This is a genomic window from Burkholderia sp. GW821-FHT14F03 (assembly GCF_058803765.1).
This window is the reverse complement of the sequence record NZ_JBXAPG010000028.1, coordinates 22,453-69,371: the sequence shown is the minus strand read 5'-3', so window position 1 is coordinate 69,371 and position 46,919 is coordinate 22,453. Positions and strand designations below refer to the sequence as shown.

Sequence of the window (46,919 nt, the reverse complement as noted above, 5' to 3'; positions counted from 1 at the left end):
GTCCCCGCCGACTTGTCCCCGCCGACTTGTCCCCGCCGACTTGTCCCCGCCGACTTGTCCCCGCCGACTTGTCCCCGCCGACTTGTCCCCGCTTAGCCGCGCGATGCCGCGCCTGCGCGCGACACGCGCGCAGGCGCGAAACCAAGCCGCGCGCCGATATGTCGTGCGGCCCGCCACCAGCGCGCGCGCCGAGACAGCGGCGCATCGTCGGGCAGCGTCATGACGCCTGATCCGGACCGCGACGCCGCGCAACTAAATTCGAAACCGCCGCGCCAGCGATAACGCAGCCACAATTCCCCGGCCGACCGCAGCAGGCCATCGTGGATCTTGCGCGCCCAGTCGAACAGATCGTCGCACTCCCCCGCGCCGCACTCGACAGCGAGCGCGCGCAGACAAGCGAGCAAGGCGCCGGCGCTCAGTACCGCGCCGTTGAATTCCGCGAACGCCGTGATCCGTCCGGCGGTCTTCAACGCATACAGCGCCGCGACGATCAAGCGCTCGTCCTCGTTCCAGGCCGGGTATCCGCGCTCGCGCAGCGACGCCAGCAGCAGCGCGCCGCGCGTCCCGCCCACGACCTGTTCGTAGCGGGCGGCAAGCGTATACAGCCGGTCATCGATGTAGAAACACACGGGTTCGATCTGCGCGACGCACGCGCGCGCCTCCTGCAGCACCCGCGCCAGTTCGCCGCTCGCGTGCGCCCGGTCGAGCGTTGTGCGCACCCGCGCCGCGCACTGCCGGTCGCGCAGCTGCCAGTCGGCAAAACGCGCGTCGACCTCGGCCAGCACCTCCGCGCCCGCCGCCACATGCCCCAGCTCGAGCCAGGTATCGTCCGGCGTATAGGCGATCTTCGGCGCGTCCGATGGACGGACATGCAAGCGCCCGAGCGCATTCACGTAGAGCGTGAGCGACGCGCCCTCGCGCACCGCCTGCACGCTCAGCTCACGGTGCCGGTTGAGCGCGGCAAGCGCCGCTCGGTCATACGCGCCGAGCGCGCGGCACGCCTCGGCGGCAGGCCGCAGGCCGCCCGACGCCACCGCGTGCCACGCGGTTTCATCGGCGGAGGGGCCCGGTCGGGCACCCGGTTCGGTGTCGCCAGCGCCCCACCATTGCGACGCGTGCTGCAAAGCTTGATCCATCGTTCGACTCTCATTCAGCGCGAAATGCGCGCCCCGCGCGCCAGGACGGCGACCATCGGCCGGCAAAGCCGGCTCGGCGAGACACAGGGAGATTTCACGCGGACCCGCGCGCGCCGACAACTACCAGCCTTGGTAGTCCGACCGCGCGTCAAGGCGCGCGGGGCCGGGGTGCGTCACTTGGACGCGCGGGCGAGAGCCGACATGCCGGGACAACCGGCAGCGGCGAACGGTGGATTTACTGGCCGTCCATCGGACACTTGAGGTTGCAGCCGTTCGGGTCGCCCATGTCGCCCTTCCTGCGCAGGGCCGACTTCTTGCTGCCCTGGTACTTCTGCGACGGCGACGACGCGGCGAACTGCATCTGCGGATGTTCGTTCAGACGGAATTGCTCGTTCAGGATGCCGCCCGGCACGCCGGGAGAATTCTGCGCGAACGCGAGCGAGGCGGTGGCGGCAAGCACGCCCGCGCTGAGGGCGGCGACGGTAAGGGACAGGAATGGCTTCATAAAGGAAAAACGCCGCGACGGCGTAGCGGATGAAACGTAGATGAACGGAAAGCGTAGCGCAAACGCGGCCGCCGTGCAGCGAAACAGCCCTCCCCCCCATTACCGGGCATGACGTTTCGCCGCCGTTCCCGCGAGCCCGTCGGACAGGCTCACGAGCGAGCCCGAGGCGGCCGGATCATAGCCGTCGAGTCGCGCGACGCCGGCGCGGTAGTCCGCCTCGCGCAGCAGCGCGAGTACGCCCGCGAGCGGCGCGTCGGTCAAGCGCGCGCGCTCGCAGGCAAAGTAATAGTCCTCGTCGGCCACGGGGATGAAATCGAGCCCGAAGTGGCGCGCGGCGGGCTCGACGCCGAACCCGACGTCGGCCATCCCGCTCGCGACGAAGGCGGCGATCGCGGAATGCGTCAGCTCGGTCGAGGCCGCTCCGCCGAGCCGCGCGGGATCGACGCCGGCCGCCTGCGCCGCCAGCTCGAACAGCATCCGCGTGCCCGAGCCCGGCTGGCGATTGACGAAACGGATGTCGCCGCGCGCGAGGTCCGCGAGCCCCGCGATTCCGCGTGGATTGCCGTGCGGCACGAACAGCCCTTGCCGCCGCCGCGTGAGGTGGATCAACGCGTGCCGCGCTTCATCGAGCCAGGGCCGGTAGATCCGCGCGCACGCCGCGCGATGCGGCCCGCGCGGCAGATGAAAGCCCGCCAGGTCGCACTCGCCGGCCGCCAGCGCCTTCACGGCCTCCACGCTTTCCCGGTACTTGAGATCGAGCGGCGCGCCGCCGCGCTCCCAGGCCTCGGCGAGCGCCGCGACGGCGTAGCCGTGCGATGCGTGAATCCGCAAGCCCGCCGCGCGCCGCGTCAGCCACCGATCGAGATTGCCCGCGATCTCCGCCGCGCAGGCGCGCAGGCTGCCGTCGAGCCGCTCGCCCGCGAGCTGCTGCGCATCGGCCACCGCGCGCCCCAGCGCCGACAGCGAAGTCCCCTTGCCCCGCACGGTTTCGATCAGCGCCCCGCCGACGCACGCCTCGAACGCGCGCACCTGACCCCACGCGTGCCGGTAGGACATCCCCCGGCTATGCGCGGCGCGCGCGATGCTGCCCGTCGCCGCGATCGATTCCAACAGCGGAGCGAGGTCGGTCAGGCTCGCGACCCGACCCGCGCTGTCGCGCACGTACAAGTGCGCGTCGCATTCGATCTCAATCATTTATGCACGCTCATTTCCTATTGCGACGCCGCCGCGATCAGCTTATCGTCAACGGCAATCAATCAAAACAGAGTTGATTTGCGCACCATATGCACAGCGTGCGCATATATGACTTTGGAGGAGCATACCGGATGTCCCCATCCCCCGTCGCCCCCGAGGCGCTCGTGCACAAACACGTCCGGCCCGGCGCATCACTGGTCGCGATCCTGCACGCGATCCAGGACGACGCCGGCTTCGTGCCGCCCGCCTGCATCGCCCCGCTCGCGCGCGCCTTGAACCTGTCGCGCGCCGAGGTTCACGGTGTCCTGACCTACTACCATCACTTCCGCAGCGCGCCGCCCGCGCGCGTGACGATCCAGATCTGCCGGGCCGAGGCGTGCCGCAGCATGGGCGGCGAAGCGCTCGTCGCGCACGCGCAAGCGCGCACCGGCTGCCGCATCGACGCCCGTCATGACGAGGCCGCGCCCGCCGGCGAGGTCGCGCTCGAATCCGTGTACTGCCTCGGGCTGTGCGCGCAGTCGCCGTCCCTGACCGTCAACGGCGCGCTGCATGCGCGCGTGTCGCCGTCACGCTTCGACACGCTCTATGCAACCGCCGCGGCGGCCGGGGCGACGGAGGCCACCTCATGACGACGCGCCTCTACGTCCCGCGCGATTCCGCCGCGCTCGCACTCGGCGCCGACGCGCTCGCTGCCGCGATCGTGGCCGAGGCCGGGCGGCGCGGCCACGCGATCGAGCTGGTGCGCAACGGCTCGCGCGGGCTGCTGTGGCTCGAACCGCTCGTCGAAGTGGTCACGCCCGCGGGCCGCGCCGGCTACGCCAACCTCGGCGCCGACGACGTGGCCGGCCTGTTCGATGCTGGCTGGCTCGACGGCGGCGCGCATCCGAGCGCCGTCGGCATCGTCGACGAACTGCCTTACCTGAAGCGTCAGCAACGCCTGACCTTCGCGCGCATCGGCCTGACCGATCCGCTGTCGATCGACGACTACCTCGCGCACGGCGGCCTCGCCGGCCTGCGGCAGGCGCTCGCGCTCGACGGCGACGCCGCCTGCGAGCTGCTGATCGAATCCGGCCTGCGCGGCCGGGGCGGCGCCGCGTTTCCGGCCGGCATCAAGTGGCGCACGGTGCGCCAGGCCGCCGGCGCGCAGAAATACATCGTCTGCAACGCCGACGAGGGCGATTCCGGCGCCTTCTCCGATCGCCTCATCATGGAAAGCGACCCGTACTGCCTGATCGAGGGAATGCTGATCGCCGGCATCGCCACAGGCGCGACGGTCGGCTACATCTACGTGCGCAGCGAATATCCGCATGCGATCGCCGCGCTCGACGCCGCGCTGGAACACGCGCGCGCCGCCGGCTGGCTCGGCCCGCGGGTGCTCGGCTCCGCGCACGCGTTCGAGCTGCACGTCGCGAAGGGCGCGGGCGCCTATGTCTGCGGCGAGGAAACCGCGCTCCTCGAATCACTCGAGGGCCGGCGCGGCGTGGTCCGCGCGAAGCCGCCGCTGCCCGCGCTCGCCGGCCTGTTCGGCCAGCCCACCGTGATCAACAACGTGATCACGCTCGCCACCGCGCCGATCATCTTCGCGCGCGGCGCCGCGTTCTATCGCGACTACGGGATGGGCCGCTCGCGCGGCACACTGCCGTTCCAGCTGGCCGGCAACGTGCGGCGCGGCGGGCTCGTCGAGCTGGCGTTCGGCGTCACGCTGCGCGAGCTGCTGTTCGAGTTCGGCGGTGGCACCGCGAGCGGCCGCCCGGCGCGCGCAGCCCAGGTGGGCGGCCCGCTCGGCACCTACCTGCCGGACAGCCAGTGGGACCTGCCGCTCGACTACGAGGCCTACGCGGCCGTCGGCGCGGTGGTCGGCCACGGCGGCATCGTGCTGCACGACGACACCTCGGATCTCGCCGAACTCGCCGAGTACGCGATGCAGTTCTGCGCGCTCGAATCGTGCGGCAAGTGCACGCCGTGCCGGATCGGCTCGACGCGCGGCGTCGAGACGATCGCGAAGATCCGCGCGGGCGACACGTCGGTGCGCCAGGTGCAGCTGCTGCGCGATCTGTGCGACACGATGACGGCGGGCTCGCTGTGCGCGATGGGCGGCATGACGCCCTACCCGGTGCTGTCCGCGCTCGATCATTTCCCCGAGGATTTCGGTCTCGCCGGGACCGGCCCCGCCGTTGGTGGCCCCGCCGCGTCGACAACCCAGGCCGCCGCCTGAATCAAGGAGCCCCGCATGACCCTCCACGCTTCCGACACGCTCCCGGGCGGCTGCGGCTCCGGCCAGTGCGCGTGCGCCGGCGCGCGCCGCGCGGCGCCGTTCGACGACACCGACTACGGCACGCCGCGCCGGCGCGCCGACACCGACGTCACGCTCGACATCGACGGCCATCCGGTCACGGTGCCAGCCGGCACATCGGTGATGCGCGCGGCGATCGAGGCCGGCATCCCGGTGCCGAAGCTGTGCGCGACCGATTCGCTCGAACCGTTCGGCTCATGCCGGCTGTGTCTCGTCGAGATCGAGGGGCGGCGCGGCTATCCCGCCTCGTGCACGACGCCCGCCGAAGCCGGCATGAAGGTGCGCACCCAGAGCGAGCGGCTGCAGGCGCTGCGCCGCAACGTGATGGAGCTGTACATCTCCGACCACCCGCTCGACTGCCTGACCTGCGCGGCCAACGGCGACTGCGAACTGCAGGACATGGCCGGCGTGGTCGGCCTGCGCGAGGTCCGCTACGGCTTCGACGGCGCGAATCACCTGGACGCGCCCAAGGACGAATCGAATCCGTACTTCAGCTACGACCCGTCCAAATGCATCGTCTGCAATCGCTGCGTGCGCGCCTGCGAGGAAACCCAGGGCACCTTCGCGCTGACGATCGCCGCGCGCGGCTTCGCGTCGCGCGTCGCCGCGAGCGACAGCGCGTCGTTCATGGCGTCGGAATGCGTGTCGTGCGGCGCCTGCGTCGCCGCCTGCCCGACCGCGACGCTGCAGGAAAAGAGCGTCACGCAGCTCGGCCTGCCCGAGCGTGCGGTGGTCACCACGTGCGCGTATTGCGGCGTCGGCTGCGCATTCAAGGCCGAATTGAAGGGCAACCAGGTCGTGCGCATGACGCCGCACAAGAACGGCCATGCGAATGAAGGACACGCGTGCGTCAAGGGCCGCTTCGCCTGGGGCTACGCGACCCACAAGGACCGCATCACGAAGCCGATGATCCGCGCGAAGATCACCGATCCGTGGCGCGAGGTCAGCTGGGACGAAGCCATCGAACACGCCGCCTCGGAATTCCGCCGGCTGCAGGCACAGCACGGCCGGGATTCGATCGGCGCGATCACCTCCTCGCGCTGCACCAACGAGGAAACCTATCTCGTGCAGAAGCTCGTGCGCGCGGCCTTCGGCAACAACAACGTCGACACCTGCGCGCGCGTATGCCATTCGCCGACCGGCTATGGGCTCAAGACCACGCTCGGCGAGTCGGCCGGCACGCAGACCTTCGCCTCGGTCGGTGCGGCCGACGTGATCGTCGTGATCGGCGCGAATCCGACCGACGGCCATCCGGTATTCGCATCGCGGCTCAAGCGGCGGATCCGGGAAGGTGCGCAACTGATCGTCGTCGATCCGCGCCGCATCGATCTCGTCGACGGCCCGCATGTGAAAGCGGTCCACCATCTGCAACTGCGGCCGGGCACCAACGTCGCGCTCGTCAACGCGCTCGCCCACGTGATCGTCACCGAAGGCCTGCTCGACGATGCGTTCATCGCGGCCCGCTGCGAGCCGCGCGCGTTCGAGCAGTGGCGCGCGTTCGTCGCGCAACCCGAGCACGCGCCGGAGACGAGCGCCGCGATCACCGGCGTGCCGGCCGACACGGTGCGCGCCGCCGCGCGCCTGTATGCGACGGGCGGCAACGCGGCGATCTACTACGGCCTCGGCGTGACCGAGCATGCGCAGGGTTCGACCATGGTGATGGGCATCGCGAACCTCGCGATGGCAACCGGCAATCTCGGCCGCGAAGGCGTCGGCGTGAATCCGCTGCGCGGCCAGAACAACGTCCAGGGCTCGTGCGACATGGGCTCGTTCCCGCACGAGCTGCCCGGCTATCGGCACGTCGGCGACGCCGCGGTGCGCGCGCAGTTCGAGGCCGCCTGGTCGGCGACGCTGCAGCCGGAGCCGGGCCTGCGCATCCCGAACATGTTCGACGCCGCGCTCGACGGCAGCTTCAAGGGGCTCTACTGCCAGGGCGAGGACATCGTGCAGTCCGACCCGAACACGCAGCACGTGGCGGCCGCGCTGTCGTCGATGGCGTGCATCGTGGTGCAGGACATCTTCCTGAACGAGACCGCGAAGTATGCGCACGTATTCCTGCCGGGCTCGACCTTCCTGGAAAAGGACGGCACCTTCACCAACGCGGAACGCCGGATCTCGCGCGTGCGCCGCGTGATGCCGCCGCTCGCCGGCTATGCGGACTGGGAGGTCACGCTGCGGCTCGCGCGCGCGCTCGGCTATCCGATGGACTATGCCCATCCGTCCGAGATCATGGACGAGATCGCGCGCCTTACGCCGACCTTCGCGGGCGTCTCGTACGCGCGGCTCGACACGCTCGGCAGCATTCAATGGCCCTGCAACGACGCGGCGCCGGAAGGCACGCCGACCATGCACGTCGACGCCTTCGTGCGCGGCCAGGGCCGCTTCGTGATCACGCAGTTCATCGCGTCGCCGGAAAAGGTGACGGCGCGCTACCCGCTGATCCTGACCACCGGACGGATCCTGTCGCAATACAACGTCGGCGCGCAGACGCGCCGCACCGACAACGTCCATTGGCACGACGAGGACCGGCTCGAGATCCATCCGCACGACGCGGAGGCGCGCGGCATCAGCCCCGACGACTGGGTCGGCATCGAGTCGCGCGCCGGCCAGACCGTGCTGCGCGCGCACGTGACGGAGCGCATGCAGCCGGGCGTCGTCTACACGACGTTCCACTTCCCGGAGTCGGGCGCGAACGTGATCACGACCGACAGTTCCGACTGGGCCACCAACTGCCCGGAATACAAGGTCACCGCGGTGCAGGTATTGCCGGTCGCGCAGCCGTCCGCCTGGCAGCGCCAATACAGCCGCTTCAACGCGCAGCAGCTCGACCTGCTGGAGCGACGCGAAGCCCAGCCCGCCGCGGGCGGAAAGTGAGGATGCGATGAACCGCGCGCAACTGGCCACGATGGCGAACCAGATCGGGGCGTTCTTCGCGTCGATGCCCGATCACGACGAGGCGCTCGCCGGCATCGCCGACCACCTGCGGCGGTTCTGGGAACCGCGCATGCGCCGGGCGCTGCTGACGCTGCTCGACGATCCGCACGACGACGTGTCGGGCGCCGATGCGCTCGCGCCGCTCGTGCGCGCCGCGCTCATCGCGCACCGCGCGCAACTGACGCCCGCCGCCGCGACCGATGCGTGACGCCGTCCCCCGGCTTGACGCCGCCGCGCGCCCGGGCCGTCAGGCGGACGGCGCGGGCGCGGCAAACCACGCCTCGCAGTGCCGCAACAGCCCCGCGCCATCCGACGCGGCGCGGCCACGCGCCGCGACATAACCATCCGGCCGCAACAGGTAGAACGCCGGCCGCGTGCGCCCGTAGGCATCGCTCAGCGACGGCGCGCCGTCGCCCTCGGCATCGGCCACGCGCCAGACCCGCGCCGCGCCGGGCATCGCGCGCACGAGGCCCGCGGCCAGCTCCGCGCCGTCCGGATCGACCGCGGGCGGCGCGTCGTCGTCCGCGCCGGAGGCCTCGATCAGCAACAGCGTGAAGTGCGCGGGATCGTGCAGGTCGTACAGCGTCGCGACCCCGGGCGCATCCCCGAGCGGCCCGTCGAGCACGCGCACGAGCGCGTCCGGCGCCCGCTCGCCGGCGCGCGGGCCGCCGTCGAGCATGCGTTCGAGCGTGAGCGGACTCTTGCGATACTGGATCGCCAGCTCGCTGACGGTGCGCCGCGCCGCGTCGCGCATCGGGCCGAACGAGGCAAGGAGCGGCACCACGCGATCGCGCAGCAGCCGCAGCGGCCCGTGGTCCGCCTCGATGACCTGCGTGACGAAGCTGGTCTGCCGCAACACGTCGCGCTCGATCGGATGCCGTTCGATGTGATAGCTGTCGAGCAACCGTTCCGGCGCGCCGCCCGCGAGCACGCGGGCCAGCTTCCAGCCCAGGTTGAGCGCCTCCTGGATGCCCGTGTTCATGCCCTGCCCGCCGGCCGGACTGTGCACGTGCGCGGCGTCGCCCGCGAAGAACACCCGGCCGTAGCGCAGGTGGTCGACCATCCGGCTGTGCAGGTGGAAATACGACGACCACGCGAGATCGTCGAGCGCCATCGCAAGCGGCACGCGCGCGCGCACCACCTCGCGGCACAGTTCGAGCGACGGGCCGCCCGACTCGTTGAGGACGCCGTTGTGCGGCGGACGATCGGCGATCAAGCGGTAGCGGCCGCCGCCCATCGGAAAGAGCCCCGCGATCCCCTCGCCCGTCGTGAACAGGTGGATCTCGTCGTCGGGCCAGTCGACGTCGGCCGCCAGGTCGGCCAGCAGGAAAGTCTGCTCGAACGCGCGCCCGGCGAACCCGACGCCCAGCAGATGGCGCAGCGTGCTGTGCGCACCGTCCGCGGCGATCACGCAGGACGGCCGCAGCATCTCGTCGCGGCCGTCGCCGTGCCGCAGCAGCACCTCGGGCGCGGCGTCGGACGTCGCGCAGCGCGTCAGCGCGACGCCGCGCTCGACCTCGACCCCGAGCGTGGCCAGATGCTCGGTGAGCAGCCGCTCGGTCACGGTCTGGTCGAGAAACAGCAGGTAGGGATAACGGGTCTGCAGCGGATCGAAGTCGAGCCGGGCGATGCGGTGCGCATTCGAGTAGAGGCTTGCGCGGCGGGCGCGATGCCCGAGCGCGAGAAACGGCTCGACGATCCGATGCTGTTCGAACAGTTCGAGCGTGCGCGCCTGGATGCCGATCGCGCGCGAATACGACGCCGGTTGCGCCGCCTTGTCGATGATGCGCACCGGCACCCGCGCGCGGGAAAGGCTCATCGCGGCCGCCAGACCGGTGGGACCGGCGCCGACCACGAGCACCGGGGCGATATCGAGCGGAACGACATCCATACGGGACCTCCGCGAGCGGCAACGCGCCCAGTCTACGCCGCTGCCCGGGCGCCATCCATAGGCCGGACAGCCGATTCGGCGACCCACGTCACGCTTGTGGGAAAATAGCGGTTTCTGGCTTCATCCGCGTCATGGAATCCGTTTTCGACCGCGCCTTCGCAGCGCATCGCGCGGGCCGGCTAGGCGAAGCCGAGCAAGGCTACCGCGCCGCGCTCGCCGCCAATCCCGCCGACGCCGACGCGCTGCACCTGTTCGGCGTCCTGCGCCACCAGCAGGGGCAGCATGCCGAGGCGGCCGACCTGGTCGGCCGCGCGGTCGGCCTGCGCCCGCACGACGCCGCGCTGCAGTTGAACCTCGGCAACGCGCTGAAGGCGCTGGGCCGGCTCGACGCCGCGATCGACCACTTCCGCACCGCGCTGACGCTCGCGCCCGATTTTCCGCTCGCGCACTACAACCTCGGCAACGCCTACGCGGCGCAAGCGCGCCACGAGGACGCGGCCGACGCGTTCGCGCGCGCGCTGCGGCTCACGCCCGACGACGCCTCGATCCACAACAATCTCGGCAACGCGCTCAACGCGCTCGGCCGGCACAACGAGGCGCTCGCGGCCTTTCATCGCGCGCTCGAACTACGGCCCGGCCATGCGGGCGCGCACAACAACCTCGGCATGGCGCTGGGTGCGCTCGGCCGCGTCGACGAGGCGGTCGGGCATTTCCGCGCGGCGCTCGCCGCCGAGCCGCGCTTCGTCGCCGCGCACTTCAACCTCGGCAATACGCTCGACGCGGCCGGCCGTCACACGGACGCGATGCCCGCGTTCGAGGCGGCGCTCGCGCTGGTGCCGCAATTCCCGCTCGCCCTGTTCGGGCTCGGCAACGCGCTCGCGGCGCTCGGCCGGCACGACGAGGCGCGCCCCCATTACGAGCGCGCGGTCGGCCTCGATCCGTCGTTCCAGCTCGCGTGGCTCAATCTCGGCACCGCGCATCACGCGCTCGGTGCGCACGAGATGGCGTTGCGCGCGTTCGATCAGGCGCTGCGGCTCGCCCCCGACGACGCGCGCGCGCAGATGCACCGCGCGGTCACGCTGCTCACGCTGCGCGACCTGCCGCGCGGCCTGCCCGCCTATGAAGCGCGCCATCGCCTGCCGGGCGCCCGCCCCGCCGAACTGCCGCGCTGGCAGGGCGAGCCGATCGCGACGCGCACGCTGCTCGTGCGCGCGGAACAGGGCTTCGGCGACACGCTGCAGTTCGCGCGCTTCATTCCGCTCGCCCGCGCGCGCTGCGCGCGCCTGATCCTGCAGGTTCAGCCCGAATTGCTGCCGCTGTTCGCGCCGTGCGCGGCCGCGTGGCAGATCAGCGTCGTGGCGCTCGACGCGCCGCGCGCGCCCGAGGCCGGCCTGCTCTGCGAGCTGCTGAGCCTGCCGTTCGCGCTGGGGCTCGAATACGACGAACTGCCGTCGCGCACGCCGTATCTCACGGCCCCGGACACCGCCCGCCGCCGCTTTCGCGGCTCGATCGGCGGCCAGGCCAAGCGCCGCTACGGCATCGCCTGGGCCGGGCGCCAGCAGGCGCAGGAGAACCGCTCGCTGCCGCTCGCCGTGCTCGATCCGCTGTTTGCGCTGCCCGACGTCGACTGGATCGTGCTGCACCCCGCCCTGTCCGACGCCGAACGCGCGGCGCTCGACGCCCACCCGCACGCGGCGCGCATCCATCGGGTCGACGGCCTCGACGATTTCGCCGCGACCGCCGCGCTGGTCGATCGGCTCGACGGCGTCGTGTCGATCGACACCGCCGTCGCGCATCTCGCGGGCGCGCTCGGCAAGCCGCTGTGGCTGATGCTGCCGTTCGCGGCCGACTGGCGCTGGTTCACGGGCGCGGACAGCCCGTGGTATCCGCGCGCGCAGTTGCATCGCCAGCCCGCGCCCGCGCAATGGGCGCCCGTGGTCGAAGCCGTCGCGCACGCCGTGCGGCGCGCGTAAGCCGGCTGATCGCACAAAAAAGGAGCGCCGAGGCGCTCTTTTTTCGACGCCCGCCGGTCGGCGGGCATGCCTCCGAGTTACGCGGCCTTGTACTGATTGCGCGCCTCGGGCGTGCGATACAGCACGAGCGTCGCAACCAGCCCGCAGACTGCGGCCACGGCGAGCCACAGGCCGGGCGCGGCCTTGTTGCCGGTCTCGTGGATCAGCAGCGTGGAGATCGCCGGCGTGAAGCCGCCGATCGTCGTGGCGAGGCTGTAGGCCAGCGAGAAACCGGCGGTGCGCACGTCGGGCGGCATCACCTCGGTCAGCGCGACCACCATGCCGCCGTTGTACGACGCATAAAGGAACGACAACCACAGCTCGACCGACAGCAGCCGCATGAACGACGGATCCGCGACGAGCCATTGCACGGCGGGATAGGCGGTCAGCAGCGTGAGGACGGTGAACGTGATCAGGACCGGACGGCGGCCGATCCGGTCGGACACCGCGCCCGACAGCGGCAGCCAGATCAGGTTCGAGATGCCGACGCAGACCGTGACGAGCAGCGCGTCGATCGACGACAGGTGCAGCACTTCCTTGCCGAAGGTCGGCGTATACGCGGTGATCATGTAGAACGACACGGTCGTCATGATCACCATGCCCATCCCCGCGAGCACGACGCCCCAGTTGTCGACCATCGACTTCATGATCTCGCCCATGCTCGGGCGGTGCTTCTTCGCGAGAAACTCGTCGGTCTCCTTCAGCGAACGGCGGATCAGGAACAGGAACGGCACGATCAGGCAGCCGATCAGGAACGGGACGCGCCAGCCCCACGACGTCATCTGCTCGACGGGCAGCGCCTTGTTCAGCAGCACGCCGACGAGCGCGGCGAACACCACCGCCACCTGCTGGCTGCCCGACTGCCACGACGTGTAGAAACCCTTGTTGCCCTTGGTCGCGATCTCGGACAGGTAGACCGAGACGCCGCCCAGCTCGACCCCGGCCGAGAAGCCCTGCAGCAGGCGGCCGAGCAGCACGAGGGCCGGCGCGAGCGCGCCGATCGTCGCATAGCCCGGCACGGTCGCCACCGTGAGCGTGCCGAGCGCCATCAGGCCGAGCGTCAGGATGAGGCCCTTGCGGCGGCCATGATGGTCGATATAGGCGCCCAGCACGATCGCGCCGACGGGCCGCATCAGGAAGCCCGCGCCGAACACCGACAACGCCAGCATCAGCGACGCGAACGCGTCGCCGCTCGGAAAATAGGTCTTGGCTATCGCGGACGCGTAATAGCCATAGACCATGAAGTCGTACATCTCCAGAAAATTGCCGCTGACGACCCGGAATACGGTCCGGAACTTCGATTCATCCTGCTGGGAGGCGTGGGACGCTGTTGACATGTCTCTCTCGATAAGGCACCGCTGCTGCGTGGGGCGCGCAGGGTCGTGACATCGTGGTATCGCCGGGCCGCTGGCGCGGACACGGGACGACGCAGGCCGATGATGCACCGCATCGCGCCCGCCATATTACTGCGAATCGACGGGCAACCGCGTCAAAGTGTCGCGCGAAAACGCACGCCTGGAAATCGGGGGAAATGATGAGATCGGCCATCCGCGCGGCTCGCAACGATCGGGAGTCCCGAGCGGGCGCGGCAGGCGGCCGGGTCGGGCCGTCGCGCCCCATTGAACGGCGGCGGGCCGCGCTTGCTGCGATGCGGCAGGGCCGAGGCGGCATCGGCCCGCGCCAACTTCGACGTTCAGATTCATTCAGATTCATTCAGATTCAGACCGGTCCCATCGACGCGCCGCGACGCTTCACCGATGATTCCTCGATTGCCCGCCCCGGCCGCTTCCGGCGATGCGCGCCTTGCTCACGCCGCGCGGCCCGACCGACTCATGACCGCCTCATCACTCGTTCCCGTCGAAGGCCAATTGGCGCGCCCGTCGCTCATGCCGTTCAGCGGCCTGCCGTTCGGGCGCGAATGGACGAGCCTCGCCGGCTGCCCCGCGCAGTTGCGCACCGTCTTCATCGACCCCGACGCCCCGCACCGCGCCTGCCAGTGGCGGCCGCTGCGCCGCACGGCGCCGGCCGGCTCCACCACCGCCGCGCCCGCCGCGTCGTCCGTGCTGATCCCGACGTCCGGCGGGCCGCCCCGCGTGCTGCACGCCCTGTGCTGCGCGCTGGGCGCATTCGGCCTGATAGGCTGGCTGCTCTGGTCTCACCTCCCCGAGCGCGCCGCGCCGCCTGCACCATCCGCGCCGGCCGCGACACCGGCGCCGCCCGAGGCTCGCGCCGGCCGCCCACGCCCGGCGGCGCCACCCCGGCATACGTCGACCGCCCCCTTGCCGCCAGCGGGCGCGCCGACGCACGCCCCCGTCTCGCCCGTGATGCCGCTCCCCGAGGCGTCCCACGCTCGCGTCAAACCAGCCCGGCCGGTAGCAATCCATACGCGACCGCCGCTCGAGCACGCGATGCGGCACGCCGCCGCCGCGCCGCATCGCACCGATCCCCCCGTCACGGCCGCTCGCTCACCCGATCGGCATACACGCCCGGCCGCGCTCGACGATCCGACGACGTTCGCCGAATGGCAAACGCTGTACGCCACCCTGCGCGCCGACCTCCCCGCCGCGCTGCCGGCGGCCGCCCATCGCCCACCGCCGGACGACTGGGCGAACGCGCTGCAGCATCGACGCCTGACCGCCGACCCCGCCCGGTTCACGCGCTGACACCGCCCATGAAAAAGCCCGGCGCACTGCTGCGCCGGGCTGCTGACTGACCAATCGTTCCGCGCGACGCTAGCGCATCGGCGCGGCCAAACCCGTCTCGGTCTGCTGCTGCAACTTCTGCACCTGTTGTTGAAGCTCGCGCAACTGCGCCTGCGCGGCCCGCTTCTGCACGTCGAGCGCCTGCGCCTCGTCGCGCGCCGCGCGCTGCTGCACGGCCACCTCCACCTGCCGCGTATGCGCGACGTCGACGTCGGCCTGCAAGCGCTTCGCGCGCTCCTCGGACAGCGCGATCACACGCTCGAGAAACGCCTTCTGCGCGGCCAGCTCGGTGCGCTGGATCTCGACATCGGCCAGCTCGACCGTCCGCGCGACGAAGTTCGCATAGATCATCTCGGCGCGCGGCTTCTCCTGCGACGGAATCACACGCCAGAACTGCCGGTCCTGGAACAGCGCCGCGTAATAGGTCATCTCGTCGGGATAGAACAGCAGGCTCGCGCCGTAGCTGCCGTTGTAGGTCGTGCGCAGCTCGACGAGCTTGCCGTCGTGCAGCAGCTTCATCATCTCCGCGACCGAGCCGAGCGGCTGCTCGCCCGCCGCGGGCGCGGCCGGCTCAGCCGTCAGCGCGGTCACGGCCGGCCGGGTGCCGGCCACGGGCGCCGTGGCGTCAGCGGCGAACGACGCGCCGGCCTGCGCGCCGGCGCACACCGCCACGCACAGCGCCAGGCGGCGAACGCGATACAGACAGAACGACATCGGATCAGCACTCCGCATGAATTGGGCAACGGCGGATTATCGCGCGATTCCCGGCGATGCCGGGCAGCCGATGCGCGCCCCGCGACATTTTCGGATCCGTCCCACCTGGACCGAGGCCCCGGCGAAACGGACCCCGTTCGTCACAGCCGGGTCTCGCGCGCCGCGCGCAGGAAGGTGTCGAGCAGCGGCGTGCAGTCGAGCAGCTCGGGGCCGCCCGCGCGGTGGAATTCCGGATGCCACTGCACGCCGACCACGAACGGCGCGCGCCGGTAGCGGACGGCCTCGATGATGCCGTCCTCGGCCGAGACCGCCTCGATGTTCAGGTCGCGACCCAGATCGCGGATCGCCTGGTGGTGGATCGAATTGACGATCGCCTCGCGGCGGCCCGGAAACATGTTCTGGAGCGTCGAGCCGTCGGGGAAGCGGACCGTGTGGCGATGCTGGTCGTAGCGTTCGCTGACGTGCGCGCCGGCGGTCGGCACGTCGGTCGCGATGTCCTGGTACAGCGTCCCGCCGAATGCGACGTTGATCAGCTGGCAGCCCCGGCATACGCCGAGCACCGGCTTGCCCGACTCGACGAACTCGTGCAGCAGCTCCAGCTCGTACATGTCGCGCACCCGGTCGCCCGGCCACTCCGGCCGCGCGTCGGACGCCGCGTAGGTCTGCGGCGACACGTCGGCGCCGCCTTGCAGCAGCAGCCCGTCGAGGTGCTTGGCGTAATCGCGCAGGCGGATGTTGCTCGGGTGCAGCATGCCCTGATGGCCGACGGTCGGGATCATGAACACCAGCACGTCGCGCGACATCACCCAGTGCGCGATCGATTCCTCGAGGTATTGCAGCGTCTTGCCGCGCAGCCCCGGCGCGCCGACTTCCGGATGGAAGATCCGCGCCGACACGCCGATCCGCAGCGTGCGCTGCGTGATCCGCTGGCCGGCCCGGTCGAACAGCCGGCGCGCGCGCGCCGCGATGATGCGGCCGAACACCGACCACGGTGTATCGCTCTGCTTCAGATACGCGGGCGGCGCGACCGGCGCACCGGCGGGCGGCGGGCGCGCGGTCTCGAAATCGGGCGCCGCGCCGAAGCCGGGCGGCGGGGCGCCGGGCTTAGCGCCCCGCCCGGCGGCGGAACGCTCGGGCGTCGCCACGCCGGGCGCAGCCGCGCCGGCCCCGGCGGAACCGGGCGCGCCCGGCTCGGCGCCCTGGCCGACCGGCGCCGCGCCGGGATCGCCGACATCCTGCGCAGCCGCCACCTGCGCAGCGAACGCGCTGACGTGGACGGTGGGCTGAGGCTTGTCCTGCGGAGTGGAAGTCGAGGCCGCCGATTCAACCTGGCCGCTCGCGGGCGGCGTGGAGGAGGACGGGGACGAAGAGCCGGACGACCCGGCGCCTGCTGGCGTGTTTTCGCTCATGACGATGGTCTGGTGCGTCGGTCACGCGGTATTAAACGAGGATTCATTATCCTTCAGTAGCGGATTAGCGGCAAATCGCCAGTATTTCGTCAACATTGTTGCAAGCTGACGACAAATCGCCACCCGCGCCCTCTGCTCGCTCCATGACGGGGAATTTTGACATGCTGGATTCATGTGATATATCACATTAATATCCAGATTCGTTCCCTATCCCGAGGCCTGCAGGATTGCCCATGCCGTCGCTCACCTTCACCGTTTCCGCCACCCCGCCCGCCCAGCCGATCGACATCGCGATCGACGACCTCACGATCGCCGGCTGGGCCGGCCGCGACCCGGCCGCCATCGAACATCACATCGCCGAACTGGCCGCGCTCGGCGTGCGCCGGCCCAGCGCCACGCCGTGCTTCTACCGGCTCGGCGCGGGCCTGCTCACGCAGTCGGACCGGATCGAGGTGGTCGGCGCGCACTCCGGCGGCGAGGCCGAATGCGTGCTGCTCAACACCCCCGACGGCCTGCTCGTCACGGTCGGCTCCGATCACACCGACCGTGCGGTCGAGGCCTACGGCGTCACGGTCTCGAAGCAGGTGTGCCCGAAACCCGTCGCGCGCGTGGCCTGGCGCTTCGCCGAGGTCGCGCCGCACTGGGACCGCCTCGAACTGCGCGCCTGGCTCACGCAGCACGGCGCGCGCCGCCGCTATCAGGCGGGCAGCGTCGCGGCCCTGCTCGCGCCCGCCGACCTGCTGGCCCGCGCGCCGCGCGAGACCGCGCTGCCCGAGCGCGGCGCGCTGTACTGCGGCACGCTCGCCGTCGACGGCCCGCTCGCGACGATGGCCGACGGCGACGCATTCGAGATCGAACTGCACGACCCCGTGCTCGAGCGCACGCTGCGCCACGCCTATCGCGTGCGCGTGCTCGAGATCGCCGACTGACCCCCGCCCCGCGAGACCCCCATGCCGACCTCCCCGACGTCACCGGCCGACCCTGAAGCGCGCGCGCTGCGCAAGGTCACCTGGCGCATCATGCCGTTCCTGTTCCTCGTCTACGTGCTGTCGTACCTCGACCGCGTCAACATCGGCTACGCGAAGCTGCAGTTCACCACCGACCTCGGCCTGTCCGACGCCGCGTACGGCCTGGGCGCGGGCATCTTCTTCATCGGCTACTTCCTGTTCGAGGTGCCGAGCAATCTGCTGCTCAAGCGCTTCGGCGCCCGCGCGACGCTCGCGCGGATCACGATGCTGTGGGGCGCCCTGTCCTGCGCGATGATGTTCGTCACGAACGAAACGAGCTTCTATCTGCTGCGCTTCCTGCTCGGCGTCGCCGAGGCGGGGCTCGTGCCGGGCGTGGTGCTGTACCTGACGTTCTGGTTCCCCGCCGACCGGCGCGCGCGGATGATCGCGGTGTTCATGGCCGCGATCCCGGTCGCCGGCATCGTCGGCGCGCCGCTGTCCGGCTACCTGATGTCCGCGCTGCACGACGCGCACGGGCTGCGCGGCTGGCAATGGATGTTCGTGATCGAGGGCGTCCCGTCGATCCTGACCGGCTGCTGGGCGCTCGCGGTGCTGCGCAACACGCCCGACGATGCCGCCTGGCTCAGCCCCGAGGAAAAAAGCGCGCTCGCCGCACGGCTCGCGCTCGATCGCGCCGAGGCCGTCCGCGCGGGCGGCGAGCACCGCCTGCGGGCCGCGCTGCGCTCGGGCCGCTTCTGGCTGCTCACGCTCGTCTATTTCTGCCTCGTCGCCGGCAATGCGGGCTTCTCGTTCTGGCTGCCGCAGATCATCAAGGATCTCGGCGTCGCCGACCTCGTCACGAACGGCTTCGTCACCGCGATTCCGTACCTGGCCGCCGGCATCGGCATGGTCCTCGTCGGCCGCTCGTCCGACCTGAGCGGCGAGCGGCGCTGGCACTACGCGCTGTCGTGCTTCACCGGCGCGGCCGGCCTCGTCGCGAGCGCGGCGCTCACCCATTCGATCCCGCTCGCCGTGGCGGGCCTCGCGGTCGCGTACATCGGCATCCTGTCCGGCTTCGGCATCTTCTGGTCGATGGCGACCGGCTACCTGCAGGGCACCGCCGCGGTCGCGGGCATCGCGGTCATCAATTCCATCGCAAACCTCGCCGGCTACGCGAGCCCGTACGCGCTCGGCCTGATCAAGGACGCGACCCACCGCGTCACGCCCGGCCTCGTGCTGATCGCCGTCGCGCTGGTCGCGGGCGGGCTCGTCACGCTCGCCTTGCCGCGCATCGACACCGGCGGGCGTCGGCCGCGGCCGGCGCCGGGGCATGCGCGAGGCGACGGGTCGCCCGCCGCACGCCCTTGAGGCAGCCGCCCCCTTGCCGAACGCTGTTGAGGCGGGCCCCTCTGTGGCCGGGTCGCCGTGAGGCGGGTGCCCCTGAGGCGGGCGCCCCTGAGGCGGCCCCCCTGAGCCGGGCCCCCCTGAGGCGGGCCCCCCTGAGGCGGGCCCCCCTGATCTACAATGCGCAGCAATTTCACCGCCACGCGCACCATGACGCCCCCTGCCTCGCCGCACAGCCCGCCGCGCGCCGCCGCGCGGCCGCCGGAAAGTCTTGCCGACCAGGCCTACGCGCTGATCCAGCGCGACATCATCACGATGCGGCTCAAGCCCGGCGCGGCGCTCAACGAATCCGAGCTGATCGCGCGCACGGGCATCGGCCGCACGCCGGTCCATCAGGCCGTGCACCGGCTCGTGCTCGAAGGCATGCTGAGCGTGATGCCGCGCAAGGGCGTGATGGTCAAGCCGGTGTCGCTCGACGACGTGCTCGCGATCATCGACGTGCGGCTCATCAACGAGGGCCTGTGCGTCGAGCTGGCCGCGCGCCACGCGCAGGCCGACGACCACGCGCGCATGGCCGCGCTCCTCGACGACGCGCGCGCCGCCGTGGCCGCGCACGACGTCGAGGCGATGATGGAACTCGACCGTGCGTTCCATCTCGCGATCTCGGCCGCCGCGCGCAATCCGGTGCTCGCCGAGATCCTGCGCGGGCTGCACGAGCGCTCGCTGCGCTTCTGGTTCATCACGCTGTCCGAGCCGCACCATCTCGCCGACGTCCAGCGCGAGCACACCGAGCTGTACGAACTGCTGCGCGCGCGCGACGAAGCCGGCGCGCGCCGCGCCGTGGAGCGCCACATCGAGGCGTTCCGCGCGTCCCTTGTCCAACACATCCAGTCCTGACGCCGCCATGACCCTCTTCGCTCCGTTTCCGCCGCTCGCCCAACTCGCCGCCGACCTCGCCGCCGGCGCCACCACGAGCCGCGCGCTCGTCGACGCCGCCCTCGAACGGATCGCCGACCCGGCGGGCCAGGGCGCAATCGCCTTCACCGACGTCGACGCGGCCGGCGCGCGCGCGGCCGCCGACGCGCACGACCGGCTGCGCGCGGCCGGTACGGTGCTGTCGCCGCTCGCGGGCATCCCGGTGTCGATCAAGGACCTGTTCGACGTCGCGGGCCAGGTGACCCGCGCCGGTTCGCGCGCGCTCGCCGGCGCCCCACCCGCCGCCGCCGACGCGCCCGTGGTCGGCCGCCTGCGGCGCGCGGGCGCCGTGCTGGTCGGCCGCACCAACATGAGCGAATTCGCGTTCTCGGGGCTCGGCCTCAATCCGCACTACGGCACGCCGCGCTCGCCGTACCGCCGCGACGTCGCGGGCGACGCGCGGATCGCGGGCGGCTCGTCGTCCGGCGCGGCCGCATCGGTCGCGGACGGCATGGCCGCCGTCGCGCTCGGCACCGACACCGGCGGCTCGATCCGGATTCCCGCCGCGCTGTGCGGGCTCACCGGCTTCAAGCCGACCGCGAGCCGGATCCCGCGCCAGGGCGGCGTGCCGCTGTCGACGACGCTTGATTCGTTCGGTCCGATCGGCGTGTCGGTCGCGTGCTGCGCGCTGGTCGACCGGGTGCTGGCCGGCCTCGAGCCGCGCGTGCCGGCGCGCCGGCCGCTCGAAGGCGTGAGGCTCGGCGTGCTCAACCACTACGTGACGGACGGCGTCGACGCCGAGGTGGCCGCCACGCTCGACACCGCGCTCAAGCATCTCGAAGCGGCGGGCGCGATCGTGTCCGAGGTGCGCTTCGCGCCGCTCGACCGGCTGCCCGAGATCAACCGCTTCGGCTTCGCGCCGATCGAGGCCTACGCCTGGCACCGCCCGCTGCTCGCGCAGCACCGCGCGGACTACGACCCGCGCGTGCTCGTGCGGATCCTGAAGGGCGAGCCGGCGAGCGCGGCCGACTACCTGGACCTGATGGCCGCCCGCGCGGCCATGCTGGACGAGGCTGAGCACACGATCTGGCAACGCTTCGACGCGCTCGTCGCGCCGACCGTGCCGGTCGTGCCGCCGCGCATCGCCGACCTCGAACACGACGACGAAGCGTTCACCCGCGTCAACGCGCTGATCCTGCGCAATCCGAGCGCGTTCAACTTCCTCGACGCCTGTGCGCTGTCGCTCCCCTGCCATCCGCGCGACGCGGCGCCCGTCGGGCTGATGCTCGCGGCCGGGCCGCACCGCGACGACGCGCTGCTGTCGATCGGCCAGGCGGTCGAGGCGGTGCTCCATACGATCCGTTGAAGCGGCGACGGGGAATGACACGAGGTTCGCGCTAAAATCCGACGATTCGATTTTCTGACCGACCGAAGGAAACCCGTCTCCGATGAACGATTTCACGCTCTCGCTGCGTCGCGAACGACGCCTGCTGGTGCTGCTCGGCCTCGTCTGCCTTGCGCTGCTGGCCGGCGCGCTCTACCTGCAATACGTGAAGAACGAGGACCCGTGCCCGCTGTGCATCATCCAGCGCTACTTCTTCTTGCTGATCGCGGTGTTCGCGTTCATCGGCGCCGGGCTGAAGGGCTGGCGCGGCATCGCCCTGCTGGAACTGCTGATCGTGCTGACGGCGGCGGCCGGCGTGGGCACCGCGGCCCGCCACCTGTACCTGCAGCTCAACCCGGGCTTCAGCTGCGGCTTCGACACGCTGCAGCCGATCGTCGACAGCCTGCCGCCCGCGCAATGGCTGCCGGGCGTGTTCAAGGTCGCCGGGCTGTGCGAGACCGTGTACCCGCCGATCCTCGGCATCCTGCTGCCGGGCTGGGCGCTGATCGGCTTCGCCGTGATGTTCGTGCTGGTCGCGGCCGGGCTGTGGCGCAACCGGCGCCGCATCGCCGCGTGAGCGCGCCGGCGCGCGGCGGTTTTCCGCCGCCGCGTGTAAACACCTAAGCCGTTCCGGCCCGCATTCAACCACGGGCCGCGCGCCCGGCGGCGCCCCGTTCGCCGCCCCGCCCGGCCTTGCTCGGCGCGTCGCCGCGCCCCACCGCAACTTCGGCCTGTCGCGCGAATCCTACGATCGTCATGATCGCCACCGAATAGCCCGCATCAGCACCGCGCCATACTGTCGGTATTTGGCGGTGCTATCTTGATTTCCGGATGGCGATCTACGTGCGCGAGGCCGGTGTTTCCCGGCCGGCGTAACGCGCGCCTGATCCGCAATGTCGCCTGGATTGACCATGACAACGCAAACCATCCGCTTCCTGCGCCGCGGCCTTCGCGCCGCGCCCGCCCATGCCGCCCCGCATCGCTCGCGGGTGCGCCGTGGCGCAATCGCGCCCGCCGCCGCGCAGCGCGCGCGCCGCCAGCCCCGCCTCGCCGCCTCGTCCGCGCGCCGCCCCCGCCGCGCGCCGCGCATCGGCCTGCCGCGCCACCGCGCCGCCGCAGCCTGAACCTGGAGACCCGTCGGATGGAAACCTGGCTGACCGACCTGCAACGTCTGCTCGCCCACGGCGACGCGGCCGTCCTCGTGACGGTCGTGCGCGTCGAGGGCTCCGCGCCGCGCGCGGCCGGCACCAAGATGCTCGTCACGCGCGAGGGCGCCCGCCACACGATCGGCGGCGGGCATCTCGAATGGAAGGCGATCGAACTCGCGCGCCAGTTGCTGAAGGAAGGCGCGCACACGCCGCACGCGCGCCGCCTCGCGCGCCTGCCGCTCGGCCCGAGCCTCGGCCAGTGCTGCGGCGGCGCCGTCACGCTCGGCTTCGAGCGGCTCGATATCGGCGACCTCGGCTGGCTCGCCTTGCTCGCGAAACGCGTCGCGGCAGGCGAGGCGACGGTGCGTAGCGTATCATTCGGCCCCTCGCCCGACGCGGTGCTGCTGAGCGAGCCGGCGCCCGGCGTCGCGCGCGCCGACTGCCTGCTGTGGGGCGACGCTGCTGCGCCGGGCGCCGCTGCGCCGCTGCTGACCGAGACGATCGCGCCCCATGAATTCGCGGTGGTGCTGTTCGGGGCGGGCCACGTCGGCGCGGCGCTCGTGCGCGTGCTCGCGACGCTGCCGTGCCGGGTGCGCTGGGTCGACGAGCGCGACGCGCAGTTTCCGCCACCCGCCGCGCTCGCCGGCCTCGACAACCTGACGATCGACGCCAGCGACGCACCGGACGAAGCGGTCGACGCCGCCCCGCCCGACGCCTATTTCGCCGTAATGACGCACAACCATGCGCGTGACCTCGATCTCGCCGAGCGGATCCTGCGGCGCGCCGATTTCGCGTTTTTCGGCATGATCGGCTCGCAGACGAAGCGCGCGCAGTTCGAGCATCGCCTCGCCGCGCGCGGCATCGATCCGCGCCAGATCGCGCGGATGCAATGCCCGATCGGCGTGCCCGGCATCGTCGACAAGGCGCCCGAGGTGATCGCGATCTCGGCGGCCGCGCAGATCCTGCAGGCCGTCGACGCGCAGGCCGCGCTCGCGCGCGGCGAAAGCGCGAACCCCACTTTCTGAACCGACCAAGAACAGACACATCATCATGACGCCGACTTTCAAGGACAAGATCGCCCGTGCACCGAAATCCGAGCTGCACATCCACATCGAAGGTTCGCTCGAACCCGAGCTGATCTTCGCGCTCGCGCAGCGCAACGGCGTGAAGCTCGCGTACGACTCGATCGACGCGCTGCGCGCGGCCTATGCGTTCACCGACCTGCAATCGTTCCTCGACATCTACTACGCGGGCGCGAGCGTGCTGCTCACCGAGCAGGACTTCCACGACATGACGGCGGCGTACGTCGAGCGCGCGCTCGCCGACAACCTCACGCATACCGAGCTGTTCTTCGATCCGCAGACCCACACCGCGCGCGGCGTGCCGATCGCGACCGTCGTGGCCGGCATCGAGCGCGCGCTCGCGACGGCCGAGGCGCGCGGCCTGTCGAGCCGGCTGATCCTGTGCTTCCTGCGCCACCTGTCCGAGGAAGACGCGCTCGCCACCTTCGAGGAAGCGCTGCCGCTGTTCGAGCAATACCAGCATCGGCTCGTCGGCGTCGGGCTCGATTCGTCGGAGCGCGGCAATCCGCCGTCGAAGTTCGAGCGCGTGTTCGCGAAGGCGCGCGCGCTCGGCCTGAAGCTCGTCGCGCACGCGGGCGAGGAAGGCCCGCCCGCCTACGTGTACGAGGCGCTCGACCTGCTCAAGGTGGACCGCATCGATCACGGCGTGCGCAGCATCGAGGATCCCGCGCTGGTCGAGCGGCTCGCCGCGTCGCGCATGGCGCTGACCGTGTGCCCGCTGTCGAACCTGAAGCTGTGCGTGTTCGACGACATGGCGAAGCACACGCTGAAGGACCTGCTCGCGCGCAACGTGGCCGTGACCATCAATTCCGACGATCCGGCCTACTTCGGCGGCTACGTCAACGACAACTTCTTCGCGACGGTCGAAGCGCTGCAGCTCGATGATCAGGCGGTCTACACGATCATCCGCAACGGCTTCGACGCCTCGTTCGTGAGCCCCGAGCAGCGGGCCGCGCTGATCGCGCAGCTCGACGCCTACTGGCACGCGGCCTGATCCCGCCCCGGACCGCGCCCGTGCCTCGCCGTTCGCCCCCACCCCCACGTGCCCATCACCGTCCCCATGACAACAGACACTGAGGAGAGCTGCACCAATGGACATCTATGACGGCACCCGCGCGCCGGCCTCCGGCTCGGCGCTCGACCGCTACTTCGGCATCCGCGCGGCGGGCTCGCGCCTGCGCACCGAGATCGTCGCGGGCATCACGACCTTCCTGACCGCGATGTACATCATCGTGGTCAATCCCGGCATCCTGTCGCAGGCCGGCGTGCCGTTCGCGGCGGCGCTCACCGCCACGGTGATCGTGAGCTTCCTCGGCAGCTGCGCGATGGGGCTGTACGCGCGCAACCCGGTGCTGGTCGCGCCCGGCATGGGGATGAACGCCCTCTTCGCGTTCGTGATGGTGCACGGCGGCAAGATGCCGTGGCAGACCGCGCTCGGCTGCGTGTTCTGGGCCGGCGTGATCTTCGCGACGCTGGCCGCGTTCAACGCGCGCAAGCTCGTCGTCGACGCGATTCCGGCCAACCTGCGGCACGCGGTGTCGTGCGGGATCGGCCTGTTCATCAGCCTGATCGGGCTCGTCAACGCGAAATTCATCATCGGCGACCCGGTGACGATCGTCCACTCGGCCTCGCTCAACCCCGTGATCGTCACCTTCCTCGTGGGGCTCGCGATCACGACCGTGCTGGTGGTGCGCCGCGTGACCGGCGCGCTGATGATCGGCATCGTGGCGACGACGCTGCTCGCGATCCCGATCGGCCGCGTCTGGGGCGACGGCAGCGCCTACTGGCCCGCCGCCATCGCGACGCCGACGCTCGTCAACTGGAACGGCCTGTTCGCCGCGCCGGACTTCTCCGCGATCGGCCAGCTCGACCTGCTCGGCGCGCTCAAGGTGATCTACTGGCCGTTCATCTTCGTGATGCTGTTCACCGCGTTCTTCGACGCGTTGTCGACCTTCATGGCGATCTCCGAAGCCGGCAACCTGCTCGACGAGCACGGCAATCCGCGCAACATCCGCCAGTCGATGATGGTCGACGCGTTCTCGGCGCTCGTCTCCGCGCCGCTCGGCACGAGCCCGGCGAACGCCTACATCGAATCGGCCGCGGGCATCTCGGCGGGCGGCCGCACGGGCCTCGTCGCGGTGGTCGCGGGGCTGTGCTTCCTGCCGTTCCTGTTCCTGTCGCCGCTGCTGTCGCTGGTGCCCGCGATCGCGACCGCGCCCGCGCTGATCCTGGTCGGCGTGTTCATGATGGAGTCGATCACCAAGATCGAGTGGCACCGCTTCGACGAGGCGATCCCCGCGTTCCTCGCGATGATCCTGATCCCGCTCACCTACTCGATCACCGACGGCATCGCCTACGGCTTCCTCGCGTTCGTCGTGCTGAAGCTGTGCACCGGCCATCGCCGCGACATCAAGCCGGCGATGTGGGTGGTCGCGGCGCTGTCCGCGCTGCTGCTCACGCAGCTCTGACCCGCGCGAGGCTCCCATCATGACGCAATCCGCTTTCCGCGCGCGGCTCCTGACCTTCACCGGCGACCCCGCGCAGGACGCCGACGCGGTCCGCTTCGAAGAGGACGGGCTGCTGCTCGTCGAGCACGGCCGGGTGGTCGCCGCGGGCGCCTACGCGGCGCTCGCCGGCCGGCTCGCGCCCGACGCGCAGCTGACCGAGCTGCGCGACCGGCTGATCGTGCCGGGCTTCATCGACACGCACATCCACTACCCGCAGACCGACATGATCGCGTCGCCTGCGCCCGGGCTGCTGCCGTGGCTCGACACCTACACGTTCCCGACCGAGCGGCGCTTCGAGGACCCCGCCCACGCGCGCGACGTCGCCGAATTCTTCGTCGACGAACTGCTCGCGTGCGGCACCACGACCGCGCTCGTGTACTGCACGGTGCATCCGCAGTCGGCCGACGCGCTGTTCGCCGCGAGCGACGCGCGCAACCTGCGGATGATCGCGGGCAAGGTGCTGATGGATCGCAACTGCCCGGCGTTCCTGCGCGACACCGCGCAATCGGGCTACGACGACAGCGCGGCGCTGATCGCGCGCTGGCATGGTCGCGGCCGGCAGATGTACGCGCTCACGCCGCGCTTCGCGCCGACCTCGACCGAGGCGCAGCTGGAAGCCTGCGGCGAGCTGGCGCGCCGGCACCCGGACGTGTTCGTGCAGAGCCACGTCGCCGAGAACGTCGACGAGGTGAAATGGGCGGCCGAGCTGTTTCCCGGCCACCGCAGCTACCTCGACATCTACGACCGCTACGGGCTGCTGCGCCGGCGCGCCGTGTACGGCCACTGCATCCACCTCGACGACGAGGACCGCCGCCGCATGGCCGAGACGGGCACCGTGGCCGCGCACTGCCCGACCTCGAACCTGTTCCTCGGCAGCGGCCTGTTCGACTTCGACCGGGCCGACGCGGCCGGCATGCCGGTCACGCTCGCGACCGACGTCGGCGGCGGCACCGCGTTCTCGATGCTGCAGACGATGAACGAGGCGCACAAGATCGCGCGCCTGGGCGGCCATCATCTGACGGCGACCCGGATGTTCTGGCTCGCGACCGCCGGCGCGGCGCGCGCGCTCGACCTCGACGCGCAGGTCGGCACGCTCGCGCCGGGCGCGGAAGCGGACTTCGTGGTGCTCGATCCGGCCGCGACCCCGCTCCTCGCGCGCCGCAGCGCGCGCGCCGAATCGCTCGAGGAGCTGCTGTTCGCGCTCGCGCTGCTCGGCGACGATCGCGCGGTGGCGTTCACCTACGCGGCCGGCCGCTGCGTGCACCGGCGCGACGACGCGCGCGGCCCGGCCGGTCGCGGCCCGGCCGATCGCCCAGCCGGCGCGCACTGACCCGCGCCTGCCCCGCCCGGCGCTGCCGGGCGGAACCTTTCCAACGCGAAAGGCAGCGTGCTAGAATCCGCTCCTCATTGGGGAGTAGCCGCTCCGCGCGATCACCGCCACCCAGGCGGGCCGCATCGCGACGGGGGCGTCCGTCAACAGACTTGGCCGTCGCGGCCATGGCGGACGCAGCAGACACTGTCAGCCTGGCGAGACCGATGGTCCTCTGCGCGCCGTACATGGGCCCGGCGCGCGGCGGATCGTCGCTCGCACACACAACAGGCCCGAGGATGTCCCCACGTGAGTCAAGCCTTCCTGATCTCCACCGGCGCAGTCGCGCTTGCCGAAATCGGCGATAAAACCCAACTGCTGTCGCTCGTGCTGGCCGCGCGCTATCGCAAGCCGGTCCCGATCATCCTGGGCGTGCTGGCGGCGACCCTGATCAACCATGCATGCGCGGGCGCGCTCGGCGAGTGGCTCGGCGCCTACGTGACGCCGTCCGTGATGCGCTGGGCGCTCGCCGCGTCCTTCATCGGCATGGGTCTGTGGATCCTCGTGCCGGACAAGCTCGACGCCGACGAGGCCAATGCGAACCGCTCGAAGCTCGGCGTGTTCGGCGCGACCTTCGTCGCGTTCTTCCTCGCGGAAATGGGCGACAAGACACAGCTCGCGACGGTCGCGCTCGCGGCGCGCTTCCAGGATTACGTGGGGGTGGTGGCCGGAACGACGTTCGGCATGATGCTCGCGAACGTGCCGGCCATCGTGCTCGGCGACCGCTTCGCGCACCGTCTGCCGACCAAGGTGGTGCACGGCGTCGCCGCCGTGCTGTTCGTCGTGCTGGGCGCGCTCGCGCTGTTCGGCGTCGGCCTGTAGGCGCGGCCGCCGCGCGCCGTACGGCGCGCGGCTTTCATCGGGTTTACTTGACCGTCGCGCCGGACGCCGCCGTGGGGGGCGCGGCGGCAGGCATGACCGAGCGTTCGTTGACGCCCGGGGCCGCCGGGCCGCCGCGCTTGTCGATCGGCAACCGCACGGTATGCACGATGCCGTTGCCGAGCGGGAAATCGGCGAGCGCGGCGCGCGCCAGGTACGGCATGGCCCACAGCAGCGACGAGCCCTCGCCCGCGTTGCGCGCCGTCACGTTGTAGACCTCCTTGCCGGTGGCGCGCTCCGTGATGCGGAGGTCGAGCGTGCGGTCGAAGATCTGGTAGGTCTGGTTCACGTAGGCGGGCGGGTACGGGCCCCACGGACCGAACGGCCCCCACGGGCCGCCGCGCCAGTACGGCCCCGGCGCGAACCACGGATCGTAGTACACGGGCTGCGGCACCGTGACCCGGTCGCCCTTGATCGAGTAGGTCAGCCCGACCAGATAGCGGGCCTGCGGCTCCGGCACCTGCCGGAACGCATACAGCGACAGCTCGTTCGCGACCACCCGTTCATAGGTGGCCTGCTCGAGGCTGTTCTGCTGGTCCGCCGCGCGGGCGAACGCATAGGTGCGGGTGGCGTCGCTGCCGCTCCAGTCGGAGAACGCGGTGACCTGCGTGTTCACGTAGCTCGTGCAGCCCGCCAGCAGTGCGAGGCAGGCGACCGCCAGCCAGGTCGCGCCGCGGGTGATTCGATTGCGCTTCATGTTGATTCGTCCTCTTTATGCGTGGGCCGTGCATGCGGCATCGCGATCATACGATCGCCCGGCAGGCATTACCACGCCGATAATGCAAAGACCATGCGAGCCGGTAAAAAGTTCGTCCCGCGCGCCATCGCCAGGCTTTGTACAATGGCTGTTCGCCGCTTTGCGCCACGAGCGCGAAGGGGCCCTCATCCTCATCATCGCCCACGATCAACATGTCCGATACCGCCGCTACCTCCGCCGTGATCCGCCGCGCCGACTACACGCCGCCCGCGTTCCTGATCGACACCGTCTCGCTCGAATTCGACCTCGTCCCGGCCCGCACCGTGGTCCGGAACACGATGCGGGTGCGCCGCAATCCGGCCGCCGCGCCGGCGCCGCACCTGGAGCTGCGCGGCGAGGCGCTGGCCTTCATCGGCGCATGGCTCGACGGCGCGCCCCATGCGGCCGTGCGCGCGCACGAGCACGGCCTGACGGTCGAGAACCTGCCCGATGCGTTCGAGCTGACGCTCGAGAGCACCTGCGCGCCGGACCAGAACACGACGCTGTCGGGCCTCTACGTGTCGGGCGGCAATTTCTTCACGCAATGCGAGGCGGAGGGCTTCCGCCGCATCACCTACTTCCTCGATCGCCCCGACGTGATGGCCACCTACACCGTCACGCTGCGCGCCGACCGCGCCGCCTACCCGGTGCTGCTGTCGAACGGCAACCTGATCGAAGAAGGCGAGCTGCCCGACGGCCGCCACTACGCGAAATGGGAAGACCCGTTCCGCAAGCCGAGCTACCTGTTCGCGCTGGTCGCGGGCAAGCTGGTCGCGATCGAGGAGACGATCACGAGCGGCTCGGGCAAGGACAAGCTGTTGCAGGTGTGGGTCGAGCCGCACGATCTCGACAAGACCCGCCATGCGATGGATTCCCTGATCCATTCGATCCGCTGGGACGAGCGCCGCTTCGGGCTGGAACTCGATCTCGACCGCTTCATGATCGTCGCCGTCAGCGACTTCAACATGGGCGCGATGGAGAACAAGGGGCTCAACATCTTCAACACCAAGTACGTGCTCGCGAATCCGGAAACGGCCACCGACGTCGATTTCGCGAACATCGAATCGGTCGTCGGCCACGAGTACTTCCACAACTGGACCGGCAACCGCGTCACCTGCCGCGACTGGTTCCAGCTGAGCCTCAAGGAAGGCCTGACGGTATTCCGCGACCAGGAGTTCTCGGCCGACATGGCCGCGGGCGACGCCGACGATCCGGCCGCGCGCGCGGTGAAGCGCATCGAGGACGTGCGCGTGCTGCGCCAGCTCCAGTTCGCCGAGGACGCGGGCCCGATGGCGCACCCGGTGCGCCCCGAGAGCTACGTCGAGATCAACAACTTCTACACGATGACCGTCTACGAGAAAGGCTCGGAAGTCGTGCGGATGTACCAGACGCTGTTCGGCCGCGACGGCTTCCGGCGCGGGATGGATCTCTACTTCGCGCGCCACGACGGCCATGCGGTGACCTGCGACGACTTCCGTCACGCGATGGCCGACGCAAACCAGCGCGACCTCGCGCAGTTCGAGCGCTGGTACAGCCAGGCCGGCACGCCGCGCGTGACGGTCTCGACCGCCTACGACGCCGCCGCGCGCCGCTACACGCTCACCCTCAAGCAAGGCTACGGCGACGCCGCGCCGGCCGCCCGCGACACGCAGAAGGGTCCGCTGCCGATCCCGTTCGCGATCGGCCTGATCGGCCGCGACGGCCGCGACCTGCCGCTGCGGCTCGACGGCGAGGCCGCCGCGAGCGGCACGACGCGGGTCCTCGAATTCACGCAGGCCGAGCAGACCTTCACCTTCGTCGACGTCGCCGAAGCGCCGCTGCCGTCGCTGCTGCGCAACTTCTCGGCGCCGGTGATCGTCGAATACGACTACAGCGCCGAGCAGCTCGCGTTCCTGCTCGCGCACGACAGCGATCCGTTCAACCGCTGGGAAGCCGGCCAGCGGCTCGCGACGCGCGCGCTGCTCACGCTCGCCGAGCGCGCGGCCGCCGGCCAGCCGCTCGCGCTCGACGACGGCTTCGTCCCGGCCTTTCAGCGCGTGCTGACCGATGCGTCGCTGTCGCCCGCGTTCCGCGAGCTGGCGCTCACGCTGCCGTCGGAGGCCTACCTGGCCGATCAGATGCGCGAGGCGGACCCGGCCGCCGTGCATCGCGCCCGCCAGTTCGTGCGGCAGGCGCTCGCGAACGGCCTGCGCGCCACCTGGCTGCAGATCCACGCCGATCATCAAACGCCCGGCGCCTACGCGCCGACGCCCGAGGCGGCCGGCCGCCGCGGGCTCAAGAACCTCGCGCTGTCCTACCTGGCCGAGCTGGAAGACCCGGTCGACGCGACCCGGCTCGCCGGCGCGCAGTACGACGCGGCGAACAACATGACCGACCGCACCGGTGCGCTGGGCGCGCTGCTGCTGGCCGCGCCCGTCTCGACCGCCGCGGCGGCCGAGGCCGAACGCGCGCTCGCCGATTTCTACCAGCGCTTCGAACACGAGGCGCTCGTGATCGACAAGTGGTTCGCGATGCAGGCGGCGCGGCGCGGCACACCCGGCCAACCGACGCTCGACCTCGTTCGCAAGCTGTTCCAGCACCCGGCCTTCAATCTGAAGAACCCGAATCGCGCACGCTCGCTGGTGTTCGGCTTCTGTTCGGCGAATCCGTCGCAGTTCCACGCGGCGGACGGCTCCGGCTATGCGTTCTGGGCCGAGCAGGTGCTCGCGCTCGATGCGATCAATCCGCAGGTCGCCGCCCGCCTCGCGCGCGCGCTCGAACTGTGGCGCCGCTTCACGCCGGCGCTGCGCGAGCAGATGAAGGTCGCGCTCGAGCGCGTGGCCGCCGGCGCGAAATCGCGCGACGTGCGCGAGATCATCGAGAAGGCGCTCGCCTGAGCCGTTTCGGGCCGCGGCCATGAAAAAACCGGCATCGCAGGCGATGCCGGTTTTTTTCTTGGCGGGTGCGCCGCGCGTCAGACCGTCGCGGCCACGCCCTCGCGCACACGCCGCGCGGCCGCGACCATCGCCGTCAACGCGGCATCCACCTGCGCCCACTCGCGCGCCCTGAGGCCGCAGTCGGGATTCACCCACAGACGTTCCGCCGGAATCCGTTCGAGCGCGCGCGTGAGCGCGCCCGCGATCTCGTCGACGCCCGGCACGCGCGGCGCATGGATGTCGTAGACGCCGGGGCCGATCTCGTTGGGATACGCGAACCCGTCGAATGCATCGAGCAGGCCCTGGTTCGCGCGGCTCGTCTCGATCGAGATCACGTCCGCATCGAGCGCGGCGATCGTCGGCAGGATGTCGCCGAACGCGGCGTGGCACATGTGCGTGTGGATCTGGGTCGCGGCGCCCACCCCCGATGACGCGACCCGGAACGCGCGCACCGCCCATTCGAGATACGCCGCGCGCTCGCGCGCCTTGAGCGGCATCCCGTCGCGCAGCGCCGGCTCGTCGATCTGGATCATGCCGATCCCGGCTTTCTCCAGGTCGATCGTCTCCTGTCGCAACGCGAGCGCGATCTGCAACGCGGTCACCGCGCGCGGCTGGTCGTCGCGCACGAACGAACCCTGCAGCATCGTCACCGGGCCCGTCAGCATGCCCTTCACGGGCTTGTCGGTCAGGCTCTGCGCATACTGCGCCCAGCCCACCGTGATCGGCTCCGGCAGATAGACGTCGCCGTAGATCAGCGCCGGCTTCACGCACTGCGCGCCGTCGTGCTGCACCCAGCCCGCGCGCGTGAGCGCGAAGCCCCACAGCTGCTCGCTGAAATACTCGACCATGTCGCTGCGCTCCGCCTCGCCGTGCACCAGCACGTCGAGGCCATAGGCGAGCTGCTTGTCGATCGCGACCTTCACCTGGTCGCGCATCGCTTCCAGATAGCCGAGATGATCGAGCGCGCCCGCTGCGAACGCGGTGCGCGCCGTGCGGATCTCGTCGGTCTGCGGAAACGAGCCGACCGTCGTGGTCGGCAACAGCGGCAATTGAAAGCGCGCGCGCTGCAGCGCCGCGCGCGCCGGATAGGCGGCGCTGCGCTGCGCGTCGGCGTCGGTCAGGCTCGCCACGCGACGCTGGACCAGCGGATTGTGAATCCGCGCCGAGGTCCGGCGCGACGCCAGCGCGGCCGCCGCCGCGTCGAACTCGGCCGCCATCGCCCGCCGCCCGTGCACGAGCGCGTCGCGCAGCACCGCGACTTCGCGGGTCTTCTGCGCCGCGAACGCGAGCCAGGATTTCAGTTCGTCGTCGAGCCGCGCCTCGCCGCGCAGGTCGACCGGGACGTGCTGCAACGCGCAGCTCGTCGCGATCCACAGGCGTTCGCCGAGCCGCTCGCGCACCGGCGCGAGCCGCGCCAGCGAACGCTCGAGGTCGTGCCGCCAGACGTTGCGGCCGTCGACGATCCCGCACGACAGCACCTTGTCCGCCGGATAATCGGCCGCGAATGCGTCGAGCGACGTAGCGACGCCCGACGTAGCGACGCCGGCACAATCGACATGCAGCCCCGCGACGGGCAGCGACTTCAGCAACGCGGCATGCTCGCTCACGTCACCGAAGTACGTGCTCAGCAACAGCCGCGGTGCATGCGGCGCGAGCGTCTGATAGGCCGCGGGCACCGCGTCGCGCCACGCCGCGGGCAGATCGGCTGCGAACAAGGGCTCGTCGATCTGCACCCACTCGACCCCGTCCGCCTTCAGACGCGCGAGCAGCACCTGATACGCAGGCAGCAGGCGCGGCAACAGCGCCAGACGGTCGGCCAGCCCCTCGCCCTCGCGGCCGAGCCAGAGCAGCGTCAGCGGGCCGATCAGCGCGACCTTCACGGGATGCCCGAGCGCGCGCGCCTCGCGCAGTTCGTCGAACAACCAGTCGACACCCGCGCCGAATTGCGTCTGCGGGCCGTACTCGGGCACCCGGTAACGGCTGTTGGTATCGAACCAGGCAGCCGAATCCATCGCGGGCTGCGCAGCGTCGCCGCGCGCCGCCGCGAAATAATCGGCGAGCGTCAGCGCGCGCGGATCGAAGCCGAAGCGCGCCGGCAGGCCGCCGAGGTACGCGAGCGTCGTCAGCACGGGGTCGTACCACGCGAAATCGCCGACCGTCACCCAGTCCAGCCCGGCGTCGCGCTGCACGCGCCAGTGCGCGGCGCGCAATGCGCGCCCCGTCTCCCGCAACGCCCGTTCCGCGTCCGCGGACTGCCCCGCCTGCCAGTAGCGCTCGAGCGCGTCCGGCAACTCCCGCTGCGCGCCAATGCGCGGAAAGCCCAATACGTGCGCCGTGCTCATCGGATCCTCCTGTTTCGAACCGGCGATCAGTATCGGATTTGCCTTATCATTACTCAAACGAAAGTTTTTTCAGATCAAAATGAATATTTTTCAACATCACGGCCGCGCACGATGATCCGCTCCCCTCTCGAACTTCGCCACCTGCAAACCCTGGCGGCGCTGCGCGACACCGGCAGCCTGTCGCGCGCCGCGCAATGCCTGTGCGTCACGCAATCGGCGCTGTCGCACCAGCTGAAGGCGCTGGAAGCGCATTTCGGGCTGCCGCTGTTCATCCGCAAGTCCGCGCCGCTGACCTTCACGCCCGCCGGCAAGCGGCTGCTCGCGCTCGCCGAGGCCGTGGTGCCGGCGATCGAGGAGGCCGAGCGCGACGTCGCGCGGCTCGCGCAAGGCACGGGCGGCACGCTGCGGATCGCGGTCGAGTGCCACACCTGCTTCGATTGGCTGATGCCCGCGATGGATGCGTTCCGCCAGCGCTGGCCCGAGGTGGAACTCGACATCGTGTCGGGCTTCCACGCCGACCCGATCGGCCTGCTGCACCAGGATCGCGCCGATCTCGCGATCGTCGCCGAGGCCGATGCGAGCGAGGCCGTGGTCTACCACCCGCTGTTCCGCTTCCAGATCGTCGGCCTGATCGCCAACGATCACACGCTCGCGTGCCGCGACGCGCTGGAGGCCGACGATTTCCGCGCCGAGACGCTGATCACCTACCCGGTGCCCGACGACATGCTCGACATCATGCGCCAGGTACTCAAGCCGGCCGGCATCGAGCCCAGGCGGCGCACCTCGGAGTTGACCGTCGCGATCCTGCAGCTGGTCGCGAGCCGGCGCGGGGTCGCGGCGCTGCCGCTGTGGGCGGTCGCGACCTACCTCGACAAGCATTACGTGAGCGCGCGCCCGGTGCATCGCGCCGACGGCACCCCTCTGTCGGGCGAGCTGTACGCGGCGACCCTGCCGGCGTTCGCGAGCCGTCCGTACGCGGCCGACTTCGTCGCGACGATGCGCGAGACCAGTGTGATCGCGCTGCCGGAAATCGAGCTGCTGTGAGCGCGCGAGGCCGCCCAGCACGCGAAAAACCGCGTGGCGGCGGGTGCGGCGGGTAAAATCGGGGCTGTTTACGCATTCTTCGCCTCCTGGAGCCTCGCCATGTCCATTACCCGACGCACCACGCTGTCCAAGTTCCTGATCGAACAGCAGCGTGCGACCAACAACCTTCCCGCCGACCTGCGCCTGTTGATCGAAGTGGTCGCGCGCGCCTGCAAGGCGATCAGCTACAACGTGTCGAAGGGCGCGCTCGGCGAGGCGCTGGGCACCGCCGGCAGCGAGAACGTCCAGGGCGAAGTCCAGAAGAAGCTCGACATCCTGTCGAACGAAATCCTGCTCGACGCCAACGAATGGGGCGGCAACCTCGCCGCGATGGCGTCGGAGGAAATGGAAACCTTCTTCCCGATCCCGGCCAACTACCCGCGCGGCGAATACCTGCTGGTGTTCGATCCGCTCGACGGCTCGTCGAACATCGACGTCAACGTCTCGATCGGCACGATCTTCTCGGTGCTGCGCTGCCCGGACGGCAAGCAGGCGACCGAGGAATCGTTCCTGCAGCCGGGCACGCGCCAGGTCGCGGCGGGCTACGCGGTGTACGGCCCGCAGACGGTGTTCGTGCTCACCACCGGCAACGGCGTCAACTGCTTCACGCTCGATCGCGAAGTGGGCTCTTGGGTGCTCACGCAGAGCAACATGCAGATCCCGGCCGACACCCGCGAATACGCGATCAACGCATCGAACGCGCGCCATTGGTACGAGCCGGTGAAGCGCTATGTCGATGAAGTGAACGCAGGCGCGGAAGGCCCGCGCGGCGAGAACTTCAACATGCGCTGGATCGCCTCGATGGTCGCCGACGTGCATCGGATCCTGAATCGCGGCGGCATCTTCATGTATCCCGCCGACAAGCGCACGCCGGATCGTCCGGGCAAGCTGCGTCTGATGTACGAGGCGAACCCGATGTCGTTCATCGTCGAGCAGGCGGGCGGCGCGGCCAGCACCGGCGCCGAACGGATTCTCGACGTGCAGCCGACCGGCCTGCACCAGCGCGTGTCGGTGATCCTCGGTTCGAAGAACGAAGTCGAGCGCGTCGTCCGCTATCACGAGGAAGCACGCTGACGTGCCCCACCACGATGCGCGGGAAATCGCGCATCGTGGGACGACGGAATGTCCGGGCGATCGATCGTGTACGCGTCGGTCGCCGGATTTTTCGGGATATGTCCGGCCTTCCGGCCTGCACGCGCCATGCGTGCAGACGAAGAATCGCGCCAGATCAAAGAGTTAGCGAGAGTTGCCCGATGGGCATAAAAAATTTCGCAAAACCTATTGCCAAGCCCTTGGATATCACCCTATAATTTCATTTCTCTGTTGCCGGAGTAGCTCAGTCGGTAGAGCAGCGCATTCGTAATGCGAAGGTCGGTGGTTCGATTCCTCTCTCCGGCACCAACAGAATCCAAAAGGGGTACAACGTTCTCGTTGTACCCCTTTTCCGTTTGGGCGATTGCCCGCTCTCGTTTTCATTCACGCCGGCACGCCTGCCGCAAATCGCCGCGATGGCCCGTCGGTCGCATCGAATCCCGCTCACGTCGACGCCTGCGACAAGGAACGCAACCGCCACACGGCCTTCTTCGCATCCGAATTCAGTCGGCACGCCCCGTCCGGCATGCCGAGCGTGTGCGGGTGACGGACGCGAACTCATCGCGTGCGACTCGCCGTCATCGATTTGCGCGACCTTCCGAACGCATGGCCGCGAAACCTCGTGCATTGCGCTCTCTCTCGCTGCAACGCGGACGCGTCGCCGGCCCCGGTTTCCCGTGATCGCGAGAATTGCGTGTTGATCCGCGCCCCGATCTGCCCGCCGGCGCGGCAACGGCGCACCCCGATGACGCCGCCGCACACGACAAGCTGCATCGCGTTCCTTGTATGCGCGAGCCCCTGTCGCGATCGATGACGTCGTCGCTCATGATGCCCATGAAACCTCTTCAGACGTGTATGCAGGCATTCGTCGTCGCCCACGCGCTCACATGCCTGATCATGCAGAACTCACGGCGACCGACATGCCTCTGATATGGACGACGATGCACTGCGGGCGCTTTTGAAGCTTGCCGCTCACGACCGCGATCGCGCTCCCCCGGTCGAGGCGCTTGGGTGCGGATCGGAGAATGCACGCATATCGGCGTCGCTCGACGTCGCCACCCGCCTCGACCAAACAAGGCAGGCCGCGCGCACCCGAACACACGACCCCGACGCGGCCGACACCACCGCAGCGCGCTGCGGCTTCATATTGGATGCCTCTGAACGGAATTGATCGACAGCCCCTCTCCGATGTTCGACCACCGGCCAGCCCACTCATCCGTCGCACGATCCACGCTTCACGGGCTCGCCATCACGCCAACCGCCCTCGACGATCAGATAATTTTTACACATGCAAAGTAAAAATTACATCGATTGAATTCGAATCGATTAGCGACAAAAACATCAATCCACGTTCGACCACAAAATAATTAATAAAAAAGAACGAATCATCGACTGATGTCCAATTCGCCCCTTCGAACACTCGCCAGAAACTGCTTAAATTGCCCGCGACGCACCCGCCCCGCCATCATGCAACGGAGCGCACCGCGCCTCCCAAAGAGCTTTCGCACAAGGCCGCACGCCCTGCACCATCTCGCCCGCCCCTCCAGCACGCGCAGCAGACTGCCCCAGCAACAGCACCACGCCTCCCAAAAAGCAACAAATCGTAATTGCGATTGTTTTTCAAAAAAATTTGCTTAGGAGTATAAATAATTCAGATTTTCAACTTTACATCGCTATAATCCCATTTTTTGAAATTAACGGGATCATGATGTCTCGCCTCTCCCCCACCCCGTCCATCCCACCACTCGTAGATTCCGCCGCCGATGCGCGCCATGCACGCCGCCGATTCCTTGCGGGGTTGCTGGCCGGCGCCGGCTCGCTGACCCTCGCCGGATGCGGCGGCGGGGATGGCGGTGGTCCGGGCAACGCCGACGCGTCTGCCGGCACCGGCGGCGGAGCGACATCCGGCGGCGGCGGTACATCGACGCCCACGGAATCGGCCTCCGGCACGACCACCCCGCCCGTCGCGACGTTGACCGACAGCGGCGGACAAAGCTGGCGAATCGCGAATGGCCGGGTTCTGAACAACGAGGTCGACACGCGCTTTCCGTCCACCGCGACACTGCTGCTCTACTGGAACCACACGGTCTACGCGGAGAACGCGAGCGCGCAATGGTGGGTCTATCAGTCGGGCAACTGGACCGCCGCGACCGATCCGCGCGCGACCCGGCCCGCGCCGGCCGCGCAGAAGCTGTTCTACGGTATGAACGGCCACATGGGGTGGGCCGAGTCGATCTATGCCAGCATGCCCGCCGCGCAGCAATTGCAGGCGCTGAAGGACCTCGGCGTGACCTGCTATCGCGCGGACGTCGCCAGCGCCGACATGGCGCGCACGCTCGCCGTCGCGCTGCACGGACCGTTCGCGAACAGCGGCGTCACGATCCTGCCATGCCTGAATCCCAGCGCCGCGCTGCAACAGACGATGTCCGAGACGGACGCCTACGCGGTCGGCTTCCGGCTCGCCGCCTCGGTCGCAGGCATACTGAAGGGGCTCGTCACGCACATCGAATGCGGCAACGAACTCGATGCCTACGGCCTCGTCACTGGCCTCGGGCCGTCACCCGCCGACTACAACCCCGCCTACTGGCCGGCATTCCGCGGCGCGATCCGCGGCATGATCGACGGCGTGCGCTCGGTCGACCCGACGATCCGCTGCGGCGTCGACGTCGGCGTGCCGCTCGCGTATGGCGCGCTGCAGATGCTGTGGAACGGCATCCAGCCCGACGGTTCCGCGAGCGGGCGCGGCGGCGCGACGCCGGTGCGCTGGGACGTGACGATGTACCACTGGTACGAGTCGTCCGGCGACATCGAACACGCGGGGCCGAGCGGCTCGCTCAACGTGCTGCGCATCCTCGCCGATTCGTTCGGAGTGCCAATTTGGCTGACCGAATGGGGCTTCAATGCCAATCTCGATACGCCGGCCCAACAAGCCGATTACGTGACGCGCGCACTGACCCAGTATTACACGGTCCGCTCGCAGTACAACCTGGAGTCGGTCATGCTCTATCAATTGATCGATCTATCCAACAACCTGTTCGGCCTCGTCGACACGAACGGCGTCACGAAAAAAACAGCCTACGCGGCATTCAAGAATTTCACCGCCGCTCATCCCGTCTGATCTGGCCTCGACCGCCTGCGCGCCGTCCGGCTTACCCGACCGGCGCGCAAAATTGATTCGTCATCCGAGCCATCTGCTTACATTTTCATTTCACACGGAGGTGGATTCCACGTACAAAAAACGGTTGGAAAATCGACCCAAGGATGCATAACATTACTTAACGATCCTGACCCGTCTATTGCTGCGCTTCTTGCAGTACATTGCGTGGGCGACGCTCCGGATCGGTGCGCCCGTTGTGTCGAGTACCGATCGACCACCAGCGTCGGTTCATTTGAAGAACTTCACAAGGAGAAGACCACCATGGCTCATGGCTTGATTATGTGGCTCATCATCGGCGCGATTGCCGGCTGGCTCGCCGGGCTGCTCGTCAAGGGCGGCGGATTCGGTTTGCTGGTCGACATCATCGTCGGCATCGTCGGCGCCATCATCGGCGGCTGGCTGGCCGGCCTGCTCGGCATCAGCATCGGCAGCGGCTTCATCGGCTCGATCATCGTCGCGGTGATCGGCGCCGTGATCCTGTTGTTCGTGATCCGTCTATTCAAGCGGGCCGCCTGACGGTCTTGCGCCCGGCGGCCGCTCCGGCCGCCGGGCCTGTTTCTCCCTCCATCGGCGCACGCCGGTCGGCAAGTCTTTCCCCGCTGTTCCCGTATCGATGCCTCCGGAAGCGCACATGCGCCCTACGCATCGCCGGCCAACGACGTGCGCGAGCGGCAACGGCTTGGGCCGGATAGCGTCGGCACGCGATTCACTCGCTTATCGACGCGCTTCGGTTCGATCCATGCGCAACGGCCGATCACCGCGCCGAGATCACCAATGCCGCCGCACCGCTCCCCGACTACGGCCCAGGCTTGCGCTCATGCGTGAGGATGTCGGCTCACGCACGATCGATTCGACCGCCGCCAGCGCTTCTTGCGAATCCGCACAATGGACAACCGACGGGCGTGCGGCTGTGCCGTCCGCCGCACGCCCCGCTGCCGGCGCCCATGATGGATAAATGTCCAGCCCATCGGCATACGGGGAGCCCCCACGCGATCGAGCCAAGCGGGCGCGGTAGACGGCGCCCGATGCGATTTGTGTGAACCAGCACGCGTACAAGAATCAATCCCCCGGTCACACTGCGGCCGAGGGCGAGATGCGCGCGGAAACCGAAACGGCGGAACGAGCGGATCCGATGTCATCCTGCGTCTGCAGCGCAGGGTCGCAGACGCCGCACGGCACGTCGACTCCGCGGCAGTACGCTCATGCGCACACCGTCGACGATGGGTGAAAACACGCGGAATCGCCGGACCGGACCGCCATCGCATCGCCCCCCATCACCACACGCAAGGAACGCGATGCGCGCGATGGCGTGCGATGGCGTGCGATCCCGGAACCCTGTCCCGCTTCGCCCCTGGCATGCCGCGCCGCAGCATGTACGATTTTCGCAACAAAGCGGCGTCGAAACAATTCGACACTGGCGTCAGGCAAAGGCTGCGGCCGATAATCGATTTACCGCAAGGAGAATGATCATGGACGAAAAGCCAACGCGCATGCCGCCTCCCGAGAAAGTGATGAGCCCGGATCCGGAACCCGTGGCCGTCGAATTTCTCGCCGAACTGCCGGACCACGTTCGGGCCTTCTTCGACGAGCAGCACAAGCTGTACTCGCCGAAGTGACCGCTCGTTCGGATACGGCGCATTCCGGCCTGTGAACCGTCGCGCGAGCGCGAACGATTCCGTGCGGACTTCCGCCCTCCCGTCTCGGCAAGCCATATGCCACCTGGGCCGCACCGGCCAGCCGGGTGTGTTCGGCCGCGCCTGCTGATCTCCTGCCGCGCCGCAGCGCGGTATCTTCGCTTATCCTTCGGTTTTTAATCTCCCGGCCTCGCGCCGCACCGCCTGTCACCCGATGAAACCAACGATTCTCGCGCGCCTCACGGCCGCGTCGCTGGGCCTCGCCATGCTGGCCGCCCCGCACTTCGCGCGCGCCGACGGCGACGACACCGCGCTTACCAACCTCGTCGCGCTCGCGTCGCAGCGCCTTGCGCTGGCCGAGCCGGTGGCGCGCTGGAAGTGGGCAAACCACAAGCCGATCACGGATCCGCGCCGCGAGGCTGAATTGCTGGCCAGCGTCGAGCGACGCGCGGCGGCAAGCGGCATCGAGCCGGCCTATGCGCGTGCGTTCTTCGAGGATCAGATCGCCGCGAGCAAGATCGTGCAGGACGCCTTGTTCACGCAGTGGCGCGCCACTCGCGCGCCGGATGGCCCGGCGCCCGATCTCGCGACCCAGACGCGCCCGCAACTCGATCGCCTCACGCAAGCGCTGCTCGCCGGCCTCACGCGCGCCGCACCGCTGCGCGACGCGCCCGATTGCCCGTCGCGGCTCGCGCGCAGCATCGCAAACTGGAAAACGCTGACCCGCTACGATTCCGGGCAGTCCGTCGCGCTGGACACCGCGCTGTCGCACGTCTGCAGCGCAGGCAGCGCGAGCCGCGTCGGCTGACGCCGCCTCACGCGGCCGCGGGCGCGAGCGGCACCAGCTGCAGGCCGCGCGCCAGATGGGTCTGGAGGATCCGCTGGACCGCCGGCACAAAGGCGCCGTCGGCGCCCGCCGCCACGATCGCGGCGGCTTCCGCGATCGATCGCACCGCGCCCAGGTAGCGCCAGCGGTCGATCACGTGGAATCCGCTCACCGCGCCCTGCTCCTCGAACACGACCGGGCCGGTGAACGGCCAGGGCAGTTCGCCGGCCCGTCCACGCGCCTTCGCCTCGGTCGGCTTGCGGTTGAACTGAGGCGTCAATTCGGCAATCCAGGCCGCCTCCGCCAGCATCGCACCCAATTCGCCGGGCGTTTCGCGCCAGGCGACCCGGCGCACCTGCGCGGCGATGCGCAGTTCCTTCGCCGAGCGCCGCTCCCCCGTCAACAGCGACCGCAACCGCTGCCGGACCCGCACGCTGCGCGCGACATAGAGCGGCGCGTCGTCCTCGCCGAACAGCGCATAGGCGCCGTGTCCGGCGGGCGCGGACTCCAGCAGTTCCTCGGTCACGCTTCCCGCCAGCCGGTAATGACGCGTCGTGCGCGCGATCTGTTCGCGCAGCCGCTCGACCGGCACCTGATCGTGCAGGCGTCGCCAGAACTGCCAGATCAGGTCGGCGTCGGCGAGCGCACGGTGGCGTGCGCTGGGCACGAGCCCATGCCGTTCGATCAACGCGTCGAGCCCGTGGCGCGCATCGCGCGGAAACAGCGCGCGCGACAGGCGCACCGTGCACAACACGTCGGGATTGAAGGCGAGGCCCACGCGCTGGAATTCCGCGCGCAGGAAGCCGCGATCGAAGCTGGCGTTATGCGCGATGAACAGCTTGCCGTCGAGACGCTCGAACAGCGCGGGCGCGAGCGTGTCGAAGGTCGGCGCATCCCGCACCATCTCGTTGGTGATGCCGGTGAGCTGCTGGATGAACGGCGGAATGGATTGCAGCGGATTGACGAGCGTCGTCCAGGTGGACAGGGTGCCATCCGCGCCGACCTCGACAATGCCGATGTCGGTGATGCGGTGGTCGGCGGCGGAGCCGCCTGTCGTTTCCAGGTCGACGAACACGATCGGCGCGTCGGTCGCCGGGTGGAGCAATTGCGATTCGGACATGAGTAGCTAGAGACGGCGCTTCCTGTTTCGGTGCAGTATGCGCCGGATTCTGCGCGGCGCCAGCCGGCATTCTACCCGTCATGAAAACCAAAACCCCCGCCTGGGGCGGGGGCTCGCACGACCCTCATGCGCTTCCGGCGTTCAAAGCGCCTGGATATTCGCGGCCTGCTTGCCCTTGGGGCCGGTTTTTACTTCGAACGACACCCGCTGATTTTCCTTCAAGGTCTTGAAGCCATCCATCCGAATTTCGGAAAAATGTGCAAACAAATCCTCACCGCCATTGTCCGACGTAATAAAGCCGAAGCCCTTAGCATCGTTAAACCATTTCACGATACCGGTATCCATATTCCAAGTTCCCCACTAAATTTAAATAAATCGGGCTGCGCCCTTATGCCGTCACTAAAAATCCCTCATCCCCCACCCTCGTAACCGGAGGCAGAAAGCACCGAAGGCTTAGTGCTGCTTTTATAAATTGGAGCATCCAATTCAGTCAAGAAAATTTTTGATGACCGCTTATCTTAATTGACGCTAATACATCTGGAATCGGTACACTTCCTACAAAAGATTAATATTTTGCAACGACACCTGTCATTATTGCCGGGTGGGATTAGGAAATATCCGTTCGATCGCAAATTCTACCTGCGAGAAGAAAAAGTCACATTGACTCAGTATTTATCCGCATTGTATTTCATAAAAACATTCGTCAAGCTGACTCGCGCCTGAACAGTGCCTGAATGGCTCGGGAGATTGTCATGCTGGATGGAATCCGACGCTTCGCTCATCGGCTCGGTTTTGCCCGCCGCAGGGTCGGACAAGATCGCACCCCGATTTCCTCCGACCTGCTCGATCCCGCCTTCGACACGAACTGGCACGGCGACCACTGGCAAAACCTGCTCGCCTCGCCGCTCGATGCTCGGCACTATGTGATGGAAGACTGGGCGCAGCCCGCGATGCCGCCCAGCGACGACACCGATGCAGCGCCGCCGGCACGTCGGCGTCGCTGGTATGAACAATAATCGGCGGGCAAAAAAAAGCGCGACCGGAAAGTCGCGCTGACAAAGGTTTGGAGATCTTTTCCGTCAACGAAAAAGTCTGCTTCGTAAAGCAGAGATTGCAGTATAGCGACTTGGCATGGCTTCATCAGCCATGCTCCGCACAAACCTCTATTGCCAAAGTGTCAATAATCACACGATTGGACGACGCTTGACCGGCCCCCTCCTTTGTCGCCAACGCGCAACGCGGTAATCGATTCGTAACCCTGAAAATCCCCTCCGAATTGCGAGCCGGCCTTGCCCGGCAAGGCTTTCGGCCGAGTCCGAAATCATTGCGTGAACTTAAATTAATTATTGCTTAATCTGGAATCAGCGGACGCGGACCTCGCTCTCTACACTCAAGTCGCTTGGAACGGGCGTCGTGGCGCCCGATGCATTTCCCTCCGGGGCGCCCCCCTCTCGCAGCGCCGCCCCGGAGGCGCCCAACAATGCGGGCCAGAGCGTCATCCATCCTGTACCGAACGGAGATAGATCAATGAAAAAGACTCTCATCGTGGCAGCCCTTTCCAGCGTCTTCGCGAGCGCGGCGTACGCGCAAAGCAGCGTCACCTTGTACGGCCTGATCGATGCCGGCATCACCTACGCGAACAACCAAGGTGGCCACAGCGCGTGGTCGGAAACGAGCGGCTCGGTGAACGGCAGCCGCTGGGGCCTGCGCGGCGCAGAGGATCTCGGCGGCGGCCTGAAGGCGATCTTCGTGCTGGAGAACGGCTTCGGCATCAACAACGGCACGCTCAAGCAAAACGGGCGCGAATTCGGCCGCCAGGCGTTCGTCGGCCTGTCGCATGACCAGTTCGGCGCGGTGACGCTGGGCCGCCAATACGACAGCGTCGTCGACTTCATCGGCCCGCTGTCGCTGACTGGCACGCAGTTCGGCGGCACTCAGTTCGCCCACCCGTTCGACAACGACAACCTGAACAATTCGTTCCGGATCAATAACGCGGTCAAGTACACCAGCGCCAACTACGGCGGCCTGAAACTCGGCGCGTTGTATGGCTTCTCGAACAGCACCCAGTTCTCGAACAATCGCGCCTACAGCGTCGGTGCGTCGTACAGCTACGCCGGCTTCAACATCGGCGCCGGCTACCTGCAGCTGAACAACAGCGTCACGGGCCTGACGGCTCCCGCGGTGAGCAATTCGGGCGGCGCGGTGGCGGGCGACAACACCTTCGTCGGCCAGCGTCAGCGCGTGTTCGGCGGCGGCATCAACTACACCTACGGTCCGGCGACGGCAGGCTTCGTGTTCACGCAGACCCGCGTGGATTCGGGTCTCGCCATCGGTTCCGGCGCGTCGGGCCTGTCGAACGGCGTGTCGCTCAACGGTTCGTTCGTCCGCTTCAACAACTATGAAGTGAATGCCCGCTATGCATTCACGCCGGCCTGGACGCTGGCCGGCTCGTACACCTACACCGCGGGCTTCCTCAACAACGGCCATCCGGGCTGGAACCAGTTCAACCTGCAGACCGCCTATGCGCTGTCCAAGCGGACCGACGTGTACCTGCAGGGCGAATACCAGAAGGTCAGCCCCGACGGCACGGGTCTCGGCGCCTACATCAACGGCATCGGCGGCGCGTCGTCGAGCGAGAAGCAGATCGCCGTCACGGCCGGCCTGCGCCACCGCTTCTGAGCGGGCAGCATACGCCGCAGTGGAAAGCGCCCCGATGGGGCGCTTTTTTCATGATCGGTCGCACGGCACGCGGTTCAGACCGCCCCGCCCGGCGCCGGATAGCGAACGTCCAGCACGTCGATCGGCTCCGGACCGAGCGGCGTCATCAAGGTGACCGTATCGCCGACACGGGCTTTCAACAATGCACGCGCCACGGGCGAGATCCAGCTCACGCGCCCATGATCGAGGTCGACCTCGTCGACGCCGACGATCGTGATCGTATGGTCCTCGCCGTCCCGCGTCGCATAGTCGACCGTCGCGCCGAAGAACACCTGGTCGGTACTCTCCTGACGGCTCGCGTCGACGACTTCCGCGAGATCGAGACGCTTCGTGAGAAAGCGGATGCGCCGATCGATCTCGCGCAGACGGCGCTTGCCATAGATGTAGTCGCCGTTCTCCGAACGGTCGCCGTTCGAGGCGGCCCACGATACGAGGCGCACCACCTCCGGACGCTCGACGTCGATCAGTTGCAGCAGTTCGTCGCGCAGGCGCTGGTGCCCGGCGGGCGTGATGTAGTTCTTCGCCCCCGCCGGAATCGCGGGTTGCGCGTGATCGAGGTCGTCGTCGTCCCCGTCCGGCTCCTTCACAAACGCCTTGTTCATACGTACACGGTCAACAGCATGGATGAGGCCTCCAAGGGTACACGAACGGCTTGTCCCAATAAATTGCGAAAGACCACTTCCCTTTTTATTTTCCTTTGCTATAATCTCACTTCTGCGTGCGGCTGTAGCTCAGTTGGATAGAGTACTTGGCTACGAACCAAGGGGTCGTGGGTTCGAATCCTGCCAGCCGCGCCACTTTTCCAAGGGCCTTCTCCCGAGAAGGCCCTTAACAATTCGAAGTAGCACCGCTTTGCGTGCGGCTGTAGCTCAGTTGGATAGAGTACTTGGCTACGAACCAAGGGGTCGTGGGTTCGAATCCTGCCAGCCGT

39 protein-coding genes, 3 tRNA genes and 1 riboswitch are annotated in these 46,919 nt (G+C 69.0%); of the genes, 30 read left to right on the top strand and 12 right to left on the bottom strand.

Annotated elements, in window-relative coordinates; all coding sequences use genetic code 11:
* Positions 1-92: 92 nt before the first annotated feature.
* The 3 genes from AC1RQF_RS19875 to AC1RQF_RS19865 form a co-directional block, all read right to left on the bottom strand.
* A complete protein-coding gene (locus tag AC1RQF_RS19875; RefSeq protein ID WP_274001843.1) occupies positions 93-1,136 on the bottom strand; it encodes a hypothetical protein in 1,044 nt (347 codons plus the stop codon).
* A 235-nt stretch (positions 1,137-1,371) separates the two neighbouring features.
* The gene (locus tag AC1RQF_RS19870) at positions 1,372-1,641 is read right to left on the bottom strand and encodes a hypothetical protein (RefSeq protein ID WP_274001841.1); all 270 of its coding nucleotides are present in this window, start codon (positions 1,639-1,641) and stop codon (positions 1,372-1,374) included.
* Positions 1,642-1,740: 99 nt separating this feature from the next.
* Complete coding sequence (locus AC1RQF_RS19865) at positions 1,741-2,835, bottom strand: substrate-binding domain-containing protein (protein WP_492872783.1); 1,095 nt, start codon at positions 2,833-2,835, stop codon at positions 1,741-1,743.
* A gap of 131 nt (positions 2,836-2,966) precedes the next feature.
* Here AC1RQF_RS19865 and AC1RQF_RS19860 point away from each other — a divergent pair, with 131 nt between their 5' ends.
* The 4 genes from AC1RQF_RS19860 to AC1RQF_RS19845 are packed head-to-tail and all read left to right on the top strand — an operon-like array spanning position 2,967 to position 8,270.
* A complete protein-coding gene (locus tag AC1RQF_RS19860; protein WP_274001838.1) occupies positions 2,967-3,464 on the top strand; it encodes an NAD(P)H-dependent oxidoreductase subunit E in 498 nt (165 codons plus the stop codon).
* Complete coding sequence (locus AC1RQF_RS19855) at positions 3,461-5,050, top strand: formate dehydrogenase beta subunit (protein WP_492872781.1); 1,590 nt, start codon at positions 3,461-3,463, stop codon at positions 5,048-5,050. The genes AC1RQF_RS19860 and AC1RQF_RS19855 overlap by 4 nt, the downstream gene beginning before the upstream one ends.
* Before the next feature lie 15 nt (positions 5,051-5,065).
* Positions 5,066-8,002: a formate dehydrogenase subunit alpha gene (gene fdhF / locus AC1RQF_RS19850; protein ID WP_492872780.1), complete on the top strand. Its 2,937-nt coding sequence runs from the start codon at positions 5,066-5,068 to the stop codon at positions 8,000-8,002.
* A 7-nt stretch (positions 8,003-8,009) separates the two neighbouring features.
* Positions 8,010-8,270, top strand: coding sequence for a formate dehydrogenase subunit delta (locus tag AC1RQF_RS19845; protein WP_492872779.1), 261 nt, complete (start codon positions 8,010-8,012; stop codon positions 8,268-8,270).
* A gap of 39 nt (positions 8,271-8,309) precedes the next feature.
* On the opposite strand, the gene AC1RQF_RS19840 is transcribed toward AC1RQF_RS19845, so the two are convergent.
* On the bottom strand, positions 8,310-9,953 hold the full coding sequence (locus AC1RQF_RS19840; protein WP_492872778.1) for an FAD-dependent monooxygenase: 1,644 nt from the start codon (positions 9,951-9,953) through the stop codon (positions 8,310-8,312).
* A 131-nt stretch (positions 9,954-10,084) separates the two neighbouring features.
* On the opposite strand from AC1RQF_RS19840, the gene AC1RQF_RS19835 reads away from it, so the two are divergent.
* Positions 10,085-11,926, top strand: a complete 1,842-nt coding sequence (locus AC1RQF_RS19835; protein WP_492872777.1) for a tetratricopeptide repeat protein — start codon at positions 10,085-10,087, stop codon at positions 11,924-11,926.
* Positions 11,927-12,003: 77 nt separating this feature from the next.
* Here the strand turns inward: AC1RQF_RS19835 and AC1RQF_RS19830 are convergent, their stop codons facing one another.
* Positions 12,004-13,302 (bottom strand): MFS transporter, encoded by a 1,299-nt coding sequence (locus AC1RQF_RS19830; protein WP_274001831.1) that lies wholly within the window; start codon positions 13,300-13,302, stop codon positions 12,004-12,006.
* A gap of 495 nt (positions 13,303-13,797) precedes the next feature.
* Between AC1RQF_RS19830 and AC1RQF_RS19825 the strand changes: the two genes are divergently transcribed.
* On the top strand, positions 13,798-14,628 hold the full coding sequence (locus AC1RQF_RS19825; RefSeq protein WP_274001830.1) for a hypothetical protein: 831 nt from the start codon (positions 13,798-13,800) through the stop codon (positions 14,626-14,628).
* A gap of 69 nt (positions 14,629-14,697) precedes the next feature.
* On the opposite strand, the gene AC1RQF_RS19820 is transcribed toward AC1RQF_RS19825, so the two are convergent.
* Entirely contained in the window at positions 14,698-15,381 is a 684-nt protein-coding gene (locus AC1RQF_RS19820; protein ID WP_274001827.1) for a DUF2968 domain-containing protein, read from the bottom strand.
* A gap of 140 nt (positions 15,382-15,521) precedes the next feature.
* A complete protein-coding gene (locus AC1RQF_RS19815; protein WP_274001824.1) occupies positions 15,522-16,790 on the bottom strand; it encodes a gamma-glutamyl-gamma-aminobutyrate hydrolase family protein in 1,269 nt (422 codons plus the stop codon).
* Positions 16,791-17,023: 233 nt separating this feature from the next.
* Between AC1RQF_RS19815 and AC1RQF_RS19810 the strand changes: the two genes are divergently transcribed.
* The 11 genes from AC1RQF_RS19810 to AC1RQF_RS19760 all read left to right on the top strand — a co-directional run bounded on the left by AC1RQF_RS19810 (position 17,024) and on the right by AC1RQF_RS19760 (position 28,308).
* Positions 17,024-17,719: a DUF2848 domain-containing protein gene (locus AC1RQF_RS19810; RefSeq protein WP_274001823.1), complete on the top strand. Its 696-nt coding sequence runs from the start codon at positions 17,024-17,026 to the stop codon at positions 17,717-17,719.
* Positions 17,720-17,740: 21 nt separating this feature from the next.
* Positions 17,741-19,105: an MFS transporter gene (locus AC1RQF_RS19805; protein WP_492872776.1), complete on the top strand. Its 1,365-nt coding sequence runs from the start codon at positions 17,741-17,743 to the stop codon at positions 19,103-19,105.
* Positions 19,106-19,291: 186 nt separating this feature from the next.
* Positions 19,292-19,978 carry a GntR family transcriptional regulator gene (locus AC1RQF_RS19800; protein WP_274004239.1) on the top strand — a complete coding sequence of 229 codons (687 nt, stop codon included), beginning with the start codon at positions 19,292-19,294 and terminating at the stop codon, positions 19,976-19,978.
* 7 nt (positions 19,979-19,985) lie between these two features.
* Positions 19,986-21,362: an amidase gene (locus AC1RQF_RS19795; RefSeq protein WP_492872774.1), complete on the top strand. Its 1,377-nt coding sequence runs from the start codon at positions 19,986-19,988 to the stop codon at positions 21,360-21,362.
* Positions 21,363-21,444: 82 nt separating this feature from the next.
* Positions 21,445-21,957 carry a disulfide bond formation protein B gene (locus AC1RQF_RS19790; RefSeq protein WP_274001818.1) on the top strand — a complete coding sequence of 171 codons (513 nt, stop codon included), beginning with the start codon at positions 21,445-21,447 and terminating at the stop codon, positions 21,955-21,957.
* Positions 21,958-22,291: 334 nt separating this feature from the next.
* Positions 22,292-22,504 carry a hypothetical protein gene (locus AC1RQF_RS19785; protein ID WP_492872773.1) on the top strand — a complete coding sequence of 71 codons (213 nt, stop codon included), beginning with the start codon at positions 22,292-22,294 and terminating at the stop codon, positions 22,502-22,504.
* 17 nt (positions 22,505-22,521) lie between these two features.
* The gene (gene xdhC / locus AC1RQF_RS19780; protein ID WP_492872772.1) at positions 22,522-23,553 is read left to right on the top strand and encodes a xanthine dehydrogenase accessory protein XdhC; all 1,032 of its coding nucleotides are present in this window, start codon (positions 22,522-22,524) and stop codon (positions 23,551-23,553) included.
* Between the two features lie 25 nt (positions 23,554-23,578).
* Complete coding sequence (locus AC1RQF_RS19775; RefSeq protein WP_492872771.1) at positions 23,579-24,604, top strand: adenosine deaminase; 1,026 nt, start codon at positions 23,579-23,581, stop codon at positions 24,602-24,604.
* Between the two features lie 97 nt (positions 24,605-24,701).
* Positions 24,702-26,078, top strand: coding sequence for an NCS2 family permease (locus tag AC1RQF_RS19770; protein WP_274001811.1), 1,377 nt, complete (start codon positions 24,702-24,704; stop codon positions 26,076-26,078).
* A gap of 19 nt (positions 26,079-26,097) precedes the next feature.
* On the top strand, positions 26,098-27,447 hold the full coding sequence (gene guaD / locus AC1RQF_RS19765) for a guanine deaminase (protein ID WP_492872770.1): 1,350 nt from the start codon (positions 26,098-26,100) through the stop codon (positions 27,445-27,447).
* Positions 27,448-27,514: 67 nt separating this feature from the next.
* Positions 27,515-27,643, top strand: a riboswitch (yybP-ykoY riboswitch).
* Positions 27,644-27,735: 92 nt separating this feature from the next.
* Positions 27,736-28,308, top strand: coding sequence for a TMEM165/GDT1 family protein (locus AC1RQF_RS19760; protein WP_274001809.1), 573 nt, complete (start codon positions 27,736-27,738; stop codon positions 28,306-28,308).
* 43 nt (positions 28,309-28,351) lie between these two features.
* Here AC1RQF_RS19760 and AC1RQF_RS19755 read toward each other — a convergent pair whose 3' ends face one another.
* Positions 28,352-29,062, bottom strand: coding sequence for a DUF4136 domain-containing protein (locus tag AC1RQF_RS19755; RefSeq protein ID WP_274001808.1), 711 nt, complete (start codon positions 29,060-29,062; stop codon positions 28,352-28,354).
* A 212-nt stretch (positions 29,063-29,274) separates the two neighbouring features.
* Between AC1RQF_RS19755 and pepN the strand changes: the two genes are divergently transcribed.
* A complete protein-coding gene (gene pepN, locus AC1RQF_RS19750; RefSeq protein ID WP_274001806.1) occupies positions 29,275-31,977 on the top strand; it encodes an aminopeptidase N in 2,703 nt (900 codons plus the stop codon).
* A gap of 77 nt (positions 31,978-32,054) precedes the next feature.
* Here pepN and metE read toward each other — a convergent pair whose 3' ends face one another.
* Positions 32,055-34,358, bottom strand: a complete 2,304-nt coding sequence (gene metE, locus AC1RQF_RS19745) for a 5-methyltetrahydropteroyltriglutamate--homocysteine S-methyltransferase (protein ID WP_492872769.1) — start codon at positions 34,356-34,358, stop codon at positions 32,055-32,057.
* A gap of 111 nt (positions 34,359-34,469) precedes the next feature.
* Between metE and AC1RQF_RS19740 the strand changes: the two genes are divergently transcribed.
* The 8 genes from AC1RQF_RS19740 to AC1RQF_RS19705 all read left to right on the top strand — a co-directional run bounded on the left by AC1RQF_RS19740 (position 34,470) and on the right by AC1RQF_RS19705 (position 42,132).
* Positions 34,470-35,402 (top strand): LysR family transcriptional regulator, encoded by a 933-nt coding sequence (locus AC1RQF_RS19740; RefSeq protein ID WP_274001803.1) that lies wholly within the window; start codon positions 34,470-34,472, stop codon positions 35,400-35,402.
* Positions 35,403-35,501: 99 nt separating this feature from the next.
* Positions 35,502-36,515 carry a class 1 fructose-bisphosphatase gene (locus AC1RQF_RS19735; RefSeq protein ID WP_274001801.1) on the top strand — a complete coding sequence of 338 codons (1,014 nt, stop codon included), beginning with the start codon at positions 35,502-35,504 and terminating at the stop codon, positions 36,513-36,515.
* Positions 36,516-36,766: 251 nt separating this feature from the next.
* Positions 36,767-36,842, top strand: a tRNA-Thr gene (locus AC1RQF_RS19730).
* A gap of 622 nt (positions 36,843-37,464) precedes the next feature.
* Positions 37,465-37,704, top strand: coding sequence for a hypothetical protein (locus AC1RQF_RS19725; RefSeq protein WP_274001799.1), 240 nt, complete (start codon positions 37,465-37,467; stop codon positions 37,702-37,704).
* 627 nt (positions 37,705-38,331) lie between these two features.
* Complete coding sequence (locus tag AC1RQF_RS19720; RefSeq protein WP_274001796.1) at positions 38,332-39,651, top strand: glycosyl hydrolase; 1,320 nt, start codon at positions 38,332-38,334, stop codon at positions 39,649-39,651.
* Between the two features lie 300 nt (positions 39,652-39,951).
* Positions 39,952-40,206: a GlsB/YeaQ/YmgE family stress response membrane protein gene (locus AC1RQF_RS19715; RefSeq protein ID WP_252983910.1), complete on the top strand. Its 255-nt coding sequence runs from the start codon at positions 39,952-39,954 to the stop codon at positions 40,204-40,206.
* A 953-nt stretch (positions 40,207-41,159) separates the two neighbouring features.
* Positions 41,160-41,306 carry a hypothetical protein gene (locus tag AC1RQF_RS19710; RefSeq protein WP_252983905.1) on the top strand — a complete coding sequence of 49 codons (147 nt, stop codon included), beginning with the start codon at positions 41,160-41,162 and terminating at the stop codon, positions 41,304-41,306.
* A gap of 232 nt (positions 41,307-41,538) precedes the next feature.
* Positions 41,539-42,132: a chorismate mutase gene (locus AC1RQF_RS19705; RefSeq protein WP_492872768.1), complete on the top strand. Its 594-nt coding sequence runs from the start codon at positions 41,539-41,541 to the stop codon at positions 42,130-42,132.
* A 7-nt stretch (positions 42,133-42,139) separates the two neighbouring features.
* On the opposite strand, the gene AC1RQF_RS19700 is transcribed toward AC1RQF_RS19705, so the two are convergent.
* Together AC1RQF_RS19700 and AC1RQF_RS19695 are read right to left on the bottom strand one after the other, a co-directional pair.
* Positions 42,140-43,270 (bottom strand): exonuclease domain-containing protein, encoded by a 1,131-nt coding sequence (locus tag AC1RQF_RS19700; protein WP_274001792.1) that lies wholly within the window; start codon positions 43,268-43,270, stop codon positions 42,140-42,142.
* Between the two features lie 141 nt (positions 43,271-43,411).
* Positions 43,412-43,615 (bottom strand): cold-shock protein, encoded by a 204-nt coding sequence (locus AC1RQF_RS19695; protein WP_252987407.1) that lies wholly within the window; start codon positions 43,613-43,615, stop codon positions 43,412-43,414.
* A gap of 407 nt (positions 43,616-44,022) precedes the next feature.
* On the opposite strand from AC1RQF_RS19695, the gene AC1RQF_RS19690 reads away from it, so the two are divergent.
* Both AC1RQF_RS19690 and AC1RQF_RS19685 read left to right on the top strand, forming a co-directional pair.
* A complete protein-coding gene (locus tag AC1RQF_RS19690; protein ID WP_274001788.1) occupies positions 44,023-44,286 on the top strand; it encodes a hypothetical protein in 264 nt (87 codons plus the stop codon).
* Positions 44,287-44,797: 511 nt separating this feature from the next.
* Positions 44,798-45,949, top strand: a complete 1,152-nt coding sequence (locus AC1RQF_RS19685; RefSeq protein WP_274001787.1) for a porin — start codon at positions 44,798-44,800, stop codon at positions 45,947-45,949.
* A 74-nt stretch (positions 45,950-46,023) separates the two neighbouring features.
* Here AC1RQF_RS19685 and greB read toward each other — a convergent pair whose 3' ends face one another.
* Positions 46,024-46,590 (bottom strand): transcription elongation factor GreB, encoded by a 567-nt coding sequence (gene greB / locus AC1RQF_RS19680; RefSeq protein WP_274001786.1) that lies wholly within the window; start codon positions 46,588-46,590, stop codon positions 46,024-46,026.
* Between the two features lie 118 nt (positions 46,591-46,708).
* Here greB and AC1RQF_RS19675 point away from each other — a divergent pair.
* Together AC1RQF_RS19675 and AC1RQF_RS19670 are read left to right on the top strand one after the other, a co-directional pair.
* A tRNA-Arg gene (locus AC1RQF_RS19675) sits at positions 46,709-46,785 on the top strand.
* 61 nt (positions 46,786-46,846) lie between these two features.
* Positions 46,847-46,919 (top strand) — tRNA-Arg (locus tag AC1RQF_RS19670).

Bases quoted from the DNA above. Each gene is read 5' to 3' on its own strand.
- greB (WP_274001786.1), bottom strand. From the start codon at position 46,590: ATGAACAAGGCGTTTGTGAAGGAGCCGGACGGGGACGACGACGACCTC.
- AC1RQF_RS19740 (WP_274001803.1), top strand. From the start codon at position 34,470: ATGATCCGCTCCCCTCTCGAACTTCGCCACCTGCAAACCCTGGCGGCG.
- AC1RQF_RS19770 (WP_274001811.1), top strand. From the start codon at position 24,702: ATGGACATCTATGACGGCACCCGCGCGCCGGCCTCCGGCTCGGCGCTC.
- AC1RQF_RS19700 (WP_274001792.1), bottom strand. From the start codon at position 43,270: ATGTCCGAATCGCAATTGCTCCACCCGGCGACCGACGCGCCGATCGTG.
- AC1RQF_RS19810 (WP_274001823.1), top strand. From the start codon at position 17,024: ATGCCGTCGCTCACCTTCACCGTTTCCGCCACCCCGCCCGCCCAGCCG.
- xdhC (WP_492872772.1), top strand. From the start codon at position 22,522: ATGGAAACCTGGCTGACCGACCTGCAACGTCTGCTCGCCCACGGCGAC.
- AC1RQF_RS19865 (WP_492872783.1), bottom strand. From the start codon at position 2,835: ATGATTGAGATCGAATGCGACGCGCACTTGTACGTGCGCGACAGCGCG.
- fdhF (WP_492872780.1), top strand. From the start codon at position 5,066: ATGACCCTCCACGCTTCCGACACGCTCCCGGGCGGCTGCGGCTCCGGC.
- AC1RQF_RS19830 (WP_274001831.1), bottom strand. From the start codon at position 13,302: ATGTCAACAGCGTCCCACGCCTCCCAGCAGGATGAATCGAAGTTCCGG.
- AC1RQF_RS19825 (WP_274001830.1), top strand. From the start codon at position 13,798: ATGACCGCCTCATCACTCGTTCCCGTCGAAGGCCAATTGGCGCGCCCG.
- guaD (WP_492872770.1), top strand. From the start codon at position 26,098: ATGACGCAATCCGCTTTCCGCGCGCGGCTCCTGACCTTCACCGGCGAC.
- AC1RQF_RS19695 (WP_252987407.1), bottom strand. From the start codon at position 43,615: ATGGATACCGGTATCGTGAAATGGTTTAACGATGCTAAGGGCTTCGGC.
- AC1RQF_RS19860 (WP_274001838.1), top strand. From the start codon at position 2,967: ATGTCCCCATCCCCCGTCGCCCCCGAGGCGCTCGTGCACAAACACGTC.
- pepN (WP_274001806.1), top strand. From the start codon at position 29,275: ATGTCCGATACCGCCGCTACCTCCGCCGTGATCCGCCGCGCCGACTAC.
- AC1RQF_RS19705 (WP_492872768.1), top strand. From the start codon at position 41,539: ATGAAACCAACGATTCTCGCGCGCCTCACGGCCGCGTCGCTGGGCCTC.
- AC1RQF_RS19715 (WP_252983910.1), top strand. From the start codon at position 39,952: ATGGCTCATGGCTTGATTATGTGGCTCATCATCGGCGCGATTGCCGGC.
- AC1RQF_RS19785 (WP_492872773.1), top strand. From the start codon at position 22,292: ATGACAACGCAAACCATCCGCTTCCTGCGCCGCGGCCTTCGCGCCGCG.
- AC1RQF_RS19840 (WP_492872778.1), bottom strand. From the start codon at position 9,953: ATGGATGTCGTTCCGCTCGATATCGCCCCGGTGCTCGTGGTCGGCGCC.
- AC1RQF_RS19775 (WP_492872771.1), top strand. From the start codon at position 23,579: ATGACGCCGACTTTCAAGGACAAGATCGCCCGTGCACCGAAATCCGAG.
- AC1RQF_RS19845 (WP_492872779.1), top strand. From the start codon at position 8,010: ATGAACCGCGCGCAACTGGCCACGATGGCGAACCAGATCGGGGCGTTC.
- AC1RQF_RS19800 (WP_274004239.1), top strand. From the start codon at position 19,292: ATGACGCCCCCTGCCTCGCCGCACAGCCCGCCGCGCGCCGCCGCGCGG.
- AC1RQF_RS19755 (WP_274001808.1), bottom strand. From the start codon at position 29,062: ATGAAGCGCAATCGAATCACCCGCGGCGCGACCTGGCTGGCGGTCGCC.
- AC1RQF_RS19815 (WP_274001824.1), bottom strand. From the start codon at position 16,790: ATGAGCGAAAACACGCCAGCAGGCGCCGGGTCGTCCGGCTCTTCGTCC.
- AC1RQF_RS19820 (WP_274001827.1), bottom strand. From the start codon at position 15,381: ATGTCGTTCTGTCTGTATCGCGTTCGCCGCCTGGCGCTGTGCGTGGCG.
- AC1RQF_RS19805 (WP_492872776.1), top strand. From the start codon at position 17,741: ATGCCGACCTCCCCGACGTCACCGGCCGACCCTGAAGCGCGCGCGCTG.
- AC1RQF_RS19725 (WP_274001799.1), top strand. From the start codon at position 37,465: ATGGACGACGATGCACTGCGGGCGCTTTTGAAGCTTGCCGCTCACGAC.
- AC1RQF_RS19795 (WP_492872774.1), top strand. From the start codon at position 19,986: ATGACCCTCTTCGCTCCGTTTCCGCCGCTCGCCCAACTCGCCGCCGAC.
- AC1RQF_RS19790 (WP_274001818.1), top strand. From the start codon at position 21,445: ATGAACGATTTCACGCTCTCGCTGCGTCGCGAACGACGCCTGCTGGTG.
- AC1RQF_RS19710 (WP_252983905.1), top strand. From the start codon at position 41,160: ATGGACGAAAAGCCAACGCGCATGCCGCCTCCCGAGAAAGTGATGAGC.
- AC1RQF_RS19735 (WP_274001801.1), top strand. From the start codon at position 35,502: ATGTCCATTACCCGACGCACCACGCTGTCCAAGTTCCTGATCGAACAG.
- AC1RQF_RS19690 (WP_274001788.1), top strand. From the start codon at position 44,023: ATGCTGGATGGAATCCGACGCTTCGCTCATCGGCTCGGTTTTGCCCGC.
- AC1RQF_RS19870 (WP_274001841.1), bottom strand. From the start codon at position 1,641: ATGAAGCCATTCCTGTCCCTTACCGTCGCCGCCCTCAGCGCGGGCGTG.
- AC1RQF_RS19855 (WP_492872781.1), top strand. From the start codon at position 3,461: ATGACGACGCGCCTCTACGTCCCGCGCGATTCCGCCGCGCTCGCACTC.
- AC1RQF_RS19875 (WP_274001843.1), bottom strand. From the start codon at position 1,136: ATGGATCAAGCTTTGCAGCACGCGTCGCAATGGTGGGGCGCTGGCGAC.
- metE (WP_492872769.1), bottom strand. From the start codon at position 34,358: ATGAGCACGGCGCACGTATTGGGCTTTCCGCGCATTGGCGCGCAGCGG.
- AC1RQF_RS19685 (WP_274001787.1), top strand. From the start codon at position 44,798: ATGAAAAAGACTCTCATCGTGGCAGCCCTTTCCAGCGTCTTCGCGAGC.
- AC1RQF_RS19835 (WP_492872777.1), top strand. From the start codon at position 10,085: ATGGAATCCGTTTTCGACCGCGCCTTCGCAGCGCATCGCGCGGGCCGG.